Genomic DNA, 57671 nt, shown 5'->3' on the forward strand with positions numbered 1-57671 from the left:
CGGTCGCGGCATGCCGAAGACATGCGTGAGCCACTCACGCGAGGGAGAGGGGTTCGACCCGGCGGGGGGCTGTGCGCCCCGGCCGCCTCGGCGACGCATTCAGTTCTACAGACGCCCCGCCGGCGCGGCAACGACCCCTCTTACTACGCGCCCTCGCAGACGGGGAGGGTCGGCCCGTCGGCCGGCCTGGAGGTGTCCGTGCAGGTGGCGAGTGGTGCCGGGGGCGGTTCCGGCGCCCGCGGGACGCTACTAGTCCGGTTCGTATGTGACGTGCGTCCTATGGGGCGAGTCACCCCATAAGCGCCGGAATCTCGCCGATTGTCACCACTCGTACCTGTTTCTCCGGCCGTCCGGCGGTCAGCGGAACCGGTGCAGGTTCTCGCCGAGGAAGGCCTCCAGGGTGCGCGGGGCACGCCCGGCGAGGTGGAGGAAGGTGTCGTCCGGTGCCTCCTCGCGGACCGCCGCGAGCCGCTGGATCTCCACCACGTGAGTGGCCAGCCAGTCCGGCATCCCGGCTCGGGCGACCAGGTGCGCGTGCAGCTCGGAGGGGCTGAGGTCGTGGTAGCGGATCGGCCGGCCGAGCAGCTCGCCCAGCAGGGCGGTGAGCTCCGGGTGGCTGTAGGCCCGGCCGCCGGTGAGGGGGTACGCGCCGCCCGTCAGCTCCGGGCGGGTGAGGACCGCGGCCGCGGCGTCCCCGATGTCGCGGACGTCCACGTAGTTGCATCGGGCCCGGCCCATCGCGCCGTGCACCACGCCGGCGGCGGCGATGCCGGGTGCCAGGAGCAGCAGCTTCTGCATGAAGGCGTACGGCCGCAGGATGGTGCTGGTGATGCCGGAGGACCGCAGCCGTTCCTCGACCAGATGGTGGCCGCGGGAGACGGCGACCGGGGAGTCCGGCTCGGCGGCGGGCGCGGAGACCTTGACGACGTGCGCCACGCCGCAGTCGACGGCCGCCTCGATCGCGTTCAGCTCGTACCGGACCTGGTGCGGGCCGTTGGCCATGGTGAGGAAGAGCTGGTGCGCACCGCGGAAGGCCACCCGCAGGGACTGCGGGTCGGCGGCGTCGGCCGGGAGGGGCGCGGTCCGGGCGAGCGTGTGCGCGTCGAGTGCGGCGGCCAGGCGGGCGGGGTCGCGGCTCAAGGAGCGGCTCGGTACGCCGAGGGCGGCGAGGCTGCACAGGGTGGCGCCGGGGGGGGGGGGGAGGGGGGGGGGGGGGGGGGGGGGGGGGGGGGCGGTGGGTGGTGTGGGGGGGGGGGGGAGGGGGCGGGAGGGGGGGTGTGGGGGGGGGGGCGGTCGGGGGGGTGGTGTCGGGGCGGAGGGGTTGGTTCGGGCCCCTGAGGTCCCCCCCCCCCCCCCTTTTCCCCCCCCCCCCCCCCCCACCGGCGCCCATGATGATGATCACGATGTCTGCCTTTCGGGTCGGGGTGTGGTGGGGGTCCGGAGCTCCGGTGCGCGGGTCGGGCGGCTGCCGCGCCAGCGCCAGGTGGTGATGGTGGCCGCGATGGCCGAGGAGACCGGCAGGTCGACCGGCAGCCGGCGCGGCCACGGGCTGTCGGCGAGGGCCGGGAGCTGCGGCAGCCAGCGGGCGGCGGCGATGCCGACGGCAAGGCCGAGCACCGCCGCGGCCAGCCCCCTCGCGGCGGCCGCGAGCGGGCGCGGGGTCCGGGCGGCCCGGGGACGGACGGGCCGGCGCCGCAAGGTGGCGCCGAGGACGGCGGCCACCAGGGCGGAAGTGCCGCCGATGGTGGTGAGCGCCGCCGCCACCAGCTGCGGCTGCCGGGTGACCGCTCCGGCGAGACCCGCCGTGACGGCAGGCATGGCGTAGGCGACCAGAACCTCGCGCCACAGGACGAAGGGCGGAGGTGCACCGGGAACCTTCTTGCTCATGGATTGCCCTCTCAGGGTCATTGATTAGGCACCTAACTATCTATGCTTAGGTGCCTAACTATTGGGGGGTGAAGGAAGGCGGCCGCCGGCGGCCGGCCTAAGCGGGTCAGCCCCGCGTTCCGCCCGCGGTTCTGGGGTCAGTCCTCGGTGAGTGCGTCGATGCCCGCAACCACCCGGGCCAGCAGGTCGAGGAAGGTGGTGCGCTCCTCGGGTGAGAGCCCGCCGACCAGTGCCTGCATCCGGGTGAAGTGCTCCGGCGCCAGGTCGCGCAGCTTGTCGGCACCGCGCGCGGTGAGGATCACCACGTTGCCGCGCCCGTCGTCGACGGACGGTCGGCGGGCCACCAGGCCCTCGCGCTCCAGACCGTCGACGAGGCCCGTCACGGTAGCCCGCGAGACGCCGAGGCTCGCCGCAAGCTGGGAGGGCGACTTCTCGCCGCCGTGGTCCTCCAGGTCGGCCAGCAGTCGGTAGCGGCCGGTGGAGAGGCCGAACCGGCCGAAGTGCACCTCCCCGGCCTGACCGATCCGGGCGCCGGCCGCCATCAGCCGCGCCGCGACCAGGACCGCCTGCGGATCGGCCACGAGGCCGTAGCGGGCGATCTGACGGCGGGCCTGATCGAGGGTGGGGGCGCCGAGCTCGGCGTCGAAATGCTGGGTCACGGGAAATAATATGGCGCCTAATCAGTCTCCGGGTCAAGCCCTGTCGGATCCCCACCCACCAGCAGGCATACGGCCACCGAAGCGAGGGAAGGGGATGCGGGACGGCGCCCGGCCACCGACCGGAGCACGGTGGGACGAAGGAAACGGCGATGGTGTACGCGATCGTCTGGGACGAGGCCGTCGTCGACACGGCGACGCGCTTCCTCGGCGATGATCCCGAAGGACTGCGCCAGCTCCTGCAGTCCGTGGACCTGCTCGCCGCCCGCCCCCGCCCGCACGGCACCGTCGCGTACGGCTCTCCCGACCTGCGGCGCACCCACGTGGGCCGCTACCGGATCCTGTACGAGATCACCGACGCGGCCGCGACCATAGTCCTCCGGCACATCGGCCGCACCGCCTGACTCCCACCGGACACGACCCGGGGCCCTGGCTCGCCCACCCCGGACGCGTGTCCCACACTGGTACGGGCACGCCCGTGCTACGGCCGTGCCGTCGGAGCCCGGTGGGCGGGAGGCAGGCCATGGTCATCAGTCACCACATCACCGAAGACACCTTGCACGTGGAGATCCCCCAGGAGCTGGACGTCACCAACCGGGCCGCAGCCGCCTTCCAGATCGAGGCCCTCGTCCACGCGCACAACCCGCGTCAGGTCACGATCCACCTGCCGACGAGCGCCCCCTCCCCCATGACGTTCAGCGCCCTGGCCCGCGCCCACCGCATGTGCCAGAGCCTGGGTATCGCCTTCACCGCGACGGGGCCCGGCGACCGGACGAGCCTGATGCCCGTCGACGCCACCGCCGCCACCGCCGGCACCGTCCGACCCCGGCGGCTGGAGCACGGCACCCGACACGACCACTGACGCCGTCACGAAAATCGCTGTTCGGTCACCGAAGTACGGTGATAGACAGCCGGAGTGAAAAGCAGTCTGGAGTTCACCGATCTGCTGCGGCTGATCGACGACGGGTCCACCGCCTTCCGCGCCGCGATATCCTCCGCGCCCGGCCTCGACGCGCAGGTGCCGGCCTGCCCCGAGTGGACGCTGTTCGAGCTGGCGGAGCACCGCCATGTCTTCGACCGGCTCCTGGCCTGGGACCCGGACGAGTAGGACGTGACGGCGCACCACCCGGTGCGCCCCGGACCGGCCTGTGCGAGCGGATCGACGGCGCGTCAGCGAGCCACCCGGCCCACCGGTCCGTCCGGGTTGGAGCACCCGGTCCCCGCACCACGGGCGGTCACCACCCCGCCCGCACACCACATGTTCGAGTAAGGAAATCTGGTGCAGTCAGCTGTTCCGATGACTCCCGCCGCAGCTACGCCGATGGACAGCGGGCTCATACAGACCTGCCTGGAACTGCTGCACCAGGCGCAACGACTCCCCGTGGACGACGCCGAGCGCCGACTTCTGGAACGGGCCGCCGGCGCCTTCGTCCGCGACGGACGCCACCGGCGCCGCACTCAGGCACGTGCGAACCGGGCAGCGGCCGACGCGCAACTGCTCGCCGCAACCGCCACCGGTGCCCCCGGCCGCACCATGGACGCCGCACTGCCCACCCACACCCACACCCCCACACCCACACCCACCCGACAGGGCCTCACCGTTCGGGAGTACGTCGGTCTCCCGGCCCGCACCGGTACCAAGGACCGGTCGCCGGGCAGCAGCCCGGACGACGCCGGGCCCCCCACGCTGCTGAACCGCCCACAACGCTGCTACGTCTGCAAGAACCACTACCGGCAGGTCCACCACTTCTACCACCGGATGTGCCCCCAGTGCGCGGACGAGAACTTCACCCGGCGCACGGCCCGCACCGACCTGACCGGCCGGCACGCGCTGCTGACCGGCGGACGCGTCAAGATCGGCTACCAGGCGGCGCTGATGCTGCTGCGGGACGGGGCCGAGCTCACCGTGACCACCCGTTTCCCCCGCGACGCAGTACGCCGCTTCGCAGCAGCACCCGGCGCCGCCGACTGGTGGCACCGGCTCCACATCGCCGCCCTGGACCTGCGTGATCCGCGGCAGGTCCTGGCCTTCACCGACCACCTGCTCGCGCAGGGCCGCCCCCTGGACGTCCTGGTCAACAACGCGGCCCAGACCCTGCGCCGCTCGCCCCGGGCCTACAGCGCACTCGTCGCCGCCGAAACCACCGACCAGGCCCCGCTCCCCACGGCTCAGGTCTGGACCGCCCCGGGATTCCTCGGGCCCGGCCCCCGCACTGCGCCCCTGCCGTGGACCACGGAACTCACCCCCCGGCCCGAGACGCGCCACACCGCGGCCGGCTCCGCGGACACGGCTGCCGCGGCGGCGGCCGCCCTGCTGCCGCACGACGCCGTCGACGAGGCGGGCCTGCTGGCCGAGACGTCCGCCACCAACTCGTGGACCCTGCGGTTGGGCCAGGTCGACCCCGTCGAACTGCTGGAAGTCCAGCTGGTCAACGCCGTCGCACCGTTCCTGCTCGCAGACCGCCTGCTGCCCCTGCTCGACGCCTCCCCGCACCCGCACCGCTACCTGGTCAACGTCTCGGCCGTCGAGGGCCAGTTCACCGTCCGCAACAAGACCAGCGACCATCCGCACACCAACATGGCCAAGGCGGCCCTGAACATGCTCACGCGCACCAGTGCCGCCGATCTGGCCTCCCGGGGCATCCACACCTGCAGCGTCGACACCGGCTGGGTCACCGACGAGAAGCCCCTTCCCGCGCGGGAACGGCACGCCGCCACCGGATGGCGCCCACCGCTGGACATCGTCGACGGCGCAGCCCGCATCTACCACCCCATCGTGCAGGGAGAAGCGGGTTCACCCATCCACGGCGTCCTCCTCAAGGACTACCGGCACGTGGCATGGTGACCCCTCCCGGCCGGGGCCTGCGCAGTACCGGCAGCGGGATTCAGCCGGCTGCGTCCAGGCGCTCGGCGAGCCAGTCGAAGACCCGCTGCTCGAACAACGCCCGTCCCAGCGGCTCGCAGTGCAGGTCGGCGCCCTCCGCCGCCACGAACTCGACGAACCCCTTCGCGCCCGGCAGTGCCTCGTACAGCTCGCGCGCCTGGCCGGGCCAGAACTGCTCGCCTTCCGGCGAGGTGACCAGCAGCGGCACCGTGATCCGGTCCAGTACGTCGGCCAGGTCGTACCGGCCCACCTCGGTGAGCAGGTCGTACGGCGAGTCGATGCCGTACGGCTTGGCCCGCCAGCGCCAGTACGCCGCGAAGCCCTGGTCCTCCGCGAGGCCTTCGCGCACCGCCGTGTCGAAGGCGTCCCGGTCGCCCGAGTCGTACAGGGCGCGCAGCTCCGGCGGGAAGTTGTGCCACCAGCTGTCCGCCACCCGGACCACCCCGGGGTCGGCGACTCCCGCCGCGATCCGGTGCTCGAAGGCCAGGGCCCTGGGCACCCAGTAGCCGGCCTGGCTGATGCCGGCCAGCACCAGCCGGTCCGTGGCGACGTCGCCGCGGGCCAGCAGGAAGTCCACCACCGGAGTGATCACGTGCTCCCAGTCCGGCCGGAACGGCATCCCGTGCTCGAACAGCATCGTCTGCTGTCCGGGGCCGTCGAACAGGAGGACGTTCCAGCCGCGTGCCACGGCCGGCGCGCCGAGCATCGTCCAGGCGGCGCTCACCGGCCCGTCGCTCCCGTTGTTCACGATCACGGTGGGTGCACCCGCGCCACCGCCCGACCGCGGCGTGAAGAGGTAGCCGGGCAGGACCGTGCCCTCGTACGGCACCGACACCCGTTCCGCCGCGGGATGCCATGCCGCGGCGAAGCGGTCGAAGCAGTCCCGGTGCTCCCGGAACACGGCCAGGAGCCGGCCCTCGTCGGCCAGCGCGTCCGCCGCGACCAGGGCCGTCCCGAAGTAGCCGGCCGCCCGCAACCACGCGTCCCGCGCGCTCGTGGACCGCCCGGCGGCCGCCGCCAGCTCGCCGTCCGCCCGGACCCTGCGGGCCAGGTCGGTCCAGGCGTCGAACCACTTCCGGCCGTCCGCGTCGGCCAGGGCGGCGGCGGTCGCCAGCACTTCTCCTGGATCCGCCCCTCTCTGCCACGCCGCCCCGAGGAGCACCTTCACCTCGAAGTCGAACTGATCGTTCTCGCAGAACCGGTACGCCACGATGCCTCCCGGGATCCGTCTTCCACGGTAGGGGCGGGGCACGGGGGCCGCACCCGTGCCACGGGGGGCGCGCGCCGGTATCGGACTACTGGTCGGGCAGGTCCAGGTCCGGGTACTCCATGCCGTCGGGGCCGAGTCCGGTGTTCTCGGCGTGCTCACGCATCCTCGCCCCGTACTCGGGATGCTCGGCGAGCGAGGTGTAGGTGTCGAAGTCCAGGTCGAGGACTTCGGCGAGGTCGGCGAGGTAGACGTCGAGGCCGGGGTACATGACGGCGACGTACGGCAGGTCGTCGACGTCGGTGACCAGGACCGGGTACTCCCCCGTGGAGTCCGGCTCGCCCAGGTAGAGCAGGCGGCGCGAGTCGCTGCCGCCGACGAGCGGCAGGCACACCGCGGGCAGCAGCTCCTCGAAGTCGGCGAACATCCCGACCATGACGTCCCCGCAGCCGTACATCGACTCCGTCGTCGCGCCCAGGCCCCGGTCGCCGAAGACGGGTTCCCGCGGGTCGTCGTACCAGCCGACCTCGGCGAGCCAGGAGCTGTCGAAGGCCAGCCAGCGGCGCAGGCTCGGCGGCAGTGCCCTACCGCCGGGCAGCCTCAGCCGGTCGATGGCCTCCGGTGCCAGCGGCACCGGTTCGCTGCTGTCCGGCGCGTCCGACGTGGGCCAGCCGTGCTGCCTGACCTGCTCGATCACCCGGTCGATCAACGCTGCCCCGTGCATGTTCTCGTTCACGCGGAGCACTGTGGCACACGGCGCCGACAACGCCGGGAGGTGGCACCGCCGCCTCCTACAGGCCGAGGGACAGCAGGATCGTGAGCGTCGGCGGGAGCGTGGCGATCCACCCCGCCCAGCGGCCCGCCCTCGCCAGGGTGGGGGTCCGCCGGGACAACCGGAAGGCCACGGCGAGCAGCGGGGTGGCCGTCCAGGACGCCCACCAGCAGGCCGTGACGACCGCCACGGTCCGCGGGTGGACCTCCGCGGCCATCTGGGCCAGTCCCCCGAAGGAGAACGCCACCGGGGTCAGGGCCACCGCCAAGGTCGTGGCCCACGTCATCGCCCCGTCGGCGGAGTGGCTCCCGGCATCGGGGGCGGAGGTCGGGGCGGGGGCGGAGGCCGGCGTCGTCTCGTGCACGGGTACAGCCAAGCGGCTCGGAGGCCGGTTCCGCCTACGCCGACGTGCTCAGGGACAGCCGGTCCTCGTACTCATCTTCTCCGAGCGGCCTCCCCCGCGTCAGCGTCCCGTTCCCGGGCCCGACCGTCGCCGGTGCTCCCGCCGGGCGATCAGTCTCCGCCCAGGTCCGTGGCGTACGCCGCCTCCCGGACCTCCCGGTCCGCGTGGCGGCGCAGTTCGACGACAGCGGCACGACAGGGGTCCGGCCAGTTCTGGCGTGCTCCGAGGGCCGTGGCGAGGCCGACCGCAAGGAGGCCTTCCACGAGGCCGCCGTCGCCGCCCAGGGCGCGCACCGCGGCGAGGGCGGCAGCAGGGTCGGCGAGCGGGGTGCCGCACCGGTGTGCTTCCTCCAGTTCCTCGGCCACCCGGACCGCGAGGACGGGGCGTCCCTCGATCGCAGCGGTCAGCTCGCGGAGCGAGAGGAGCAGTTCGGGCTCGGCCGCCTCCAGGTCGACCGCCCGTACGAGGAGGGTGGTACGGACGGCGGTGACCGCGGGTTCGCCCGTCAGCCGCCGGGCCAGGGCCGCGCACGTCCGGCGGTCCCGGATCGACGAGTCGAGGAGGGAGTGCAGGCGTCGGCGTGCCGGGAGGTCCCGACCGTGCGCGCCTCCCTCCGGTTCGCCGGCAGCGACGAGCGCCAGGAACCGGTCCACGACACCGAGCAGGAGGCTGCCGGGCTCCACGCCACCGATCGGGTGGGGCAGTTCGGACTGGGCCAGCTCGCTCAGCCCGTAGCGGGCCCGCCAGACGCGCAGCGGCGAGGCGAGATCGGTGTAGACCTCCGCCAGCGCCGTGCCGGCCGAGGGCGCGTACGGCGCCCAGTCGCGGAGGCGGTACAGGGCTTGGTCGGCCACCTGTTCCTCGGCGACGAAGGGCAGCCGGGCGACGATCTCCGCGTACCGCGGCCGGTGGGCCGGGGCCAGGTCCGCCGGGTTCACGGCGACGAGCGGGTGGCGGGCCGCGTCCGGCCCGTCGACGGCCGCCGACTCCAGCAGGGCCCACATCTCCTCGGCCGGCAGGAGCGTCGTGGCCAGGCCGACGACGGTGGCGTGGACGTCCGGATGGATGCCCGGGGTGCGGCCCACGGTGGACAGGAGGGCGGTGGCGGCGCCCGGGGACAGGTGGTGGGCGGCGAGCCGGGCGGCCGCCTTCCGGACGGTGACCTTCACCCCGCTGTCGCGGGTCAGGACGTCATGCAGGAGGGCCGCGACCCGGGTGGGCCGGGCGTGGGCGGCGGCGCGGCCGGCCGCGGACCAGGCGGCCGCAGCACGGTCGTCGCCGGCGTGGTCGAGCAGGGCGCCGAGGGCCGAGGCCGGGTCGTCCGTGCGGGCGGCCGCGTCCAGCGCCGCGGTCGTCAGAGTCGGCTCGGCGTCGTCGACCGGGGCGGTGTACTGCCGGAGCAGGGCCCGCCCGTACTCGGGCACCGTGGCCACCGCACGGAGCAGCGCGGCACGTTCATCGAGACCCCGGCCGGGATCGGCGACGGCGGCCGCGGCCAGCCGGACCGCGGCCTGCTGCTGCCGGGGCAGCCACCGGTCGGCGTGCCGGAAGGGGGGCAGCGGCCGGGGGGTGCCGGCCGCCGGGAAGCGGCCGCCCGGGTCCGGGAACTCGGGCAGCGCACGGTCCAGCAGGTCGGTGCGCTCCGCGGCGAGGACGGCGAGCACCGGCGGTAGGTAGGCCGCGGAGGGCTCCCGCGCCAGCAGCCGTGCCACGCGGTCGCCGCGGGTCGCGGGGTCGGCCAACCAGGCGGCGGCGGCTTCGGTGAAGACCGGGTCGGGGCAGGTGCGCAGGGCCTGTTCGAGGCGGTCCTGGAGTTCCGGGATCCGGTGCGCGCGACGTCCGCAGGTCGTGACCAGTGCGAGCAGGGGCGCGAGGTCCCTGCGGGCGGCGGCCCGGTCCAACCACGGGCCGAGTGCGTCGAGCACGACGCGTACGTCGCCGGCACGCAGCAGGGGGGCCATGGTGCCCGGTCGGCCGAGTTCCACCGTGCCGGTGTGCGCGGTCAGCGCCTCCAGGATGCGTACGGCAGTCCCCGGGGCGGTGGCGGTCCCGGCGGTGGCGGTCCCGGTCGTGGCGGCCGTGTCGGCGGCGGCGGTGAGCAGGGACACGGCCAGGGTCCGGATCGTGTCCCGGGTCATGGGCGAGCAGTCCCGGGCCCGCAGGCCGTCCAGGCACAGCCGTTCCAGGGCTTCGGATCCGGTGCGGCCCCCGGCAGCCGGGGTGGTCGCACGGGCTTCGAGGGCCGCTGCCAGCAGTGGTGCCGGCAGGTCGGCGAAGGCGGACAGGGCTTCGCCGCGTACGGGGTCGCGCTCGTTGGCCAGGCGTCCGGCGGCCAGCGCGAGGACCTCCGCGACCTGCTCCGGATCACGGGTGTGGCCGGCGTTCTCGGCCAGCCGGTCCCAGATCGTCCCGCGCTCTTCGGCGGCACCGGTGCCGAGGGCGGCCAGGAGTTCGGGGCGGGCTTCGGCGGGTGGCAGCAGGGCGAGCAGGCTCCAGAGGTCCCAGCCCGTGCGGCGTTCGGCGCGCAGCACCTCGACCGCGGCACGGGCCCTGGCGTGCCGCTCGTCGGCCGGTAGCAGGGCGAGCACCCCGTCGTGAGCGCGGACGTTCCTGCGTGCATCGCCGGCGGCGACGACGGCGTCGACGAAGCCGGGTCGGCGCCCCGGTGGCACCGACCGCAGCAGGACGCGGAAGGCGTTGCGGTGGAACCACCGGGCGCCGAGCCGGGGCAGGGACGGCGGGTCAGCCGCCGCCAGCTGCCGCAGGACCGCCCGGCCGGGTGTCCGTTCCCACCGCGCGGCCGTCCGGCCGGGGTCGGCGAGCCAGGCCGTGACGCGCTCGGCGTCCACGGCGACGAGGTCGCCCAGCCGGTCGTGCACCGGACCGGGCAGGTCGTTGGGGCCGTACCGCTCCAGCAGGTCCAGCACGCGGCCGGGCGCGGCGGGCAGGGCAGCGGCGATCCCGGTGGCGTGCCGCCGCCACCAGGTGTCGCGCAGCCGCTCGGAGGGCCGGTCGCCGAGTTCGCGTTCCGCGTGGTCGAGGACCGCGAAGGGGTGGCGGACGGCCAGCGTGCTCCAGTCCTCGAACGCGAGGGCCGCGGCGAGTTCGGGCAGCAGCCGCGCGGTGCACTCGGTCGAGCAGCCCGGCAGCAGGCGGGCCGCGTCCCGGTGGCCGTACTCGGTGCGCGCCCGGAGCACCATCCGCTCGGCGAGTTCGGGCCGTCGCCCGTCGCGCAGCAGCCGTGCCAGGTCGGCGCGGACCACGGCGGGCGCGTCGTCGTACGCGGCCTCCACGGCGGCGTCCGGAACCGGCAGTCGCCGGGCGCCGCGCAGGGCGTACCGGCGGACCACCGGGTCACGGTCGGCGAGCCGGGCCGCCAGGTGCTCGACCTCGCCGGCGGTCAGGGCCGCCAGCGCGGCGAGGCGGCGCTCGTAGGGGCCGAGCGCGTCCAGTGCGGTGAGCAGGGGCCGTAGTTCGCCTCGGGCGGCGAGCCGGCGGGCGGTGACGGCGGTATACCTGAGCCGGGCGGAGTGCGGCAGGGGGTCGAGGGCGGCGAGCAGTTCGTCGACAGTGGAGATCATCGCGGGCATTGTGCCTGACGGCACAACCGCATCCCCAACTGGTTATCGGACCGGCCGCCGCTCGCTCAACGCGGCGGCCCGGCCCGACCCGTCGCCCTACCGCTACCGGTTCAACGGGGTATGCGTTCCGTAACGGCGTATCGGTTCCGACGCGACCAGGCCCCGACGCCGAGGGCCGTGCCGATGCCCAGGAACGCGCCGACCCCTGCGGGCACCACCCACGGCGTGATCAAGGGCGCGGCGTGACCGCCGTTGCCGGTGAGGGCGAGTACCGCGGTCAGTAGGCCTGCTGCCGGCCCCACCACTCGCGTCATTTCCTCTCCCGCCGCACTCTTCCCACCCGCTCAACAGCTGTCGCCATCGGCAACCGCTACCTCAGGGTGAAGCCAGGAGTTGCCGGAGACGAACGGGCGGTCCGGGTCCGCGGGCCCGCTCATGGCGTCGGCCCGAAGCGGGTCCGCACGTCCGACCCCACGACCTGCATCACCGCGCCGCCCCCGTTCGCCGTGCCGTACTTGCAGGGTGCCACCGCGTGGAGATCCGAATACCACTCGGGCGGGCCCGGATCCCGGCTCCGTCTCCGGGGTCGACGCGCAGTCCACGGTCGATTGTCAGTGGTGGGTGAGAGGATCGAAGCATCAAGTCGGAAAAAGGGGGAGCGGCCATGTCCGGAAACCAGAACTACATCAATCACGTTGCTCTTGTGCTGGATGCCAGTTCGTCCATGACGAAGCTGAGCCGTAAGGTCGTCGAAGTCGCCGATCAGCAAATCGCCTATTTGGCGCGGCGGTCGGAGGAACTGGACCAGGAAACCCGTGTCACGGTGTACGTCTTCGCGGACACGGTGGAGTGCGTGATCTACGACAAGGACGTGCTGCGCATGCCGTCCCTGAAGCAGCTGTACCGGGTCGGTGGCATGACGGCCCTGCTGGCGGCCACGCTGAAGTCTCAGCAGGAGCTGGCGCAGACGGCCCAGCTGTACGGCGACCACAGCTTCCTGACGTTCGTGCTGACCGACGGGCAGGAGAACGCAAGTCACCGCTGCCCCGGTGCTCCTGCCAGGAGCCCGCGTGAACTCGTCCGGGCCGTGGCCCAGATGATCGAGACGCAGGAGGACAACTGGACGCTGGCCGTCCTGGTGCCGGACCAGATGGGCAAGCGCGAGGCGGTGCAGTGCGGCTTCCCGAAGGACAACGTGGCCATCTGGGACGCCACGAGCACACAGGGTCTGGAGGAGGCCGGACAGGTCATCAGGGAGGCCACCGAGAAATTCATGGTGGGCCGCACCAAGGGAATCCGGGGATCGCGGGCGGTGTTCTCCACGGGAGCGGACGCGGTCAACAGGGAAACCATCGAGGCGGCCGGTCTCACCCCGGTGAATCCGTCGGAATACCACCTCATTCCGGTGGCTCGCGAGGCGGCCATCCGGGAATGGGTCATAGAGTCCGGACACACCTATCGCACCGGTTGCGCGTTCTATCAGCTGAGCAAGTCGGAGAAGGTCCAGGCGCGGAAGCAGATCGCCGTGCTGGAGAAGAAGACGGACCGGGTGTACACGGGCCCGGAGGCCCGGGCCCTGCTCGGCCTGCCCGACGCGGAAGTGCGCCTCAAGCCGGACCACAACGACGACTTCACCATCTTCGTGCAGAGCACCAGCGTGAACCGGAAGCTGGTGCCGCAGACGCGGCTGCTGCTCATGGTCTGACGCCTTGGGTCCCGGCCGGTCGAAATCCGGTGGACCGGCCGGCGGGCGTCCCGGAAGATCGCCGAGGTACTGGCGTGAGAGGGAGCTTGTTTGGACGTGTTCACGTGCGCCGGGTGCGGCGCGGAGCTGACGGCGCCGCTGTCCCGGGTCGCACTCCCCGTTCACACCCACCACGGGGGATGGGAGGAACTGCATCCCCCGCTGATGGAACCGGGGACGTACGCCGTCGACCCCCAACCGACCGGGCCGCCCTGGCGGTTGTGGGACGAGGTCGGGGAGGCCGGGGCGGCCGACCAGGGGGTGTACGCGCCGGTGTACTCCGTGTCCTTCGGTGCGCGGGACAGGATCGTCCTCGCGCCCGGCGACTCCCGCGGCATGGCGCTGATCCTCGACAAGTGCGAGGGCTACTGCCAGGGCGTGGACGGCCGGGCCGGCCCCAACCTGGCGTGCCGGGCTTGCGGCCGGGCGGTGGCGACCCGTATGGACGACTGCGGGCTCTGGCAGACGGTGTGGCTGGAGCCCGATGCGGTCCACCGGCTCCCCTCCGGCCTCCCGGCGGGCCCGCCGCCCGACTGGGCGGACCTGGAGCACCCGGAGCACCGCGTCCCGCCCGTCGACCCCGACGGGTGGTGGAGCCGTCGCTGGGAGGCGGCGGTCGGGGTGGCGCTGGCCCACCTCGTGGCAGTCTCCGAGGGCTGTCCGGTGGCCCTTCCGGCGGGTCCCGTCACCGCACTGTTCGGCGCCGCCGTGTCCCGGTACCTCCCGGCCGGGCCGGCGGCCAAGTCCGTGGGACTGGCCGGCCCGGGAGTCCCCGCGCCCCGACCTCGTCCCGACGTCCTCCTCGTCCCGCGCCACCCGCTGACGGGCGAGCCGTGGCGGCCGCCCGGCGACGAGGGTGCGGTGGTGGTGCCGCTGGACAGCGGAGTCTGGGCGCACCTCGTCCACCCCGGTGAGACCTCACCACGGCCGGCGACCGGGAGGCTGCCGGAGGGCGTCCTGCGCGACGACTACGGGTCGGCGCCCGGGCCCTGGTACCCGTTGCTCCCCCACCACCGCGCCTTCACGTACACCCTCGTCCGGCTGCCCGCCATGCGCAGCCCCTGGCTGCGCGCGTACCACGAACAGGGCCCCGGACCCTACTGAGCCACCGGCGAGTGCAGGTACGGGTCGGCGGGCCGCGCGAGCGGGGCGCCGGCGGTGAAGGCGTGCCGGGCGAAGCGTTCGCCCATGAGGCGGTGGGTCGCGGCGTCCGGGTGGAGGTTGTCGGGCAGTGGCATGGCGGCCGCGTCCAACGGTCCGTACAGTTCGCGCCCGTCGAGGTGGTGCAGGTTCGGGTCGTCGGCACGGCGCTCGCGGACGATGCGGGCCAGCTCGTCCCGGATGACGGTGAGGGTCAGTTTTCCGCCCGCCACCTCACGGGGGTCGCCCGTTGCCCGGAACTTCAGCTGCCCGGTGGCGAGGGAGTCCGGATCGACCGCGCCGGGGCCCGGGGTGTCCTCGTGCACGGGACACAGGATCGGCGAGACGACGAGCAGCGGCGCCGTCGGGTGGCCTTCGCGGATCGTGTCCAGGAAACCGTGCACGGCCGGGCCGAAGGCCCGCAGCCTCATCAGGTCGAGGTTGACCACGTTGATCCCGAGCTTGAGGCTGATCAGGTCGGCGGGGGTGTCGCGGATCGTGCGGGCCGTGAACGGGTCGAGCAGGGCGCTGCCGCCGAGGCCCAGATTCAGCAGTTCCACGCCGCCGAGCGAGGCGGCGAGGGCGGGCCAGGTGGTGCTGGGGCTCGCGGCGTTGGAGCCGTGGCTGATCGAACTGCCGTGGTGCAGCCAGACGGGGCGGCCGCGGTGGGGCAGGGGCTCGACGGGGGCGTCGGTGCGCAGCGCGACGAGTTCGGTGGTCTCGTCGTGCGGCAGCCAGATCTCGACGTCCTTCGCCCCGCTGGGCAGGCCGGTGAACCGGACGGTCGCCGGTGGGCCCGGGCGGTACTCGGTGCTCCAGTCCGTCATGTCGATGGCGAGGGTGTTGCCGCCGTCTGCGCTGCCCTGCGCGGTGAGGCGGCCGTCGACCAGCAGGTCGTACACGCCGTCCGGGCGGGGCGGGGCACCGACGTAGACACGTTTGGTGGGTACGGTCTCGAGCTCGACCGCAGTGGCCCGGGTGCGGAAGGCGACCCGTACGCCGGACGGCTGGGCCTCGGCCATGGCGAGCTGTCCGTCGGCGCACTGGGCCCGGGCCCGGGCGGGCAGCCGGTGCGGCAGCAGTCCCTGCGCGGTGCGCTCCAGCTCGATGGCGCCGCGCACCAGGGAGTCGGTGAGCGGGGTGGTGATCCAGTGTGCGGCCGGGGACACGTGCGGACTCCTGTGGCTCGGTGCGGGTGCGGGTGCGGGTTGGGGTGTGGGTGCGAGGGCTGGGGCGGGGGCCGGGGCGGACCGCGGGTGGGCGCTCACGAAGGGGGCCAGGCCCGCAGCAGGGCGTCGAGGGCGTCGATGATGCGGTCCCAGCTCTCCTGGCTGTCCGGGGAGCTGTGGCTGAAGCCGCCGGCCTTCTCCAAACTGACGTAGCCGTGGAAGACGCTGCCGAGCATGCGGACGGCGTGGGTCTGCTCCGGCTCCGCCAGGTCGTAGCCGCGCAGGATGGCCCGCGTCATCCGCGCGTGGCGTACTCCGGCGCTCGCGAGAGCGGTGTCGGTGTCCAGCGGGAACTGCGTCGCGGTGTAGCGGCCGGGATGCTCTCGGGCGTAGTCGCGGAAGACGTCCGCGTACGCGCCGAGGGCGTCCTTGCCGGAACGTCCGGCGACGGCGTCGGCGGCCCGGTCGGCGAGTTCCTCGAGGCAGGACAGTGCGATCCGGGTCTTCAGGTCGTGGGAGTTGCGCAGGTGCGAGTACAGGCTCGCGGCCTTGACGTCGAACCTCCGGGCGAGTTCGGAGAGCGTCACGTGCTCGAAGCCGATCTCATCCGCCAGGTCCACCCCCGCACGTACCAGCCGATCCGCTGTGAGCCCGACCCGTCCGGCCATGACGCCTCCTCATCCGCTTCCTCGAACCTTCCTACGCATATTAAGCAATCACCTAAAGCATATAGGTAGGGGACGGGCGCGCCGCGCCGCCCCCGAAGGGCGGCGTTTCGTCCACGGGGCGGACCGCCCGGCGGTCTAGGCTCGGCCCGTGACGCAACCCGAGCAGCGCGTCGAAGGCCTCGGACCGTTCACCACCCGGGTCACCTGGCAACTGCCCAGTGGCGGGACAGCGGTCTGGGAGTCACGTCTCGCCCGGCGGCGAGGAACGCTCGCCATCCGTACACCGGGTGCGGAACACGACCGGCACGCCCGCGCCGACGACGTCTCGATCGGGCGCCTGCGCAGGCTCAACGCCATCGCCGCGACCGCGTTCTTCATCGGAGGCGCCCTCTTCGCGGCCGGCGCCGGCGTCGCCCAGTTCGGATCCGGCGACGCCACCGAGAGCGCCTCGATCTACTTCGCCGGCGGACTCTTCTTCAACACCGGCGGCTACGCCTCGCTCCTGCAAGCGGTCAACGCGCCCCGCCACACGGTCGGCGACCGCGTACTGGCCACGCGCCGCTGGCGGTGGTGGAGCTACGAGCCGATGCGGTTGGACTGGCTGAGCACCTTCCTCCTGTTCATGGGCACGCTGGTGTTCGGCGTGAACCTGCTGGACTCGTTCCAGCAGGGACTGAGCGTCCAGCAGGTCAACCGGATGGTCTGGGTGCCCGACATGGTGGGCTGCCTGCTGTTCCTGGCATCCGGGCACCTCGCCCTGATCGAGGTCTGCCACGGGCGGCTCCGCCTGATGCCGCGCAACCTCGGCTGGTGGATCGTCACGGTGAACCAACTCGGGTCGGTCCTCTTCATGCTGTCCGCACTCGCCGCGTACACCAGGCCGACCACCGGCAGCCTGGTCAACGTGGCCGTCGCCAACTGGGGCACCCTGACCGGCGCCCTGTGCTTCTCCGTCGGGGGCGTGCTCCAGCTCTTCGAACGCCCGTAGCTCCCGCAGCTCCCGTGACTTGCGCAGCTCCCGCAGCTCGCACGTCGCTCGTATCGCCCGAATCGCCCGCATTGCACCGAAGGTGGCGGTCGTCTGCCCGTCCCTGAATGGCCCTGCCCCTTCCTCCGGCCGGGGGATACTGGGGCGCGGCCGATCCGAACATCATCCGCCCATCAGTCCCCCACCCGGCGGCGTCACCGCCGGCTGTTGGCCATGTCCCACCCCTCTCGCGAGGAGCACCACGCGCATGTCGATACCCCCGCAGCCACCGTCGTCCCCTCAGCCGTACCCGCAGCCGGGGCCGTACGGGCAGCCCGGCCAGCCGGGACATCCCGGGATGCCCGGGCCGACGGCGCCGCCGTACGGCGGTCCGCAGGGCTGGTACGCGCCGCCGCAGAAGACCAACGTGCTGGCCGTCGTGGCCTTCGTGATGTCGCTCGTCTGCGCGATCCCGACGGTTCCGCTGATCCTCGGCATCGTCGCCCTCTCCCAGATCCGCAAGGGCGGCGAGAAGGGCAAGGGGCTGGCCGTCGCGGCCATCGTCATCCACGGCGTGACCATCGCGTTCTACGTGGTCGTGATGGTCCTCGGGCTGTCCGGGGCGCTGGGCGACGGCTCTGAGCCGCGGCGCGACACCAGCGGCCAGGTCACCACCCCGGGCGCCAGCGATGTCCAGGACATCCGCAAGGGCGACTGCTTCAACACCGAGGACGACCTGGCGAAGACCCAGGAGAAGGAGGGCACCCAGGCCCGTTTCTCGGTGCGGACGGTGCCCTGCGACCAGCCCCACGAGGGTGAGGCGTACGCGGTCTTCGACCTGGAGGACGGCCCCTTCCCCGGCACGGAGAAGGCCGCCGCGGCCGCCGAGGAGAAGTGCGGCGGGAAGGCGCTGACCGACTACGTGGGCAACGCCGCGAAGCTGCCGAAGACGCTGGAGGTGTTCTACTACTACCCGCAGTCCAGCAGCTGGGCCCTCGGCGACCGCGAGGTCACGTGCTTCCTGGGCACCGCCAACGGCACCAGCACCGGCTCCGCCCGCGCCACCACCGGTTCCTGAACCCCCTCCCGACCGGCTCGGGGCCGAGGGCGAGCAGCTGTTCCGGCTCGGCGTCCTGGTAGCGGTCGGGCGGGCGAAGGCCGCCGCCACGGCCGGGGCCGCCGCACCCCCCTCAGGTGCGGCGGCCCCGGTGCTTGTGCGGGCGGATCAGACCACGTGGGTGATCCGGCTACCGGTCGGACACCTTCAGCAGCTTGTTCGGCGTACCGCTGCTCGGGTTGGTGATCTTCCCCGGGGTCGCGGCCGCGGTGAGCGCTTCCGCGACCTGCGCCGGGGTCGCGTCCTTGTGGCCGGCCAGGTACAGCGCGGCCGCCCCCACGACGTGCGGTGTCGCCATGGACGTACCGGAGATCGTCTTCGTGCCCGTGTCGCTGTCGTTCCAGGTGGAGGTGATGTCCGACCCGGGTGCGTACAGGTCCACGACGGAGCCGAAGTTGGAGAACGACGACTGGGCGTCGGCGGCGGTGCTGGAGGCGACGGTGATCGCCTCCCGGACGCGGGAGGGCGAGCCCTGTCCGGCGTCGCTCGACTCGTTGCCCGCGGCGACCCCGAAGGTGACGCCCGCCGCTATCGCACGGCGCACGGCCTCGTCGAGCGCCTCGTCGGCACCACCACCGAGGCTCATGTTCGCCACGGAGGGGCCGCTGTGGTGCTGCGTCACCCAGTCGATCCCGGCGACGACCTGCTCCGTGCTGCCCGACCCGTTGTCGTCGAGGACGCGGACGGCGACGATCTTCGCCGCCTTCGCCACCCCGTGCGACCGGCCGGCTATGGTCCCGGCGACGTGCGTGCCGTGCCCGTTGCCGTCGTCGGCGCTCTGGTCGTTGTCCACGGCGTCGAAGCCGTGCTCCGCCCGGCCCCCGAAGTCCTTGTGGGAGATGCGGACGCCGGTGTCGATGACGTACGCCGTGACGCCCTCCCCGCCCGCGTCGGGGTAGGTGAACTTCTTGTCCCCCGCCGTCTCCGTCTGATCGATGCGGTCGAGGCCCCAGGACGGCGGGTCGTCCTGGGTGGTGTTGATGGAGAACTTCTTGTTCTGGACGACCTTGGACACCGCCGGGTCGGCCGCGAGGCGCTTGGCTCCGGTCTCGGAGAGCCCGGATGCGGAGAAGCCGTTGACCGCGGACGTGTAGGTGCGCTTGAGTTCACCGCCGTACTTCTTGGCGAGGGCCTGCTTGTCCGCGTTCTGGTCGAGGATGACGATGTAGCTACCGGGAAGTGCTCCCGGGGCGCCGAGCCCGTACACCGTTCCCTCGGCGGGTGCGGTGGCACCGGCGAGGGGCGATAACAGCATGCAGACGCCGGCTGCGGTGGCAACTCCGGTGGCCACGGCCAGGATGCGGAGGCCGCGCGAACGTGCGCGGGCATGCCTGTGAGTTGACATGAAGAGGGTTCTCCTCGTGTTGACGTGTGGGGCGTCAAAGCGTTGTCGTGCAACCCCGTTGGAGCCGAAGGATCTTCTGGGGCTGGTTCGAAACCCTGACCGATTCGCAGAGGCGATTCAAGGCCGCCTGGGCCGTCAGCCGTGTTCGACAAGGTTTCTGAAGGAAATCTCCTCGTCAGCCCCGCGGGACGACCACACTCTTCGAACGACACACACATGTACGCCACTTCACGATGCACTAGCGAAGGCGTGGCGCCGAAGAGCCCGCAGCCGTGGGCAGGTGAGCGGTACGGGCACGCCGAGGGGGCCCGAGTCCCAGTGGGGTTCACCAGGCCGACCCTTCGACTTCCAGGAGCCGGTCGAAGAGCATCCCGTTGCGGCCGCCGGTGGGCAGGGGCTGCTCCGCCAACCGTGTCCTGGCCTCGGCCGAGGAATCCCAGTGCAAGGTGGACGGAACGGTGGCGCCCCAGCGCCCGCCCGGGCAGTCGGCCAGCGCGTCGAGGTTCCGGCCGAAGTATCCGCCGGGCCCGTTGACGGCCTCACCGATCGCGCAGTAGGAACCGTCCCCGTCCACGATGTGCCGACCGTTCCCCGCCATGGCGCGACGGCTGCCTACGTGGTCGACGCTCTTCAGCAGGCCGCACTGGGGCAGACAACGCGTGAGGTGCACTCTACGGGCCCCGCCCTCACCAGGCAGCGGCGTGAACAGCCCTTCGGCCCCGTGAGCGAAGCCCCACGGCCGCGGCCTGTGGTGGGGGCAGGGGTGTGCATGCGCTTCCGGCAGGCACAGGCAGCTGGTCTTCTCGTGGTGTTTTAGCGGTAGATGCGGAGGTCGAATTCCCAGTAGCCGGCATTGCCCCCGGTGTTGGTGTCGTTGACTCCGAAAAGCAACCTGACGGGGAAGGCGCTCGACCACACGTGGCAGCCGCCGAAGGCCGCGGCGTGCACGGGGGCGCCGACCCATCCACCCGGATCGTTGTTGAAGCGCAGGAGCGCGGAGTACTTGCTCAGACCCGGGTAAGGGAACGACGCCGGCGCGGCGACGCCGTTGCCGCCCGGCCCGACCTCGCCGGCGGCTCCCCATCCCGTGGAAACCTTGCTCCGGCTCCCCGAGGTGATGATGGAGAAGACGTCTCCCGGTGCGATGGCGTTCGAGGGCACGGCCTCCGCCGGGAAGCTACCGCCACCGTTGGCCCCGCACCGTGATCGTCGTGTCGACGTCGGGCACCTGGTCCGCCAGGCAACGGTTCATGGCCTCCACCGTGCCGGCCTGCGCGGCCGACTCCGAGGTGGCCACGACGCCACCCGCGAGCAGCAGCGCGACGACGAGGCAGCGTGACGCGGGCGCGACGAGGCCGCGCGCAGGTCGTGACCATGTTCGCCGTACGGAACGGCCCGAGCGCACCAGTGAGTCCCACCCTGCACTCCTCCCCCACAGCACCCCGGCCCGGTCACCGACCGTGCACGCCTGGCGACCGGCACCGGCCGGAGTATCGAACCACCGAGGCGGGTGCAGCGGCAGGTCGCACGCGCCGGCGCGTTGTCGGCGACAGCGCACCAAAGCGGCCGCCCGCCCCTACGGCCGCCCCGCCGCCCGGCAAGGCCGTCCGCGGCGGACGGCGGAAGCGGCGGCGGGGGCCGTTCCGTACCCTGGGCGGCATGCGCATGCGCCCCACGCTGACCTGGACCCCGACCGAGGACCTGCCGCCGAGCACCACGGATCTGGCGCCGGTCGCCGACGCCCTGAGCAGGGGCGGTGTGCTGGTGCTCAGCGGGGCGGGCCTCTCCACGGAGTCGGGCATTCCCGCCTACCGGGGCGAGGGCGGGAGCCTGAGCCGGCACACCCCGATGACCTACCAGGACTTCACCGGCAGTGCCCGGGCGCGACGCCGGTACTGGGCGCGCAGCCACCTCGGCTGGCGTACCTTCGGCGGAGCCCGACCCAATGCCGGTCACCGGGCCGTAGCTGCGTTCGGAAGCGGCGGCCTGCTCTCGGGCGTGATCACCCAGAACGTCGACGGCCTGCACCAGGCCGCCGGCAGCGAGGGCGTCGTGGAGCTCCACGGCAGCCTGGACCGGGTCGTCTGCCTTTCCTGCGGAGCCTTCAGCCCGCGCCGCGAGCTGGCCGAGCGGCTGGAGGAGGCCAATGCGGGCTTCGAGCCGGTAGCCGCCGGAATCAACCCGGACGGCGACGCCGACCTCACCGAGGAACAGGTCGGGGACTTCCGCGCGGTGCCCTGCTCCGGCTGCGGCGGCGTCCTCAAGCCCGATGTGGTGTTCTTCGGCGAAGCCGTTCCGCCGCAGCGGGTCGAGCACTGTCGCGAGCTGGTCCGCGAGGCGGCGTCGCTGCTGGTCCTGGGCTCCTCCCTGACGGTGATGTCCGGGCTCCGGTTCGTGCGCCAGGCAGCCCGGGCCGGGAAGCCGGTGCTGATCGTCAACCGGGACCCGACGCGCGGCGACCCGCACGCCCTCACCCGGGTCGCGCTCCCCCTGGGCACTGCCCTCACCACCGTCGCCGACCGACTGGACATCCCGGTCGACGGCCGGTCTGCGGCCTGAGCCGGTTCGGCTCAGGCGCCTTCAGGCCCGTACGCGTGCCCGGGGGCCCTTTCAGTCGACCTGCTCGCGCACGTAGTCGTCGGTGAGGAGGTCGCACGTGCACCAGTCGCCGTCGCACGGACTGCCGTGTTCCGCGCCGTAGGGGCCGAGTCCGGCCATGAGGCGGAGGACCTCGGCGCGTTCGGGTGCGGTGAGCACGGGCAGCGAGGGGTTGGACAGCTGCTGCCAGTCGGCCAGGTCGTCGTTCGCGTCGGCGACGCAGCGGCCGTCGACGAAGAGGGTGTGGAGCGGGTGCTCGGGGAAGTCGTTGAGCCGCAGGACCCACCAGCGCCCTTCGACCCGCGCCGCATGGGGGAAGACGTTTGAGCCCGTGGCGTGCCAGGTGGTTCCCGGGGGGAGTGGGAGGGGGATCTCCCCCGCCCCAGCGGGTCCGGTCGTCGCGGTCCGTTCGTTGGTCATGCGGCCCATCCTGCAAGCTCCACGGCCGTCAGGTCCAGGTCAAGGCCGGTGCCGTGCCGTGCCGTGCAGTGCAGTGCAGTGCAGTGCAGTGCAGTGCAGTGCAGGGGCGGACGAGCTGCCCGGAACAGGTGCATTCGTGCGCCCCGGCGGGAAGTGGTCGGTTCTGCAGTCGGGGCGGATTCCGCCGACTCGATTCGGACATCCACGGATAGCGCCCCGATCACGTTCGGGCGCTACTGACCAGTACTTTCCGGCTCTTCGGCGTACGCGGCGCGACGACGCATTCGCGCCGTTCGTTTTTACGGGACGCATCACGGGCCGTCCCCCTGGCGAGCATCCGCCGTGGCCGGCCGGGGCTCCACCTCTGATGGCCGGTTCGGCAGCGTCGGGTTCGGATCAGCGACTGAGCGTTGACCCTTCAGTAACTTGGCGCTAGTTTCGCCTCGTTCACCGAAAGGCCCTAATTCCCGTTCCGGGCCAGCGCGACCTTGTGCCTTCCCGCGGCCTTAGTCATGGCCGAAATTCCCCCACCGGGCAACGCCATCGCACATTCGGAGAATTATGACGTCGGTAGTGCAAGTCATCGGACTGACCCCTTTCGGCGAACCCGACTCCCGCCTCGCGGCCGCTGTCACGCGCGGCGGCGGCCTGGGCGTCCTGGACCTCGGATCCGGTGACCGGGCCGCCCGCGACGCCCTCGGCGAACTGCGGCGCTGGCTCCCCGGCCGGTACGGGGTGCGGATCGGGCCGCAGTGCCGATTACGCCCCGGCGACCTGGCCGGACTGCTCGGCGGGGCCGGCGGGCCCCGTACCGTGCTGCTCGGCGTCGGGGCGGCCACGCGGTCCGGCGACCTGCCGTCCGGCGCGCACGGCGTACGCGTGCTGGCCGAGGTCACCGATCTGGCGGAGGCCCGGGCCGCCCTGGACGACGGCGCGCACGGCCTGATCGCCCGGGGCAACGAGTGCGGCGGCCGGATCGGCGAGCTGAGCACCTTCGTCCTGCTGCAGCAGCTCCTCGACGCCACCGGCCCCGCCGGGCCCCCGGTGTGGGCCTGCGGGGGCATGGCGCCCGGCACGGCCGCGGCCGCCGTCGCCGGCGGCGCCGCGGGAGTGGTGCTCGACACCCAGCTGGCGCTCCTCGCGGAGTCGACGCTCCCCGCGGCCGTCGCGGCCGTCGTGCGGTCGATGGACGGCTCCGAGACCACCGTGCTGGGCCGCCACCGTTTCCTGCACCGCCGCGGGCCCGGGGCCCCGCCGGTCACGGCGCTGCCCGACGACCCGGACCGGATCACGGAGCTGCTCGGCGGGCGCGGCCCGGGCACCGGGCTGCTGCCGGTCGGGCAGGACGCCTTCCTCGCCGCCCGCTTCGCCGACCGCCACCGGGACGCCGCCGGCGCCGTCCGCGCCGTCACCGAAGCGATCCGGGCCGCGACCGACGACGACACCGCCACCCGCAGCCTGGGCGCCGGGTCCCCCATGAGCCGGGCGCTCGGCACCGCGCTGCCCCTCGCCCAGGGGCCCATGACCCGGGTCAGCGACGGGGCGGACTTCGCCCGCGCGGTCTGCGACGGCGGAGCCCTGCCCTTCCTCGCCCTGGCGCTCGCCGGCCGGGAACAGGCCGACGCGCTGCTCGCCGAGGCGGCCGCGGCGCTCGCCGGCCGCCCCTGGGGGGTGGGGATCCTCGGCTTCGCGCCGGAGGAGACCCGTGCCGCGCAGCTCGAAGCGGTGCGCGCGCACCGGCCCGGCCACGCCGTCATCGCCGGGGGCCGGCCCTCGCAGGCCCGGGCCCTGGAGGCCGACGGCATCCGCACCTTCCTGCACGTCCCCTCTCCCGGACTGCTGCGCCAGTACCTCGGCGAGGGCGCGCGCCGGTTCGTCTTCGAGGGCGCCGAATGCGGGGGACACGTCGGCCCGCGCAACAGCTTCCCGCTGTGGGAGGCACAGATCGACGTCCTGCGCGAGCACCTGGCGGAGGATCCCGGCGCCGCACCGGATATCGAGGTGTTCTTCGCCGGCGGTGTCCACGACGCCCGCTCCGCCGCCATGGTGGCGGTCCTGGCCGCGCCGCTCACCGCCCTCGGGTGTGCGGTGGGCACGCTGATGGGCACCGCCTACCTGTTCACCCGGGAGGCCGTCGCCCACGGCGCCGTACGCCCCCTGTTCCAGCGGCAGGTGCTGGCCGCCGAGGGCACCGCGCTGCTGCACACGGCACCCGGGCACGCCACTCGGTGCGTGCCGAGCCCGTTCAGCGAGGGGTTCCGGGACCTCGCGGCGAGCCTGCGCGCGGAGGGTGTTCCCGACCGCGAGGCGTGGGAGCGGCTGGAGCGGCTGAACGTCGGCCGGCTGCGGCTGGCGAGCAAGGGCGTCGTGCGCACCGCGAGCGGCGCCCTGGCCGCGGTGGACGAGGACCGGCAGTACGCCGAGGGGATGTTCATGGCCGGTCAGGTGGCGGTGCTCCGGGACGCCGCCACGACCGTCGCGGCGCTGCACGCGTCCGTCACCGACGGGGCCGTCGCCTTCCTCGACCGGCGGCGCGCCGTCCTGCGGGCCGGGCAGGACCCGGTCCCCGCCGGGGCCGACGCCCCGGCACCGGCTCCCCTGGACGTGGCCGTCATCGGCATGGCCGGCATGTTCCCCCAGGCTCCGGACCTCGCGGCGTTCTGGGCGCAGGTGCTGGACGGCCGGGACGCCGTCACCGAAGTGCCGGCGGAGCGCTGGGATCCCGACGTGCACTGCTCCCCCGGCCCGGACGGCACCGGCCCGGCCAGCGCGTCCCGATGGGGCGGGTTCCTGCCGCGCATCCCCTTCGACCCCCTGCGCTACGGCATCCCGCCGGCGTCCCTGGGCAGCATCGAGCCGGTGCAACTGCTCGCGCTCGAGGCGTCCCGGCGCGCCCTGGAGGACGCCGGCTACGGTGAGGACGGCCGCACCTTCGACCGCTCGCGGACCGGGGTGGTGTTCGGCGCCGAGGCCGGCAGCGACCTGTCCAACGCCACCACGCTGCGGACCGTGCTGCCCTCCTACTACGGGCACGTGCCCGCCGGGCTGGACGAACAGCTGCCCCGGCTCACCGAGGACGCCTTCCCCGGCCTGCTCGCCAACGTGGTCGCCGGCCGGGTCGCCAACCGCCTGGACCTGCGCGGCCCCAACTACACGGTGGACGCCGCCTGCGCCTCCTCGCTGGCGGCCGTGGACGTCGCGTGCAAGGAGCTCGTCATCGGCACCAGCGACGTGATGCTGTGCGGCGGCGCGGACCTGCACAACGGCATCAACGACTACGCCCTCTTCACCTCGGTGCACGCACTGTCGCCGACCGGCCGCTCCCGGGCCTTCGACTCCGCCGCCGACGGCATCGCCCTCGGCGAGGGCGTCGCCTGCATCGTCCTCAAGCGCCTCGCGGACGCCGAACGGGACGGGGACCGGATCTACGGGGTGATCAAGGGAGTCGGCGCCTCCAGCGACGGGCGTTCCCTCGGGCTGACCGCGCCCCGACCCGAGGGCCAGCGCGCCGCACTGGAACGGGCGTACCGGGGTGCCGGCGTCTCCCCCGCCGAGGTCGGTCTGGTCGAGGCGCACGGCACCGGGACCGTGGTCGGCGACCGCACCGAACTGGGCGTGCTGACGGAGGTCTTCGACGAGGCGGGCGCCCTCGCCGGGAGCTGTGTGCTGGGCTCGGTGAAATCGCAGATCGGGCACACGAAGTGCGCGGCGGGGCTGGCCGGGCTCATCAAGACCGTACTGGCCCTGTACACCGGCGTCCGGCCGCCCACCCTGCACCTGGAGAGACCGAACCCGGCCTGGAGGTCCGGCGCCAGCCCCTTCGTCTTCCACCGGGAGGCACTGCCGTGGCCGGTCGCCCCGGGGCGGCGGTACGCGGGCGTGAGCGCGTTCGGTTTCGGCGGCACCAACTTCCACGCGGTGCTGGCCGCCCACGGCGGGGACGGGCCGCCGCCGGAGCACGCCCGGGACGAGTGGCCGGCCGAACTGTTCCTGTTCCGGGGGACCGACCCGGCGGCCGCCCGGCGGGCCGCGGCACAGTTGCTGGACCCGGCGGACGCGGCCGCCCGCGGCGACGCCCCGTGGCGGCTGCGCGACCTGGCCGCGACCGCGTCCTTCCGCGCGGCGCGGGCCCGCGGGCCCGTCCGGATCGCCTTCGTCGCCCGGGACACCGATGGCCTCTGCCGCCTGCTGCGGGCAGCGGTGGAGGAGGGCCGCGGGGCGGATGCGGGGCCGGCGGCGGCGTCGATGCCGACCGGCACCGCACGTGACGTGTACCGGGCGGCCGAGGGGGGTGCGGAGGGCGAGGGGATCGGACGTACGGTCTTCCTCTTCCCCGGGCAGGGCAGTCAGCGGCCCGGGATGTCCGCCCATCTCTTCACCGCCTTCCCCGGCCTCGGCCGGCTGCTCGGCGCCGTCCCGGAGGCGGAAGCGGAAGCGGGCACGGATTGGGGGACGGGCGCGGCCATGACCGCGGACGCGGACGCGCGCGGCCGGGCCGTCGGCGCGTTGTACCCGCCCGCCGCGTTCGACGACGCCGCCCTGGAGGAGTCGCGGCGGGCCCTCACGGACACCCGGGCGGCGCAGCCGGCCCTGGGCATGGTGGAGCTGGCGGCGTACGAACTGCTCGGCCGCTGCGGGATCCGGCCCGACATGGCGGCCGGCCACAGCTACGGCGAACTGGTCGCGCTGTGCGCCGCGGGGGTCATCGACGCCGAGTCGCTGCCGCGGCTGAGCTCCGCCCGCGCCGCGGCCATCCTCGACGCGGCCGGCGACGACCCCGGGGCCATGGCGGCGGTGGCCGCCGCACCGGAGGACATCGGGCGGGTGCTGGGCGGCCCACCGCTACCGGACGGGCTGGTCGTCGCCAACCACAACGCGCCGCGGCAGAGCGTCCTGTCGGGCCCGACCGGCGCGGTCGAGGCGGCGGTGCGCGGGCTGCGGGACGCCGGGCTGGCGGTGAAGCGGCTGCCGGTGGCCTGCGCCTTCCACAGCCCGGTCGTGGCCGCGGCCGGACCCGCCTTCGGCCGGATCCTGGCGGAGTTCCCGCTGCGGGAGCCGGAGTTCGAGGTGTGGGCCAACCGCACCGCCCTCCGCTACGGGACCGGCGCCGAGGCGGTGCGCGCGGAGCTCGCCGCTCAGATCGGGGCGCCGGTGCGGTTCGCGGCGCAGATCGAGGCGATGTACGGCGCCGGGGCCCGGACCTTCGTCGAGGTCGGCCCCGGCCGGGTGCTGACCCGGCTCGTCGCGGACGTCCTCGGTGACCGGCCGCACCGGGTGGTCGCCTTGGAACCGAGCACCGACAGCGGTCTGGCGGGTTTCCTCGACGCCGTCGCCCGACTGGCGGCCGCCGGACTGCCGGTGGCCGACGACTGGATGTTCCGGGGGCGGGACGCCGTCGACATCGACCGGGCCTCCGCCCCGCGCACGCCCGGCTGGACGGTGGACGGACACCTCGTCCGGACCGCGTCCGGCGAGCCGCTCCCCGGCGCCCTCGCGCCGGCCCGACGAGTCGTGGAGGCACCCGTGTCGACGAACCCCGGTGAGGAGGCTGCTTCCGACGCACAGGACATGCTGGTCGCCGAGTTCCTGCGCAGCAGCCGGGAGATGATCGCCGCGCAGCGCGACGTGCTGCTGGCGTACTTCGGCGGCGTGCCGGAGAGGCCGGTCCCCGGCCCCGCCGCGCCGACGCCCGTGGCCGTGCCCGGGCTCGTGCCCGTACCCGAGTACGGGCCCGGGTGGACGGTCGGCACCGGCGCACCGGGCCCCGCGGCGTCCGGAGCCCCCGGGGCGCCCGTACAGGGTGGCGGTGCGCCGGATGCCGGCACGCCCCCGCCGCAGTCCGGGGAGTTCTCCGAGGAAACGGTTCTGCGGGCGGTCCTGGAACTGATCAGCAAACGCACCGGCTACCCCTCGGACATGGTCGAACCGGAACTCGACCTGGAAGCCGACCTGAGCGTGGACTCCATCAAGCGCGCCGAGATCGCGGGAGAGCTGGCCCGCCGCCTCGGCACCTCGGCCGGCGGCCCCGCACCCGCCGCGCTGGACGACGCGGAACTGGAGGAGCTGACGCGGGCGCGGACCGCCTCCGCGATCACCCGATGGCTCGTGGCCCACGCAACGGCCTCCCACACCTCCACCGCATCAACGACATCCGACGCCACCGACGCCACCGCCGGACCGCAGGTCCCGCAGGTCCCGCAGGTCCCGCAGCCCGAGACCGCGGTCGCCGCAGCCGTACCGGACACCGGCGCGCCGGACGATCGGGGTGCAGCGGCCGACCCTGCCGGCCCCAGGCCGCCCGACGGGACTGCGGGGCCCGACGGCCCGGCGGAGCCGGTCGTGGCCGCCCCCCGCCGGTACCGGGTGGTACGGGCCCGGCTGACGAGCACCGCCGGCGGCACGACGGCGGACCTCGCCGGCACCCGGTGGGTGCTCCTCGGCGACGGTTCCGGGGCCTGGCGCGGCGCCGCCGCGGAACTGCGGGAACTGCTGACCGCGCGCGGCGCGCAGGCGCTGCTCACGGACTCCCCCCCGACCGCGCCGGCGGACGGCCCTGCGGACGGCGTCGTCGTGCTGAGCGCGCTGGGCGGGAGCGGCGGTGCACCGTTCCTCCCGGCCGGCTTCCCCGTCGTACGGGCCGCGCTGCGCGGCGCCCCGCGGCGCCTGCTGGTCGTCCGGGAGGCGGGGTACGGGATGCGGGCGGCCGGGACGGACGGGCTGCTGCGGTCCGCCGCCCGCGAGTACCCGGACGTCGCGGTGCGCTGCCTCGCGCTCGATCCCGGTGGGCTGCCCGGTCCGGCGGCGGCCGCGCAGGCCCTGCTGGAGGAGTTGCTCGTGGGCGGCAGCGAGCCCGTGGTCGTGCGCACGCCGGCCGGACGGTTCGCGCCGGTGCTCGTCGAGGCGCCGCTCGGCCCGCTCGCCGGTACCGGCGCGGGGCCGGCCGGCGAGGGCGCCGCCGAGGCGGAGGCGCTGGGGCTGGACCGTGACGGCGTCGTGGTCGTCGTGGGCGGGGCCCGCGGGATCACCGCGCGGTGCGTGACCGTGCTGGCGGCCGCCGCCCGTTGCCGGATCGAGCTCCTCGGCCGCACCCCGGCGCCCACCGGGCCCGAGGACCCGGTGACCGCCGCCGCGCGCGACCGCACCGCCCTGAGGGGCCTGCTCGCGCGTACCGGCCGCTACGACTCGCCCGCGGCCGTCGACGGCGCCGCCGACCTGATCCTGGCCCAGCGCGAGATCACCGCGACGCTGGACGCCGTACGGGCGGCCGGCGGCCGGGCCCGGTACCGCAGCGCCGACTGCCGGGACGCGGCCGCCGTGCTCCAGGCGCTCAAGGAGATCCACTCCGAGCACGGCCGCATCGACGGGGTGGTCCACGCCGCCGGAGTCATCGAGGACCAGCTGATCGAGGACAAGTCGGAGGAGTCCTTCCGCCGCGTCCTCGGCACCAAGACGCAGGGTGCGGCCGCGCTCCTCGCGGCGGTCGAGGAGCTGCCGCAGGCCGAGCACCTGTCGTTCGTCGTGCTGTTCGGCAGCATCGCGGCCGTCCTCGGCAACCGCGGCCAGGCCGACTATGCGGCGGCCAACGACGCGCTGGAGGCGTACGGCGCCGCGTGGGCGGCCCGGACCGGGCGGCGCGCGCTGACCGTGCACTGGGGTCCGTGGGCCCCTTCCGAGGACCACAGCGGCATGGTCGGCCCGGAGCTGGCCCGGCACTACGCCCGGCGCGGGCTCCGGCTGATCGATCCGGAGGAGGGAGCCCTGGCCCTGCTGCGGGAGCTGGCCTGGGCTGACCCTGCGGAGCGGGCCGTCGTCCTGACCGCCTCGGAGTGGTGACGTGACCCGCCGTCCGTACGGGTCCGGCGGCCCGGCCGTGCCCGTCGCCATCACCGGTATGGCCGTGCTGCTGCCGGGCGCACCCGACCTGGCCGCGTACTGGCACAACCTGAGAGCGGGCGTCGACGTCATCGGCGAGGTCCCGCCCGGGCGCTGGGACGCCGCCTACTACCGCCCGGGCAGCGCACCGGAGCCGGCGGCGGCCGACCGGGTGTACTGCCGGCGCGGCGGGTTCGTGGACGCCGTCGCGGAGGTGGACGTCACCCGCTGGGGCGTCATGCCGTCCTCGGTGCCCGGCACCGAACCGGACCAGCTGATCGCGCTGCACGTGGCGGCGAACGCACTGGCCGACGCCGGCGGCACCGACCGGCTGCCCGACCGCGACCGCGTCGGGATCGTCCTCGGCCGCGGCGGCTACCTCACCCCCGGCCTGGTCCGCCTCGACCAGCGCGTCCGTACCGCCCGCCAGCTGGTGCACACCCTCGGCGAGCTGGTGCCGGGCCTGGACCCGGGGCAACTGGAGCGGGTGCGGGAGGCGTTCACCGCACGGCTGGGCCCCGACCGGCCGGAGGACGCCATCGGGCTGGTGCCCAACCTCGCCGCCTCCCGCGTCGCCAACCGCCTGGACCTGCGGGGTCCCGCGTACACGGTCGACGCCGCGTGCGCGTCGTCGCTGCTGGCCGTGGACCAGGCGGTCGCCGCGCTGGCCGCCGGCCGGTGCGACGTGATGCTGGCCGGGGGCGTGCACCACTGCCACGACATCACGCTGTGGAGCGTCTTCTCGCAGCTGCGCGCCCTCTCCCCCAGCGAGCGGATCCGCCCGTTCCACCGCGGCGCCGACGGGCTCCTCATCGGTGAGGGCACCGGCGTGGTGGTGCTCAAACGCCTCACCGACGCGGAACGCGACGGCGACCGGGTCTACGCCGTGATCCGCGGGACCGGGATCAGCAGCGACGGCCGCACGTCGGGCCTGGTGAACCCCGATCCGGCCGGGCAGGCACGAGCGGTCCGGGCGGCCTGGCGGGCCGCCGGCCTGGACCCGGCGGCGCCCGGCTCGCTGGGGCTGCTGGAGGCGCACGGTACGGCCACCCCGGCCGGTGACGCCGCCGAACTGGCCACCGTACGCGAGGTGTTCGGCCCGGCGGAGCCCGGCGGGCCGGGGCAGCGGCCCGTCATCGGGTCGGTGAAGTCCATGATCGGGCACGCCATGCCCGCCGCGGGGGTCGCCGGGCTCGTCAAGGCGGCGCTCGCCGTCCACCACGGCGTGCTGCTGCCCACGCTGCACTGCGACGACCCGCATCCGGCGTTGGCCGACACCCGCTTCCGGCCGCTCGCCCAGGCGGCCGCCTGGGAGGTCGGGCCGGACGGGGGGCCGCGTCGGGCGGCGGTCAACGCGTTCGGGTTCGGCGGGATCAACGCGCACGTCGTCCTCGAACAGGCCCCGCACGGCGCGGGAGCCGCGGCGGTGGCCGTCCCCGCTCCGCCCGCGCCGCACGGCCGGGCCGTGGTCGACGAGCCGGAGCCGGTACTGCTCCTGGCCGCCGCGACGCCCGACGCCCTGGCCGACCTCCTGGAGGAACGGGGGACGACGTCGGCGTGGGCCGGCGGGGCTCCGGCCGACGCCGGGGCCGGGCCGGTACGGCTGGGCATCGTCGGCCCCACCCCGAAGCGGCTCGCCCTGGCCCGGCGGGCCGTCGCCCAGGGCGAGCCGTGGCACGGGCGCGGCGACGTGTGGTTCCGGCCGTACCCGCTGCTCGTTGCGGGCGTCGGCGTCGGGCGCACCGGCGGCGGCATCGCCGTCGACGCCGGGGGCGGTAGGACGGTCTTCCTCTTCCCCGGCCTGGAGGCCGATTTCGCGCCCCGGGTCGACGAGGTGGCCGACCGGTTCGGCCTGCCCCGACCGCCGACGGCTCCCGGGGCCACCCCGAGCGGCAGGCCGGGCGGACCTGGCGGGGCGGGACCGCTGGGTGTGCACGGCCTCGGCGTCGTCGCCGTCGGCCGCCTCCTGGACACCGCGCTCCGCCGGATCGGCGTCGTCCCGGACGCGGTCGCCGGGCACAGCGTCGGTGAGTGGACGGCGATGGCCGCGGGCGGGCTGTACGAGGAGGAGGCGGTGGACGCGTTCATGGCCGCCCTGGACCCCGCCACGGTCGAGGCCGCCGACCTGGCGTACGCGGCCGTCGGCGCACACGCCGACACGGTGGCCGGACGGCTGGCCGCCGGAGACCACCCGGGGGTGGTCGTCTCGCACGACAACGCGCCCCACCAGTGCATGGTGTGCGGACCGCCCGCAGCGGTGGAACGGTTCGCCGCCGCGCTGCGCGCCGAGGGCGTGCTCGTGCGCACCCTGCCGTTCCGCTCCGGCTTCCACACCCCGATGCTCGCGCCCTTCCTCGGGCCCTTCCGGGAGGCTGCCGAACGGCTGCCGCTGCGCACCCCGCACACCCCCGTCTGGTCCGGCACCACGGGGGCGCCGTTCCCGGTCGAGGAGGCGGGGATCCGGGAGCTGTTCGTGCGCCACCTGCTGGAGCCGGTCCGCTTCCGGCTGCTGACCGAGGCGCTGTACGGGGCGGGGTTCCGCGTCTTCGTCCAGGCGGGGCCCGGGCAACTCGGCTCCCTCGTGGGGGACTCGCTGGCCGGGCGGGACCATCTGGTGGTCGCCGCCGACTCCCCGCGGCGCGGGGGTCTGGCCCAGCTCCGGCGGGTGGCCACCGCCCTGTGGACCGCGGGCGCCGCCACCGGACCGCAGGCCGTGGACGCACCGCCCGGATCCGGGCGCGCCGCACAGCTTGGCTCCGTCCGCTCCGCCGGCTCCCTCGGCTCCCTCGGCTCCCTCGGCTCCGGCGCTCTCCCGGTCGGGCGTCCGGTCCGGCTGGATCTGAGCGGCGCGCTCGTGACCCTGCCGCGCTCGGTCCGGCCCTCGCTGCCCCCGCGCCCCTCCCCAGCCGCCGTGCCCGCAGCGCCTCCACCCCCGGACGCCGCGCGCCCGGTGGCCGCCGTGCCTGACGCCGTGCCCGGCCCCCTGTCGGCTACCGGCGGACCCGTGGCGGCGGAGTTGTCGGCACTGCTGCACGAGACCGCGCAGGCCGCGCAGGCCGCCGCCGCGCTGCTCACCGCGGCCCGGCCGGCCGCGCCCGTACGCCGTCCGGCACCGGTGCCCGCCGGGCGGCCGGTCCGTAGCCCGCTGCCCGCCGCTCGGGGCCGGCGGCCCGAAGCACCCGCCGGGCCGCCCGGGCCGCCGGCCGCTGCGGCCGCAGCGCGCTCCGGCGCCGACGGCTCCGGCGCCGACGGCTCCGGTGCCGTCCGGCGCGAGACGGTGCGGGTCTCCGTGGAGACCATGCCGTACCTGTTGGACCACTGCTTCTTCCCGCAACGCGCGGACTGGCCGGACGTCGCGGACCGGTGGCCGGTGGTGCCGGCGACGACGATCGTGGCGCACATGATGGAGGCGGCGAAGCGTGCCGTACCGGGACAGGTGGCCGTGGCGGTGCACGACGTCGGCTTCGACCGGTGGCTGACGGCGGCCGAGCCGGTGGACGTCCAGGTGACCGTCGCCCCGCACGGGCCGGGCCGGGTCGCGGTGTCGTTCGGCCCGCAGGCGCGCGCCGTCGTGGAGCTGGCCGCCCGTCACCCCGCGGCGCCGGAGCCGCCCGTACCACCGGACCCCGCTTCCGAGCGGATGCCCGACCACACCGCCGAGCAGGTCTACCGCGAGCGCTGGATGTTCCACGGCCCGGCCTACCAGGGGATGGGCCGGCTCACCGCCATCGGCGACCGGCACGTGCGCGCCACCCTCAGGACGCCGGCCGCGCCGGGCGCGCTGCTGGACAACGTCGGCCAGGTCCTCGGCTACTGGATCATGTCGAGCCGCACCGACCGGACCGTGGTCTTCCCCGTGCGGATGCGGCACATGCGCTTCTTCGGCCCCTCCCCCCGGCTCGGCACGGAGGTGGAGTGCCTCGTCCGCATCACCTCCCTCACGGAGACGGTCCTGGAGGCCGACGCGGTGCTCACCGTGGCGGGCAGGGTGTGGGCGGAGCTGACCGGTTGGCAGGACCGCCGCTTCGACAACGACCCGCACACCCGGCCGGTGGAACGTTTCCCCGACCGCAACACGCTCTCGGTGACCGGGCCCGGCGGCTGGTCGCTGGTGTTCGAGCGCTGGCCCGACCTGGCCTCCCGCGAATTGATCATGCGTAATGCGCTGGGCGGCCCGGAGCGCGCCGCCTACGCCGCCCGGCCGCCGCGCGGGCGCCGGCAGTGGCTGCTGGGCCGGATCGCCGCGAAGGACGCCGTACGCCGTCTGCTGTGGGACGCCGGTGAGGGGCCCGTCTTCCCCGCCGAACTCCTCGTGGACAACGAGCCGTCGGGACGGCCCCGGGTGACCGGGCGGCACGGCCGTGCGCTGCCGCCGCTGGAGGTGTCGCTGGCGCACAGCGCCGAGGCGGGCGTCGCGCTCGCGCGCGCCGGACGTCCGCCCGGGTCTCCGGAGCCACCGGAGCCGTCGGGGCCGCCGGGGCCGTCGTCGGCCGCGTACGGTGCCCGGGCGGGCGGCCGGGCGGGACCCGGCATCGACATCGAGGAGATCGCCGTGCCGGCCGCGGCGACCGTGGACACCGTGCTCGGACCGGAAGAGCGCACCCTCCTGACGGCTTGTCAGGCGGATACCGAGGAGGCACCCGACGTGTGGTTCACCCGCTTCTGGGCGGCCAAGGAGGCAGTCGCCAAGGCGGAGGGCACCGGCTTCGCGGGCCGCCCCAAGGACTTCGAGGTGACGGCCGCCGACCCGGACCGGTTGACGGTCCGCGTCCGCCGGCCGGACGCGTCACAGACCCCGGAGGGACCGCACGTGCCGGGGGTCCCGGCCCGCGTGTACCGGGTGGGCTGCGCACGGGTCGCCAATCCGCCCGGACTGCCGCCGCGCGCGTACGTCGTGGCGTGGACGAACGGCCCGGACCCGGAACCGCCGGGTACGGGCGCCGACCGTGACGAGGGGAGCGAGTCGTGACGACCAGCCGGCCCGGCACGTCCGAGGGCGCCGACGAGGAGGAGGTGCTCGCCGAGCTGACCTCCATGATCCGACAGGTACTGGACGGATACGAGTGGGAAGAGGGCGAGGTCACCATGCGGACCCGCTTCGGGAGCGACCTGGAACTCGAGAGCATCGACCTGGTGACGCTCGCCGGACTGCTGGAGGAGCGCTACGGCCGCTCGGTGAACTTCGCCGAGTTCGTCGCCGGCATGGACCTGGAGGAGATCATCGAGCTGAACGTGGGCCGGCTCGTCGAGCACATCTGCCTGTGCCTGAAGGCCGCGGACGGGACCCACCCGCGATGACCTTCCTCGACACCGGCCGGGTCCGGCTGCACGTCCAGCGCCTCGCGCCCGCGGACACCGGCCCGGCGCGGGCGACCGTGGTCCTGGTCCACGGCCTGCTCACCGACAGCCTCGCCAGCTACTACTTCACCGTGGCCCCGGCGCTCGCCGCCGCCGGCCTCGACGTGGTCATGTACGACCAGCGGGGCCACGGCCGCAGCGCACGGCCCCCGTCCGGATACGGCCTCGACGACGCCACCGGCGACCTGGACGCCCTGCTCACCGGCCTCGCGGTGTCCGGACCGGTGCACCTGGTGGGCAACTCGTACGGTGGCACGGTCGCCTTCGCCTACGCACGGCGCCGCCCGGAGCGGGTGGCGAGCCTGGTCGTCGTCGAGTCGGAACCCGCCACCGCCGCCTGGGCGGTCAAGCTGGCCGGGCTGCTGGAGCGGGTCCGCCACGAGATGAGCGCCAACGAGAACGCCGCCCTCGACTGGATCGCCGCCCACCACGGCGGCCACACCGCCCGCCTGGCGAAGTCGGCCGGGCGGCTGGTGCGGGACACGACCATCGCCCGGGACATCCCGGCCAGCCCCGTGCTCGACGACGCACTGGTCCGCACCATCCGCTGCCCCGTCCTCGCGCTCTACGGCGCCGACTCCGACCTGGCCGAACAGGCGCCCCGGCTGCGCGCGCTGCTGCCGCACTGCACCACCGAACTGGTGCCGGGCCTGCACCACTCGGTGCTGGTGGAAGCGCCCGGTCGGGTACGGGACGCGATCTTGGACTGGGTCGGCCGCCACGGGCCGGCCCGGGTGCTGGGGGAACCGGTCGCGGCCGGGCCGGAGGTGGCCGCCCGGTGAGCTCCTTCCTGTTCGTCGTGCCGCCGCTGGTCGGGCACGTCAACCCGGTCGTCGGCGTGGCGTCCGCGCTCGCCGCCCGCGGACACCGGGTGGCCTGGGCCGGTGAGCCCGCGCTGATCCGCCGCCTGGCCGGACCGGACGCGGTGGTCCATCCGTGCCCCCCGGACAAGCCCGAGGGGCCGGGCGAGGGCCCGGGCGCGGGCGCGGCCGATGCCGTCCGCCCGCCGGACCTGCGCGGTCCCGCGGCGCTGCGCTTCCTGTGGGAGCGCTTCCTGGTCCCGCTCGCCGAGGCCATGGCGCCGGGCGTGCGGGAGGCGGTCGAGGTGTTCCGGCCGGACGTGGTCGTCGCCGACCAGCAGGCGCTCGCCGGGGCCCTGGTGGCCGAGGACCTGGGACTGCGGTGGGCCACGTCGGCGACGACCTCGGCGGAGTTCGCGGACGCCCTCGCCTCGATGCCGCGGGTCGCCGCCTGGAACGACACGCTGATCGGCGGCCTGCGCGAACGGATCGGGCATCCGGGCGGCACCTGCGACCCCCGGTTCTCCCCGTACCTCGTCCTCGCCTTCAGCACCCCCGAACTGGCCGGGCCCGCCCTGCGCGGCGGCGACCGCGTCTGCTGGGTCGGCCCGTCACTGGCCGCCCGGCCACGCCCCGCCGCGTTCCCCTGGCACCGGCTCGATGCCGGCCGGGCCCTGGTCCTGGTGACGCTGGGGACCGCGAACGCCGCTGCCGGCCGGCGTTTCCTCACCGAGGCGGCGAGCGCGGTACGGACCCGGGCCGCACGGGTGCAGGCCGTGGTGGCCGACCCGGACGGGGTGCTCGGCGAGCGGGCCGGCGAGCGGGCCTGCGATCCGGACGTCATCGCGCTGCCCCACGTCCCGCAGCTCGACCTGTTGGAGCGCGCCGCCGCGGTGGTCTGCCACGCGGGCCACAACACCGTGTGCGAGGCCCTGTGGTACGGGGTGCCCCTGGTCGTGGCGCCCATCCGCGACGACCAGCCGGTGATCGCCGCCCAGGTGGCGGCCGCCGGAGCGGGGGTCCGGATCCGCTTCGGCCGGGCCGGCGCCGCGGCCATCGGCACGGCGCTGGACACCGTACTCGACGAGCCCCGGGTCCGGGCGGCGGCCGCCGAGGTCTCCGCCTCCTTCCGCGCGGCGGGGGGCACGACCGCGGCCGCGGACCATCTCGAACGGCTGGCACGGCAGGAGGACCCCGTATGAGCTCCGCACCCCGCACGGACGGCACGCACGACGCCCACGGCACCGGCGCCCCTCCCCCCGGCGGCCGTAAGGGGCGCAGGGAACGCGCCGCCCGGGTGGCCGCGCTGCGCACCGCCTACCTGCGCGAACTCGCCGAGGGAACCGGTGCGTTCTTCGAGGCCCGGCAGCACCGGTGCCCGTGGTGCGGCTCGGCGCGGCTCGGCGGCCGGCTGCGCACCACCGACCTCCTGCAGCACAAGCCGGGCGAGTTCAGCCTCGACCGGTGCCACGACTGCGGGCACATCTTCCAGAACCCGCGGCTCAGTGAACGCGGACTCGCCTTCTACTACCGGGACTTCTACGACGGCTTGGGCGAGGAACGCCTGGGCGGGCTGTTCGCTGGTCGCACCGCGGCCTACCGGGCGCGGGCCGGATCGGTGCGCCCGCACCTGACCGGCCCGGCCGAGTGGTTGGACGTGGGCACCGGGCACGGTCACTTCTGCGCGAGCGCCGCGGAGGTCCTGCCCGGCGTGGTCTTCGACGGTCTCGACCGTTCCGACGGTGCGGAGCTCGCCCGGCGCGCCGGGCGGGTGCGCCGGGGGCACCGCGGCTCGTTCACGGACCTGGCGGCGGGGATGTCCGGGGTGTACGACGTGGTGAGCATGTTCCACTACCTGGAGCACTCCACCGACCCGCAGGGCGAGTTGGAGGCGGCGCACGCCGTACTGCGGCCGGGCGGGCTGGTGGTGATCGACGTACCGGATCCGGAGAGCCGCTGGGCCCGGCTGCTGGGGCGCTGGTGGCTGCCGTGGCTCCAGCCGCAGCACCTGCACCTGGTGCCGGTGGCGAACCTGCGGCGTCGGTTGACCGAGACGGGTTTCACGGTGCTGGCGGAGGAACACGCCCAGGCGCACGACGCCGTGGACCTGGTGGCGGCGGCATGGCTGGCCCTGGACGGGCTGGCACCCCGCGAGGACCTTCCCTGGCTGGCGGAGCCGCCCGGGGCGGCCCGCCGGGCGCTGCGCGCCGCCGCCCTGCTGGCGGGGGTGCCGCTGCTGCTGGCGGCCGCCTTGCTGGACCGGGCGGTGGCGCGGCCGCTCGCCGGGCGGTGGGGGCTGACCAACGCCTACCGCCTGGTCGCCCGACGGGAGGGACCGGGGACGGACCGACCGGAGTGAGCCGGGTGGGCCGACCCGGGAGCCGGTCCCCCGGCGTCCGGGTCAGCCGGCGTCCGGGTCAGCCGGTGAACGGGGCCAGGATCGAGACGAGGCGGTCCTCGTCGATCAGATCGAAGTGATCGACGTCGGTGAGTTCCACGGAAACGCTGTCGGTGTCCCCGTGCCGGCCCATTGCCGCACGCATGGCGGCCAGGTGTTCCCCGTAAGAAGCGGAGAGAACCAGTCGTACCTGCTCTGCCACACGGGTCACATTGTGCAGCCGGGCCCCGAATTGCTCGTATCCGTCGGGCCGCCAGTAGGTGACCATGTCGCGCGATAGTTGCGCGACCTGTCCAAAATCCTTCGGCGCCACCTTCGCGAGGTAATGGCACAGTGACCGGAACCCGTCCTTGTCCGGAGCGAGATTGACCAGTCGCTTGAAAGCCGGAACCGGATCTGTCGGATCCGCCTCTGCGAACAACCGGGAAATGGTCATGGTCGATTGGTTGACGTTGGGATCGAGGAGTACGGCGGCGCGCACCGCCGGGACCTCACCCCCGGCCTGCCAGCGCTCCGCCAGCTGCAGGATCAGGTCCGCGCCGAGCGAGAAGCCCAGCAGCACGATCTTCTTGCCGGCGTTCTCCCTGCTGACCTGCTCGACGAAGGCGGCGGCGAGCCGGATGTGCGAGGCCAGGGGGACCGGCGGGATCCCGGTCGACCGGTCCGGTTCGTAACCGCGCAGGTTCAGCGCGATGCCGTGGGTGTCCGCGTGACTGAGGTAACCGAGGTAGTCCGTGGCGTCGAGGCCCAAACCGTGGAAGAAGAATGTGAGCGTGTCGGAGTCCGACTTTCGTTCCAGGTACCTCAATCCGGTCGACGTTCGTCCTTCGGTCACCTGACCGAAAGCCAACGCAGAGGTCATACGGACCACCCTCTGGCAGTGTGTGCGGCAAGTGCGTGAGCGACTCTAGACCAACACCGCATGGCATGTGCCGGAACGGGTAAGACCACCACCCGGCGTCGGCGAAGTGGGGACCCGTCGGCGTTCTGGACACCATCCAGGACCGTCCAGCTTAATGGGGAGGCACTCGCACGGCTAGCGAACGGGCCAAGAATCGAACCGCTGATTCCGGCACCTGATCCAGTAAGCCGAACAAGAGGGGGGCGCTTCGGTGATGTCCGACGGCAAGGAGCTTCTGGTACGCACGTTGAGCGAAATGCAGCAGCACGAGCAGGGCAATCACGGCTGGTCGGTGGTGCACGAGTCGATGGCCCTGCTGGCCGGCTCCGGCTCCGCCCCCGACCTCGACCGGCTGGTGGAGTCCGTACGCCGCACCCGGCCCCGGATGAGCACCTCGCACCTCGTCACCCTCATCGCCATCGCCCTGCGCACCGCGGCAGCGCAGGACCCGCGGGCCGGGGCGCTCTTCTCGCCCGAACTCCCGCCCGCCGAGCGGGCCGTGCTGCTCTCGCAGACGCTCGGCGAACACCGTGACCTGATCACCGCCGTGCTCACCGGTCGTTCCAACTCCTTCACCGGGGCACGCCGGTTCCTCGTGCCCCAACTGCTCCTGGGCTCCTGGGCCGCGCACCGCGGGATCGAGGGCGTACGCCTGCTGGACGTGGGCACGGGCATCGGGCTCATGCTGCGCCAGCTGAACAACAAGGTGGTGTTCGACCGGTTCGCCCCCGGGCTCGAATGGAGCCCCTGCACACCGCCGTACCGGACGCTCCCGCTGGAGGCGCGGCACGGCATCGACGCGCCTCCGCTGCCCACCCTGGACTGGGTGCGCGCCTGCCACGGGCCCTCGGCCTACTACGACGACCGCTTCTCCGAGGTGCTGTGGTCGCTGGAGCAGACGGCGTCCGCGGACGGCACCTTGACGATCTCCGCCCTCGACGTGCTCGACCTGCCGGCCCTGACCCGGTATCTGCGCACCCACCGGATCAATGTCGTGACCTGCAACTTCGTCCTCTACCAGTACGACGAAGCCACCCGCGGCCAGGTCATCGAGGCGATCAGGGAGGCGCTGGACCCGCCCGGCCTGCTGCTCGGCATGGAGCCGCGCGACGGGCTGCGCCGGATGGGAGCCCGTGTGGAGGCCCATCCGACCGGCAGCGCCGACCCGCTCCACGTCGCGGACGTCTCCGACGCCCATGTCGTCGGGCGGGTCACGGCCGGCCCCGGCTTCACCGAACTCACCGGTCTGGACGGCCGGGGCCGATGAGAGGGATCGACACCACACGGCTGGCCGCCTTCACCACCCGGTGGAAGGGCCCGCTGGCCGCGGCCGGCGGCGGGGCCAGCCTGCTCGTCGGCATCTACAGCGACGAGGCACGCGCCATGCTCGCCTGGACCTGGACGCGTGTGGCCGCCGGTGGAACGCTGATCGCCGCCGGCGTCGCCGCCGTGTTCTGCACGGCCTGGTGGGCGCGCGGCCGGGTGGAGCGGCGCAGGGAGACCCAGCGCGAGGTCACCCTGCAGTCGTTCGAGATCCGGGCCGACGACTTCGACGGCGACCTCCCGTCGGACCAGGCCGTCATCGGCCGCGAACTGCGCTACCTCGAACGGCGCACGTCCTCCTCGCACTTGGTGGTCCTGCTGCACGGTCTCGGCCTGGACGCCGAGGACTTCCGCCCGTACATGAACCGGGCGCGGCAGCACACCGTCGCCCTCACCGCGTTCGGGCACAACGCGGACGAGGCCCGGGACCACCGGTACGGTCCGATCGGGCTGGCCACCCATGCCGACCTGATCAACGGCGCGATCAACAACCTGTGCCGGCAGTACCCGAACAAGAAGCTGACCCTGGTGGGGTTCTCGGTCGGGGCCGACATGCTGTTCCGGCTGGCCGCGCTGTGGACCGCGTACCCGGACCGCAAGCCGAAGGTGACCGCCGCCCTGCTGCTGGACCCCAACATCAACCACTCCACCATGATCATCACGGGGAGCGTGGCGCAGATGAACCCGGACGACCCGCTGGCGGAGCTCAAGCGGATCGCCAACACCCCGCGCTCCCCGGTGGAGTTCCAGAACGTCTGCGAGTACCTCCACAAGATCACCGAGAAGGATCTGCACCAGGTCCAGCGGTACGCCTCCGAGCTGTGGACGGACTGGGAGCCGGAGGGCCGCTACGACCTGTTCTTCCGGCGCTTCGACCAGCTCCAGGCCCTGTCCGGCACCGTGAAGGTCTTCTTCTCCACGCACTTCGAGCGGCACTTCAACGACGTGGTGGGACTGGCCCGGCAGCGCGGCGTCCGACGGGTCTTCGACCTGCGCCGGGTGGACCACTTCGAGCTGTGCAAGGAGACGTTCCTGGTCCGCGAGGTGGACGCCCTCACCCGACGCCGCTGACCGGACGCGACGCCGGACGGGCATACGATGTCCGGTATGCCCGGTCCGGCTGGCGTCCTGTACGCCCCCTCCCCCAGCGCACGGCTGCGGTCCGCCGCCCGGCTGGTGGTGTGCGCCGCAGTGCCCTGGTACCTCTGCCTGTGGTGGGGCACGAGCTCGGTCCCGGTGCCCGCGGCCCTGCCGGCCGTCCTGATCCTCCGTGAGGACGCCTACGCCTCGCCGCGCCTGGCGTGGGAACGCCTCAAGGGCGTCGTCGCGGGGGTGGTGCTGAGCACCCTCGTGCTGAGCCGGCTGCCGGCCTCGTCGCTGTCCTTCCTGGCCGTGCTGGTCTGCGGCTGCGCCGGCATGTACCTGCTGGGCCCGGCCGGTTCGCCGAACCGGCAGGTCCTCATCACGGCACTGGTCGTCTACGCCACCGCGCTGCCGGGCTACCCCCTGGCGCGGCTGCTGGAGACCGCGGTGGGCATCGCCGTGGTGGTCCTGCTCGGGCCGCTGCTGTGGCCTCCCGATCCCTACCGGTCGGCCGCGGAGGGGCTCGCCTCCTACCGGGACGCCCTGCGCGACCTCCTCGGCACGGCCGGCGACCGGCTCGCCGCGGGCGAAGCCCCGCATGCCGCGGAGCCGGGTTCGGAGGGGGCGCAGCTCTGGTTGCGGCCGCAGGCCTGCCGCGCCGTCCTCGACCGGGCGGCCCGTCCCGTGCTGCCGTTCCGGCCCCTCCGGTCCCTCCGGCCGCACCGGCGGGAGGAGGATCGCCCGCCCGAAGGGCTGCGGGAGCGCCTGGACCTGGCCGTCCGGACCGCCGTGACGCTCCAGTGCTTCCTCGGCGAGTTGGCCGGCCCGGACCACGGCCACTGCCCCGCCACGCACGGGGGCGGGCCCGACCCCGACCCCGCCCTGCGCGACCTGGCCCCGCTGGTACGGGCCACGTCCCTCGCACTGGACGCCGCCCTGCGCGGCGACGACTTCACCGCGGAACTCGCCCGCGCCCGCCGACTCGACGCCGCGCACCGTGGGCCCCTGCCCGCCGGCCTCCGTCTGACCGAGGAAGCCCTCGCCGACCACCTCTCGGCCCTCCGCCGAGGGCCGGCCCGGCCCGGCGGAAGCAACGGACTCCCGCCCGCCGGCTGAGCCCGAGGTTGACCTGCTGCCGGCCCACCGGGTCAGGCACCGCTTCGACGCCGCGTGAGACGGCCCCGGCATCACCGCATCACGTCAACAGCGCGTGCGGCGATGGTCGGACCACCGCCGCCCGCGGGGCCGGATCGGCAGGCACCGGCGGTCGGATCCCGTCGTCCCGGCGGTCATCCATCGGACGGGCGCACCCGATCGACCGGCCGACCCGTCGAAGCGACGGGTCAGCCGATTCCCGAGTTGCCGATCCCGGCGTTGCCGATGCCCTCGTTGGCGATACCCGCGTTGCCGATGCCGGAGTTGGCGATACCCGCGTTGCCGATGCCGGTGTTGAAGATGCCGGAGTTCCCGATGCCCGAGTTGCCGATGCCGTCGGCGCTGGCCGCCGCGGCCCCGCCGAGGCCGAGGGCCGCGGCGGCACCGAGGACGACGGTGAACCGGAGAAGACGTGCACGCATTGCGTACCTCCTGTGTGCGGTGCATTTGCAATACATGACTAGCATTCGGTTCATCGCGGGTCCGGGCATATGCGCCGGAGGCGGCCGTGTCGGCACCGGCTGGCGTACATACCGGCGTACGTGCGGCCCCCGCACGCGGCCGCCGCCCGGGCGCGGGTCCTCAGCAGGTGATCGTGACCTCGTGGACGACCGGCCGGGCCGCCCAGGGGAACGAGGCCACGCCGAAGCTGCCGCGGACGGTCGAGCCGCAGGCCGCGGTGGTCACCGGGCCGCGCACTTCGAGCGTGGTGGAGGTGAAGATGACCTGCCTGTCCTGCGGGTCGGACGGGGTGCCGCCCACGACTCCGGCGGACAGCGTGGTGAACAGTTGCTTCGGTGCGGGTGCCGGGCTGCCGGAGGAGGGCGGGCCGGCGAGGCCGACCAGGCCGTAGAACTCGACGGTGTTGCCGGTGACGTCCGCGCACAGCCTGGTGGACAGCCCCGCCTGGAGACCCGAGTTCCCGCAGGTAGTGACGGTCTCGGTGGCGGCGCCGGTTGCGGCAGGGGCGGCGGCGGCCGGGGCGGTCGCGAGGGCGGTCAGGCCTGCGACGCCGACCGCGAGGAGGGCTAAGCGGTTCATCGGGGTTCTCCTTGTCCGAATCCGAAGAGGACGCCCAGGAGCCCTGGGACATCTCGTGGCATGTGATATTTCACATGCCACGAGAATACAAGATGATCAGTACCTGAACGCCACACGGCGTCAGCTCATCTGAACCGGACCCAGAAGGCGCACCGGGCGACCATCAGCTCATCGGTGCGGGGCGGTCCGGCCGGGATCACCCGGTGGTCCACGCCCCGGACGGCCGTATCATCGAGTCCGCGTCGGCCCGCTACGGCGCGGCCCGGCCTCGCTCACGGTCACGATCACGGAAGGACGGCGACGAGGGGCGGCATCACCGACCTCGCCGCGCCGCCGCCCCGCCGCGAACCCATCCGCCCGCGCACCCACACGACAGATCAGGCGAGGACGTGCACAGGACCGTCACCGAACTCGCGGACGGCCGCGAGCTCATCTACTACGACACCGCCCCCGGCCGGGACCGCCGGGCCCCGGACCGGCGCCCGCTGGACCGTGTCGAGAGCGTTCCGGAACTGCGCCGCGACCCGGCGACCGGCGACTGGGTCGCGATCGCCGCGCACCGCCAGTCCCGCATCTACCATCCGCCGGCGGACGCCTGCCCGCTGTGCCCCTCGCGGGAGGGCCGGGAGAGCGAGGTCCCGGCCGCCGACTACGAGGTGGCCGTCTTCGAGAACCGTTTCCCCTCCCTCTCCGGTCCGACCGGCCGCTGCGAGGTGGTGTGCTTCACCCCGGACCACGACGCCGGTTTCGCCGACCTCACCCCCGAGCGGGCCCGGCTGGTGCTGGACGCCTGGACCGACCGGACCGCCGAACTGTCCACCCGCCCCGGCGTGGTGCAGGTGTACTGCTTCGAGAACCGCGGCGCCGAGATCGGGGTGACCCTGCCCCATCCGCACGGCCAGATCTACGCGTTCTCCGCCGTCGCACCGCGGACCGTCAAGCACCTCGCCGCCGCGGCCGCCCACCGTGCCGCGACCGGCCGGAACCTGTTCGAGGACCTGCTCGCCGAGGCCCGCGCGGCCACCGAGCGCGTGGTCCTCGCCGGGGAGCACTGGACGGCCTTCGTCCCGTACGCCGCCCGCTGGCCGTACGAGGTGCACCTCCACCCGCACCGCCGGGTCCCGGACCTGACCCACCTCACCGAGGCGGAGCGCGCCGAGTTCCCGGTCCTCTACCTGGACCTGCTGCGCCGCTTCGACCGCCTCTTCGGGCCGGCCCGGCGCACCCCGTACATCTCCGCCTGGCACCAGGCACCGATCACCGGCGGCGGTGAACTCGCCCTGCACCTTGAGCTGTTCACCGTCCGGCGGACCGCCGACAAGCTCAAGTACCTGGCCGGGACCGAGTCCGGCATGGAGGCGTTCATGAACGACGTGGCCCCCGAGACGGCCGCACGGCGCCTGCGGGAGGCACGATGACCCCGGCCGCCTCCGCAGCCGTGTACGAGGGGTTCCGCCGGGTCCACGGCGGCGACCCCGACGGGGTCTGGGCCGCGCCCGGGCGGGTCAACCTGATCGGCGAACACACCGACTACAACGACGGCTTCGCCCTGCCCATGGCTCTGCCGCAGGCCGCCGTGCTCGCCGTGCGCCGCCGCACGGACGGCCTGCTGCGGCTGCACAGCGCCCAGGGCGACGGCCTGACCACCGAACTGCGGGTGGCGGACCTCGCCCCGGGCCGCACGGCCGGCTGGACCCGCTACCCGGCGGGCGTGGTGTGGGCGCTGCGCGAGCGCGGGCTACCGGTCGGCGGCGCCGACCTGCACCTGGACAGCTCGGTCCCCACCGGCGCCGGACTGTCCTCCTCCGCGGCCCTGGAGTGTGCGGTGGCCGTCGCGTACGACGAGCTGTACGGGCTCGGCCTGTCCCGGCCGGAGCTGGCGCGGGTGGCCCAGTACGCCGAGAACGCCTACGCCGGGGTGCCCTGCGGGGTCATGGACCAGATGGCCTCGGTGTGCTGCACCGACGGCCATGCGCTCCACCTCGACAGCCGCAGCCTGCAGGTGCGGCAGGTGCCCGTCGACCTCACCGGGCACGGGCTGCGCCTGCTGGTCCTCGACACCCGGATCCGGCACGACCTCGCCGACGGGGCCTACGCGGCCCTGCGGGCCGGGTGCGAGCGGGCCGCCGGCCTGTTGGGGCTGCCCGCCCTGCGGGACCTGCCCGGGGCGGAGCTGCCCGCGGCGCTGGTGCGGCTGCCCGCCGACCTCGTCCCGCTCGTGCGGCACGTGGTCACCGAGAACGCCCGGGTCGAGCGGGCCGTCGACCGGCTGGCGGCGGGCGCGCCCGAGGCCCTGGGCCCGTTGCTGACCGAGGGGCACGCCTCGCTCCGGGACGACTACCGGGTCTCCTGTGCCGAGACCGACCTGGCGGTGGAGGCCGCGGTCGCCGCGGGGGCGCTGGGGGCCCGGATGACCGGCGGCGGATTCGGCGGCTCGGTGATCGCCCTGGTCCCGGCCCAGGAGGCAGCGGCCGTGGGCCGGGCCGTGACGGACGCCTTCGCGACGGCCGGGTTCGGTGCGCCGGCCGTGCTGGAGGCCCTCCCGTCGGCCGGTGCGCGCCGCATCGCCTGACGGACGACCGCAGGCCCCGGAACGGCTGGGCCCGCCGTTGCTCAGCCGTTCCGGGCGCGGTGCCGCCCGTGCCGCTTGCGGTAGGCGTCCAGGACGTCCTGGCGCAGGAGGAAGCCGAAGCCCGCCGACTCCAGGCGCAGGCCCAGTCGGGCCTCGTCGGTGCCGAGGGCGGCTGCGGTGTCCGCCAGGTGCCAGTCGTGGTCGGCGAGCCTGCTGAGCAGGTGACCGCGGCGGACCTGGTTCTCCGACAGGCGGAACGTCTTGAGGTAGGCGATCCTGCCGCTGTCGTCGGTGATGGTCTCGCCGATGTGGTTCTCCTGCTTGGGGCGGAACGACGGCAGGAAGCGGGAGAGGGTGAAGCGTCCCATCCGGTGGACCGGTTGCCAGGTGTACGCGTGCTCCAGCAGGCCGGCGGCCATGGTCGTGGCGTGGAAGCGGCCCCAGGCGCGCTCCTCCTCGGCAGCCGCCGCGCGCAGGTCGCCCAGGGAGCGGATCCGTGCGTCGGGGATGCGGGCGCGGAAGTCCGGCAGCGGCTGCATCAGCGTGGCGTAGTGGTGGATCAGTTCGCCGTACAGGTCCTGGAGGAGGGTCGCGTGGAGTGCGCGGTAGTCCTCGGGGTGCGGGACCGCGAACGCGGCGGCGAGCGCGTCGGCGACGTACACCAGCACGCCGCACTGGCCGGGGTGGACCTCGAAGATGCGCAGTGCGTCGGCGAGTCCGCGTACCTCGGCGCCCACGTAGGCTTCCTCCACCCGGGGGGAGAGCCCTTGGCGGACGGCGCGCTGCGACCACTCCTCCCAGGCGATGGTGGGGCCGCCGAAGTGGAGCGCCAGGTAGCCCTCCAGCGCCAGGTGCAGGGGGAGGAACCGCAGCCGGTCCTTGGCCTGGCGGCGGGCCATGCGGCGGTGGAAGCGCAGGCCCATCGTGGCGGCCGGGGCCGAAGTGCCCTCGGCGGCGAGGTGGGTTCCGTAGGCGGCCGCGGGCGTGCCGTCGCCCGTCCATGTGGCGACGAAGCCGTGCGGGACGTACGAGACGTAGGCACGGCGCGGGCCGACCTCGACCAGGCCGGCGGCATCACCGTAGAGCTGCGGGCTCAGTCGGAGGTCGTCGACGGGTTCGTCGCGCACGAGCGGCACCAGTCGGACGGCTCCCCAGACCTGGGAGGGGCGGACGGCCAGGCCGGTCAGGTCCAGTGTGGTCATCGCGCCTCCTCCTGGGGGTGTCGTCCGGTGGTCATGCGGGCCGCACGGGCGTCCATGTACGCGGTCAGTTCGGACAGGCCGGTGCGGCCTTCCGCGAACTGGGCGAGTTCCACCAGTGCGGGCAGGTCCTCGGCGTCCCGGATGCCCGCGGTGGGCACCGTCGGGGACAGCCGGCGGACGTCGAAATCGGCCGCGTCGTAGACGGGGTTGAGGTGCACGACGCTGGTGCGGCGGTCGGGGTCGAGGCGGGTCCGCCAGATGCGCAGCACCTCGGCGGCCAGGCCGGGAGGGGCGTTGTCCCATCCGTCGGAGACGATCACCAGCCGGGACGGGGCGGTGTCCAGCGCGTCGAGGAGGCGCCGGCCCAGCGGCGTCGGCCCGTACGGGCACGTCAGCAGCGCGTCGGTCCGTCCGGACGTCCACAGCGCGGTGTAGTCGCCGGCCAGGGCCGCGAGCAGGTGGTGGCAGGCCAGGGCCACGGCCAGCGGCCGGCGACGCTTGTGCACCGAGCCGAAGGCGGAGAAGCTGTCGTCCAGGACGGCGGTGACCCTGCCCCAGCTCCCCCGGTGCGCGCCGGCCACCCGGTCGGCGGCCGCTTCGAGGGCGCGGGTCAGCTCGGTGCGCCGGCGCCGGCGGTCCTCGACCGGCAGGGACAGTACGTACGTCGCCAGTCGGGTCAGCGGCATCGCGGCCAGGTCGGCTGCCACGCCCGCGGCTGCGCGCCCGTGCGCCGACTCCTGGAGCCGCAGGGTCTCCAGGCGGGTCATCCGCGGGGCGATGCGCTCCAGGAAGACGTCCCGGGGGATGCCGTGTCTGGCGGCGAAACCCTCGGCGGCCGTGTAGGGCAGCTCGTACAGGGCGGCCTGTTCGTAGTGCGCGCGGCGCCACGCCTCCAGGAGGGGGGTCGCATAGCGCGGGCGGGTCGTCGGCGCGAACACGAACGTCCCCAGCTCCTCGGTGGCGGGGGCGAGGTGTGCGTGGCGCAGGGCGCGCTTGAGGCCGCTGCGGTACTTCACGGCGTCGAACGCGAGGTCACGGCGGCCGGACAGCCAGTCGCGCATGATCGCGCGCGTGCGGCGGTTGTTCACCCCGGCCCGGCGCAGGGCGTCGAACAGTGCGTACACGCGCTGCGGTGGCAGCACGGCCAGGCGGGCCGCGATCAGACGGCCCTCGTTGCGGCGCTGCTCGACCGTGGCCTCGCCCGGGGATTCCAGCAGCCGGCGGATGATGAGGGCCGCGTTGTGGTCGTTGATGTCGAGCGCGAGGACCCCGGCGTACAGGTCACGGTAGTTCCCCAGCATGTACGCGTGGAGGAAGTCCAGGGACAGCCGCTGCTCGTCCGCGTCGCTGTGGAACTCGCGCTGCCCGGTGGAGGTGATCGCCGCGTTGACGAAGAGCAGTACGTCGTCGGCTGCGACGAGGTCGCCGTACGAATCCATCCGAATCTTTCCCCGTGGGTGCGGATGCCGGCCGGGGAATGGGGGCACGAGCTGCGAATCATTGCTTCAGAGGCAGGTTCCGGAAGTCGCGCCGGAGTCCCGCGGCCGGCGACAGGACCGTAACAGACCAGGCCACGGGCCCTCCACTGACTTTTGGTCGGGCAACGGGGTAAACCTGCGCCGCAGTTCGCTCGTCCTGTAGCGCAGGCGGGTCGTCGTGGCCGCTGCTGTTCGCGTCCTCCGTCCGCTCCCCCCACTGCGCACGTCGAGAGGTCCTCCCCATGACCGTGGTGCACCGCCCGTTCAGCGTCCTGTACGACGTCTTCGCCGCTGACCCGTACCGCTGGTTCGCGCAGTTGGGGGAGCACGCTCCGGTGCACTACGATCCGGCGATCGGCGGCTACTTCCTCTCCCGCTACCCGGACGTGCAGCGGGTCCTGACCGACCAAGAGGCGTTCACGAGCAGGATCCTGCAGGTGCGGGCCGAGCCGGTGATGCGGGGGCCGGTCCTCGCGCAGATGACCGGGGCGGAGCACACCGCCAAGCGAAAGATCGTCGTCCGCGCCTTCACCGGCCGGGCCCTGCAGGACCAGGTGCGCGCCCTGCACGCCAACGCCGCCGACCTCCGGGCGCCCCTCCTCCCCCGGGGCCGGATGGACCTGGTCAACGGCTTCGGCAAGCCCTTCGCCGTCGACGTGGCCCTCGACGTCCTCGGGCTGGACCGACGGGACCGGCAGCAGGTGGCCGCCGCGATCGCCGAGACCCTGCGCTACACCCCGCCCGTCCAGCTCGTCCCCCGGCACGTGGAGCACGACGCCGTCCTCGCCGGCACCACCGTGCCGGCGGGCGCCACCGTCTACTGCATGAGCGGCGCGGCCAACCGGGACCCGGCCGCCTTCACCGCCCACGACACCTTCGACATCCACCGCCAGGACCTGGGCACCGCCCGCTCGTTCACCGCGGCCGCCCGGCACCTGGCCTTCGGCAGCGGACTCCACCAGTGCGCCGGCACCGCCTTCGCACGCGCCGAGGTCGAACCCGTCGCCGCGATGCTGCTGCCGCTCCTCGACCGGGTCCGCCACAGCCCCGGCTTCCGCTACCGGGAGACCGGCCTGTACACGCGGGGACCCGTCGCACTGCCGCTGGACTTCACCCCCCGGCCGGCCCCCTGATCCCCCGGCTCCACGAGCCGGGACCACCACAACACCCCCCACTCGCGAAGGCGAAGACAGCCATGACACCGACCGACATCACCCGAGCCATCAACGACCTGCTGTTCACCCCGGGCCTCGCCCTGCAGGAGGCCATCGACCGGCACTTCGCCCCGGACTACCGCCAGCGCACCAACGGCGCGTGGAGCGACCGGGCCGCCTTCGCCGAGCACATGGCACGGCTGCGCTCCCTGATCGGCAGCGGACACGTCGAGGTCCACGAGGAACTCCGCGACGGCCCGCGCTACGCCGACCGCCACACCGTCACCCTCACCCGGCGCGACGGCGGCACCTCCCGCACCGAGGTCTACCTCTTCGCCCTGATGGCCCCCGACGGCCGCTTCCGGCGCGTCGAGGAGACCACCCTCCTGATCGACGGCCGGCCCGAGGACCGGAACCTCGGAACCATCAGATGACGCCGCCGGGGTCGGGGCCCTGCGCGGCGCCCGCCGGTACGGTCCCCGGCCCCGTCACGGTCACCGCCGGAGCACCGCCCAGGAGGCGGTGCCCGGCTTCGGAGGACACCTTGGGACGAGGGAGTGGGGAGCCGCTGTGGCATCCGTCGGGGAGAGACTGAGCAGGGCGCGGGTGAGGGCCTTCATCGGCCGGGACGAGGAACTCGCTCGCTTCGGGGAGGCTTTGGCCGGCGATCCGCAGGCGCCGTTCGCGTTCTACGTGTGCGGGCCGGGCGGCATCGGGAAGTCGACGCTGCTGCGACGGCTGGCGGACCACGCCCGCGCCGCGGGCCGGCTGATCGTCGAGATCGACGGCCGGTTCGTCAGCCGGGACCCGGCCGATTTCGAGCGGGCCGCCGGCCCGTTCCTCGACGTTCCGGGCACGGTGCTGTTCGTGGACTCGTTCGAGCACTGCCAGTGGCTGGAGAGCTGGCTGTGGCACCACTTCCTGCCGCGCGCAGCGGACGACGCGCTCGTCGTCCTGGCCGGGCGGCGCCCTCCGCAGCCGCAGTGGACCGCCGACCCGGCCTGGTCCGGGCTCCTCCACGTCACCGAACTGGAGCCGTTCTCCGCGGAACAGGCCCGGCGCCTGCTCGTGACGGCCGGGATCCGGCCCGAACTGCGGGACCGGGTGCTCCGCTTCGCCGGCGGCAACCCGCTGGCCCTGTCCCTCGCGGCCGCGGCGGGATCGGCCGGCTGCAGCAGGGAGGAGCTGGTGGTCTGGGCCCCTTCCGCGGACGTCCTGCGCACCCTGCTCGCGGGGCTGATCGGCGAGGTGCCCACGGCGTCCCACCGCCGGGCGCTGGAGGTGGCCGCGCAGGCCCACTCGACGTCCGAGGAACTCCTCGCCGCGGTCCTGCCCGGGGAGGACGTCCACCTGCTCTTCTCGTGGCTGAGGGGCCTGCCCTTCATGGAGTCCACGCTCCGGGGGCTCCACCCGCACGACGCGGCCCGCGAAACCCTCGCCGCCGATCTGCGCTGGCGCGCGCCCAACGCCTTCGACACGATGCGCCGGCGCCTGTCGGACGAATACCTGCGCATCCTGCGCGAAGCACCCGAGGACCGGGTGTGGACGGTCACCGACGAACTGTTCTACCTCTTCCGGGAGGGCGAGACCCTGGCCAGGCTGCGCACCTGGTCCCGCGAGGACGAGGTGCACGACCGTCCGCTGCACCCGGACGACCTCGACATCGTGCTGCGCATGGCCGAGGAGACCGAGGGGGCCGCCTCCGCGGAACTGGTCCGCTACTGGGCGCAGCGCCAGCCGCAGGCCTTCAGCGTCTACCGGCTCGTGGACACGGGCCGGATCGTGGCGTTCACGGCCCGACTGGCCCTGCCGGCCCCTGCCGACCCCCGGGACCTGGCCACCGACCCGGTCGTCGCCGCCGCATGGCAGTACACCGAGGCCACCGCTCCTGTGCACCCCGGCGAGCACATCGGCGTCAGCCGCTTCTCGATCTACCCGGAGCGGTACCAGGTTCCCTCGCGCGTCATCGACCTGAGCAGTTCCCGTGCCCAGGCGGAGGCCGCCCGCGCCCGCGGCCGCGCCTACGGCTTCGCCGTCTTCCGGGACGCCGAGGCCTGGGCGGAGCGCGTCGGGGCAACGCTCGCCGACACCGGGGCGCGCCCCCGGGTCGGCGCGTACACGTACGGGCTGTTCGGCGTCGACTGGCGCCAGGTGCCCGTGGAGGCGTGGCTCATGCGGTTCATATCCGCCGCGGACGAGGCCGCGCCCGTCCGGTCTGGGCCGTCGCCCGTCTCGCGTTCCGCGTTCGACCAGGCCGTGCGCGAGGCACTGGTGCACTGGCGCGACGCGGGGGCCTTCGCCGCCTGTGCCCTCATGCGCGCCCGCCTCGCGGCGGACCTCGCCGAGCCGGTCGGCGAGTTGCGCAGCCTGCTGCGGCGGGCCGTCGACGACCTCGCCGGTGACCCGCGCGGGGTACGCGCCCGCGAGGCGCTGACCGCGGGCTACTTCTCCGGGGCGCCCACCCAGGAGGCTGCGGCCCGCCGCCTCGGCCTGCCGTACGGCACGTACCGCCGCCACCTGCGCCAGGGCCTGGACCTGCTCTGCGAGGCCCTGTGGCAGCAGGAGCTGCACGACTCGCGCTAGCCACGCGGTCGCGCTGGCCGCGCGGGGCGCCCCGGGCGGGGGCGGGTGGACAGCTGCGGACAGCAGTGGACAGCGCCCGTCCCCGCCGGGCCTGGAGAGTGGACAGCGTCCGGCACGAGTGTGTGCGGCATGAACGCAGCACGCGCACAGACGGACCGGGCGGCACCCCGGGCTCCCCGACCCGGGGCGGTGCTCGCGGCGCTCGCCGCGGCCCAGTTCACCGTCATGCTCGCCACGTCGATCGTCAACGTGGCGCTCCCGCAGATCCGGGCCGGGGCCGGGCTCTCGGACGGCGGGACCACCTGGGTGGTCAACGCCTACGGCCTGGCGTTCGGGGCGCTGCTCCTGGCGGGCGGCCGGGTCGCCGACCTGCTCGGCCGCCGCCGGGTGCTGATCGCCGGGCTCGCCCTGTTCGCGGCGGCTTCGCTGGCGGCCGGACTGGCCACGTCCGCCGGCGTACTGATCGCGGCGCGCGCCCTCCAGGCTCTCGGCGCCGCCGCCATCGCCCCGGCCGCACTCGCCCTGGCGATGGCCCTGTTCCCGTCCGGGACCGGACGCGGCAGGGCCCTGGGCGTGTGGGGGGCGGTATCCGGCGCCGGAGGGGCCGGTGGGGTGCTGCTGGGCGGTGCGCTCACCGAGGCGTGGGGCTGGCCCTGGACCTTCCATGCGGTCGCGCTCGGGGCGGCCCTGGTCCTCGCCGGCGTGGTGGCGTTCGTACCGCGCTCGGCGGCAGCGCAGCAGGCCGGCCGGTTCGACCTGCTGGGCACCGCCACCGTCGCCCTCGCGCTGACCTGCCTGGTCTGGGGCCTGACCACGGCACGGGGCACGGGCTGGGCCGACGCCCGGGTCCTGGGCTCCCTCGGCGCCGCCGCCGCGCTGCTCACGGCCTTCACGGTGATCGAGCTGCGCCGGCCGAACGCGCTCGTGCCGCCACGGCTGTTCACCACCGGCCGGGTCGCCGCGGGCAACGTGCTGATGGCGCTGCTGGGGTCCGTGTGGATCGCCCTGTTCTTCTTCCTCCCGCTCTACCAGCAGCAGGTCCTCGGATCCGGCCCGCTGGCCACCGGAGCGGGCCAACTCCCCTTCGCCGCGGCCAACATGCTCGGCTCCGCCCTCGCCCCGCGCATCGCCCGGCGCGTCGGCGCCCCCGCGGCCGTGACCGCGGCCCTGCTCACCGAGGCCGCCGGACTGCTGTGGCTCTCCCGGATCAGCGCCGACGGCAGCTACGCCGTCGACGTCCTCGGCCCCAGCATCCTGGTCGGCCTGGGCCTGAGCGTCGCGTTCGTCCAACTCACCGCGCTCGCCGTGGACGGCGTACCGCCGCAGGACGCGGGCCTGGCGGGCGGACTGGTGAACACCACCCGGCAGGTCGGCGGCGCGATCGGCCTGGCCGCCCTGACCACCCTGGCCGGCTCCGTCACCGCCCGGGCGGCCGGCCGTCAGCCCCCGCTGGAAGCCCTCACCGCGGGCTACCGAACCGCGTTCGTGGTCTCGGCCGCAGTCCTGGCGGCGACGGCGGTCCTCGCACTGTTCCTCACCCGCGGCACCCGCCGCTGCGACTGCGCCGACGGGGCGTGTCCCCCGGCTCGGGCCACGGCCGCACCCCACCCGTCCGTGTCGACCGGACACGGAACGATCCGACAGGAAGCAGAACCATGGTCACCATCGACGAAACCGCACCCGTCGTCGTCCGTCTGAGCACCGTGATCGACGCCCCGCTCACGACCGTGTGGGCGGTGCACACCGACATCGCCGCCTGGCCCACCTGGAACCCGGACATCGACCGGGCGCGGCCCGACGACGGCCCGCTGGCGCCCGGCAGTTCCTTCGGCTGGCGCAGCGGCGGCCTGGAGATCACCTCCACCGTGCACGAACTGGTCCCCGGGCGGCGGATCGTCTGGGGCGGTCCGGCCGCCGGCATCACCGGCGTGCACGTGTGGACCTTCGAGGAGGACGGCGACCGCGTCGTCGTCCACACCGAGGAGTCCTGGAGCGGCGATCCGGTCGAGGCCGCGGCCGACGACCTCCGCAGACTCCTCCACGGCTCCCTGGAGGGCTGGCTCGCCCACCTCAAGGCCCGTGCGGAGCAGACCGCCTGATTTGCCGTCACGCCACGGCGCCCCCGCTCTCGTCCGCTCGTTCTCCGATCCACCGAAAGAGGTTCCCGACATGACCGCAGCGAAGCCCTACCTCACCGGCCACTACACCCCCCTCGTCGAGGAGGTCACCGCCACCGAGCTCACCGTCGAGGGCTCCCTGCCGCCGGAGCTGACCGGCCGACTGCTCCGCAACGGGCACAACCCGAAGCCCGGCATCACCCCCACCCACTGGTTCAGGGGCAGCGGCATGGTCCACGGAATCCGTCTGCGCGACGGCCGCGCCGAGTGGTACCGCAACCGCTGGGTCCACACCCCCGCCCTCGACGGCGCCCCGTACATGACCGAGCACGGCCCCGACCTGACGGCCAGCGTGGCCGGCACCCACATCATCGAGCACGGTGGACGCCTCCTGGCCCTGTGCGAGGCGAACCTCCCCTTCGAGCTCACCCCCGAGCTGGAAACCGTCGGCGCCCACGACTTCGGCGGCAAGCTGCACAGCGCGATGACCGCCCACCCCAAGGAGGACCCGCGGACGGGCGAGCTCCACTTCTTCGGGTCCTCGCCGTTCCCGCCGTTCCTGACCTACTACGTCTCCGATGCCAAGGGCGAGGTCGTCCACAGCAGCGAGGTCCCGGGAGCCACCGCCGCGCTCAAGCACGACTTCGCCGTCACCCGCCACCACGTGGTCTTCATGGAGGGCAACGTCACCTTCGACCCCTCGGAGCACTCCGGCATCCCGTACGGCTGGAACGACCGGCAACCCGCGCGGATCGGCGTCATGCCGCGCGGCGGCGACGGCTCCCGCAGCATCCGCTGGTTCTCCGTCGAACCGGGCAACATGCTGCACGTCGCCAACGCCTACGAGGACGGCCGGGGCCGCATCGTCCTGGAAGGCCCCACCGTGGACCGCGAGGGCTTCCGCCTCTCCTGGAACTGGTGGGTCGGCGCACCCGGGCGCGGCAGCGAGCCCGCCGCCCGCTCCTACACCCGCCGCTGGGTCGTCGACCTGGCCGACGGCACCGTCGGCGAGGAGATCATCGACGACCTGCCCGTGGAGTTCCCGACCCTCAACGAGGAGTACCTGGGCAGCGAGAACCGCTACCAGTACGCCATCTCCTTCCCCGACGAGAAGGGCCTCGGCGGCTACGGCATCGTCAAGTACGACCGCAGCAGCGGAGCCCGCCGCATCCACCAGGTCGGCGACGCGCGGCTGCCCAGCGAGGCCGTGTTCGTCCCCGCCGACCGTGCCACGTCCGAGGACGACGGCTACCTCCTGACCGTCGTCTCCGACCTCAAGCAGGACGCCTCGCAGCTGCTGGTCCTCGACGCCTCCGGCCTCGACCCGATCGCCACCGTCCACCTGCCCCACCGGGTGCCCGCCGGGGTCCACGGCTCCTGGGTCCCCGACAGCGCCCTGGAGGACGCCGCGGGCTGACCCGCGGAGCGCTTGCACCGCACCGCAGCCACAGCCCACCCCCGCGTCCGGCGCGCTCCCGCCGACCCCTCCCCGTGCGGGAGCGCGCCGGACCACCCCGGCGGACCCGCCCGGCCGGTCCGCCGGGGTCGGACGACCACGGAACACGAACATGAGAAGAACCGGCATGCCGAGGAACCGGAAGCGCGCCGGCTGGATCGCCGCCGCCCGCTGCGTCCTCATGACCGCCGTCACCGTACCGGCGCTGGCCCAACCGGAACCGGCCGGCCGGCCGACGTCCACCGCCCGTATCGACCGGCGCGCCTGCGCCGACTCCGAACTCAAGGGCTTGCAGTGCGGGTCGCTCCGGGTACCGGTCGACCGGTCCCGCCCGGGCAACGGGAGCCTCACCCTCGCGCTGGTCCGCCGGCCGGCCGACGACAGGGCGCGCCGCCAGGGCACCCTGCTGCTCAACGACGGCGCGGGCGGCTCCTCGATCGACCAGCTGTCCGTTCGAGGAGCGAGCCGGTGTCGTCCAGGGCGGTGTCGAGGACCACGGTGCGCAGCCTGCCGGGGTGGAGCGCGGCGTAGGTGCGCCCGAGGAGCGTGCTGCAGTGGATGCCGGTCCGCGAGGCCGCCACCGCCGAGACGGCCTTCGACCGCTTCGCCGCCTGGTGTGC

45 protein-coding genes (1 of these 45 running past the window's edge) are annotated in these 57671 nt (G+C 74.2%); 27 read left to right on the forward strand and 18 right to left on the reverse strand.

The annotated features are described in order from the left end of the window. Nucleotides 1-357 precede the first annotated feature (357 nt). From ACZ4VL_RS20005 to ACZ4VL_RS20015, 3 genes are all read right to left on the reverse strand, one after another. Complete coding sequence (locus ACZ4VL_RS20005) at nt 358-1179, reverse strand: NmrA family NAD(P)-binding protein (RefSeq protein WP_468201656.1); 822 nt, start codon at nt 1177-1179, stop codon at nt 358-360. Nucleotides 1180-1398: 219 nt separating this feature from the next. Next, complete coding sequence (locus ACZ4VL_RS20010) at nt 1399-1887, reverse strand: hypothetical protein (RefSeq protein WP_468201480.1); 489 nt, start codon at nt 1885-1887, stop codon at nt 1399-1401. A gap of 137 nt (nt 1888-2024) precedes the next feature. After that, nucleotides 2025-2546: a MarR family winged helix-turn-helix transcriptional regulator gene (locus ACZ4VL_RS20015; protein ID WP_468201483.1), complete on the reverse strand. Its 522-nt coding sequence runs from the start codon at nt 2544-2546 to the stop codon at nt 2025-2027. 149 nt (nt 2547-2695) lie between these two features. Between ACZ4VL_RS20015 and ACZ4VL_RS20020 the strand changes: the two genes are divergently transcribed. The 4 genes from ACZ4VL_RS20020 to ACZ4VL_RS20035 all read left to right on the forward strand — a co-directional run bounded on the left by ACZ4VL_RS20020 (nt 2696) and on the right by ACZ4VL_RS20035 (nt 5388). After that, nucleotides 2696-2947, forward strand: coding sequence for a type II toxin-antitoxin system RelE family toxin (locus ACZ4VL_RS20020; RefSeq protein ID WP_468201486.1), 252 nt, complete (start codon nt 2696-2698; stop codon nt 2945-2947). Between the two features lie 119 nt (nt 2948-3066). Continuing rightward, nucleotides 3067-3405 (forward strand): hypothetical protein, encoded by a 339-nt coding sequence (locus ACZ4VL_RS20025; protein WP_468201488.1) that lies wholly within the window; start codon nt 3067-3069, stop codon nt 3403-3405. Nucleotides 3406-3459: 54 nt separating this feature from the next. Next, a complete protein-coding gene (locus ACZ4VL_RS20030) occupies nt 3460-3651 on the forward strand; it encodes a maleylpyruvate isomerase N-terminal domain-containing protein (protein WP_468201491.1) in 192 nt (63 codons plus the stop codon). A 213-nt stretch (nt 3652-3864) separates the two neighbouring features. After that, nucleotides 3865-5388 (forward strand): SDR family NAD(P)-dependent oxidoreductase, encoded by a 1524-nt coding sequence (locus ACZ4VL_RS20035; protein WP_468201659.1) that lies wholly within the window; start codon nt 3865-3867, stop codon nt 5386-5388. A gap of 40 nt (nt 5389-5428) precedes the next feature. On the opposite strand, the gene ACZ4VL_RS20040 is transcribed toward ACZ4VL_RS20035, so the two are convergent. The 4 genes from ACZ4VL_RS20040 to ACZ4VL_RS20055 form a co-directional block, all read right to left on the reverse strand. Continuing rightward, the gene (locus ACZ4VL_RS20040) at nt 5429-6637 is read right to left on the reverse strand and encodes an alpha/beta hydrolase family protein (protein ID WP_468201493.1); all 1209 of its coding nucleotides are present in this window, start codon (nt 6635-6637) and stop codon (nt 5429-5431) included. A gap of 85 nt (nt 6638-6722) precedes the next feature. Further along, on the reverse strand, nt 6723-7370 hold the full coding sequence (locus ACZ4VL_RS20045; protein ID WP_468201496.1) for a hypothetical protein: 648 nt from the start codon (nt 7368-7370) through the stop codon (nt 6723-6725). Between the two features lie 55 nt (nt 7371-7425). Beyond that, nucleotides 7426-7770 (reverse strand): hypothetical protein, encoded by a 345-nt coding sequence (locus ACZ4VL_RS20050; protein WP_468201498.1) that lies wholly within the window; start codon nt 7768-7770, stop codon nt 7426-7428. A 149-nt stretch (nt 7771-7919) separates the two neighbouring features. Further along, on the reverse strand, nt 7920-11390 hold the full coding sequence (locus ACZ4VL_RS20055; RefSeq protein ID WP_468201501.1) for a hypothetical protein: 3471 nt from the start codon (nt 11388-11390) through the stop codon (nt 7920-7922). Between the two features lie 664 nt (nt 11391-12054). Between ACZ4VL_RS20055 and ACZ4VL_RS20060 the strand changes: the two genes are divergently transcribed. Next, nucleotides 12055-13095 carry a vWA domain-containing protein gene (locus ACZ4VL_RS20060; protein WP_468201504.1) on the forward strand — a complete coding sequence of 347 codons (1041 nt, stop codon included), beginning with the start codon at nt 12055-12057 and terminating at the stop codon, nt 13093-13095. A gap of 90 nt (nt 13096-13185) precedes the next feature. Then, nucleotides 13186-14238: a hypothetical protein gene (locus tag ACZ4VL_RS20065; protein WP_468201507.1), complete on the forward strand. Its 1053-nt coding sequence runs from the start codon at nt 13186-13188 to the stop codon at nt 14236-14238. Here the strand turns inward: ACZ4VL_RS20065 and ACZ4VL_RS20070 are convergent. Both ACZ4VL_RS20070 and ACZ4VL_RS20075 read right to left on the reverse strand, forming a co-directional pair. Next, nucleotides 14232-15443: an SGNH/GDSL hydrolase family protein gene (locus ACZ4VL_RS20070; RefSeq protein ID WP_468201509.1), complete on the reverse strand. Its 1212-nt coding sequence runs from the start codon at nt 15441-15443 to the stop codon at nt 14232-14234. The genes ACZ4VL_RS20065 and ACZ4VL_RS20070 overlap by 7 nt on opposite strands. A gap of 95 nt (nt 15444-15538) precedes the next feature. Next, nucleotides 15539-16111: a TetR/AcrR family transcriptional regulator gene (locus tag ACZ4VL_RS20075; protein ID WP_468201512.1), complete on the reverse strand. Its 573-nt coding sequence runs from the start codon at nt 16109-16111 to the stop codon at nt 15539-15541. Nucleotides 16112-16259: 148 nt separating this feature from the next. Here ACZ4VL_RS20075 and ACZ4VL_RS20080 point away from each other — a divergent pair, with 148 nt between their 5' ends. Continuing rightward, on the forward strand, nt 16260-17099 hold the full coding sequence (locus ACZ4VL_RS20080) for a hypothetical protein (RefSeq protein ID WP_468201515.1): 840 nt from the start codon (nt 16260-16262) through the stop codon (nt 17097-17099). A gap of 247 nt (nt 17100-17346) precedes the next feature. Then, the gene (locus ACZ4VL_RS20085; RefSeq protein WP_468201518.1) at nt 17347-18156 is read left to right on the forward strand and encodes a DUF4190 domain-containing protein; all 810 of its coding nucleotides are present in this window, start codon (nt 17347-17349) and stop codon (nt 18154-18156) included. Nucleotides 18157-18325: 169 nt separating this feature from the next. Here ACZ4VL_RS20085 and ACZ4VL_RS20090 read toward each other — a convergent pair whose 3' ends face one another. From ACZ4VL_RS20090 to ACZ4VL_RS20100, 3 genes are all read right to left on the reverse strand, one after another. Further along, nucleotides 18326-19540: a S8 family peptidase gene (locus tag ACZ4VL_RS20090; protein WP_468201521.1), complete on the reverse strand. Its 1215-nt coding sequence runs from the start codon at nt 19538-19540 to the stop codon at nt 18326-18328. A gap of 325 nt (nt 19541-19865) precedes the next feature. Then, on the reverse strand, nt 19866-20138 hold the full coding sequence (locus tag ACZ4VL_RS20095; RefSeq protein ID WP_468201524.1) for a barstar family protein: 273 nt from the start codon (nt 20136-20138) through the stop codon (nt 19866-19868). A gap of 215 nt (nt 20139-20353) precedes the next feature. After that, on the reverse strand, nt 20354-20701 hold the full coding sequence (locus tag ACZ4VL_RS20100) for a hypothetical protein (protein ID WP_468201527.1): 348 nt from the start codon (nt 20699-20701) through the stop codon (nt 20354-20356). Nucleotides 20702-21199: 498 nt separating this feature from the next. Here ACZ4VL_RS20100 and ACZ4VL_RS20105 point away from each other — a divergent pair, with 498 nt between their 5' ends. Next, the gene (locus tag ACZ4VL_RS20105) at nt 21200-22099 is read left to right on the forward strand and encodes an NAD-dependent protein deacetylase (protein ID WP_468201530.1); all 900 of its coding nucleotides are present in this window, start codon (nt 21200-21202) and stop codon (nt 22097-22099) included. A gap of 51 nt (nt 22100-22150) precedes the next feature. Here ACZ4VL_RS20105 and ACZ4VL_RS20110 read toward each other — a convergent pair whose 3' ends face one another. Then, nucleotides 22151-22558, reverse strand: a complete 408-nt coding sequence (locus ACZ4VL_RS20110) for a hypothetical protein (protein ID WP_468201532.1) — start codon at nt 22556-22558, stop codon at nt 22151-22153. A 561-nt stretch (nt 22559-23119) separates the two neighbouring features. Between ACZ4VL_RS20110 and ACZ4VL_RS20115 the strand changes: the two genes are divergently transcribed. From ACZ4VL_RS20115 to ACZ4VL_RS20140, 6 genes are all read left to right on the forward strand, one after another. Then, complete coding sequence (locus tag ACZ4VL_RS20115; protein WP_468201535.1) at nt 23120-30391, forward strand: SDR family oxidoreductase; 7272 nt, start codon at nt 23120-23122, stop codon at nt 30389-30391. Nucleotide 30392: 1 nt separating this feature from the next. Then, complete coding sequence (locus ACZ4VL_RS20120; protein WP_468201539.1) at nt 30393-35399, forward strand: type I polyketide synthase; 5007 nt, start codon at nt 30393-30395, stop codon at nt 35397-35399. Continuing rightward, entirely contained in the window at nt 35396-35728 is a 333-nt protein-coding gene (locus ACZ4VL_RS20125; protein ID WP_468201542.1) for an acyl carrier protein, read from the forward strand. The genes ACZ4VL_RS20120 and ACZ4VL_RS20125 overlap by 4 nt, the downstream gene beginning before the upstream one ends. Continuing rightward, nucleotides 35725-36570, forward strand: a complete 846-nt coding sequence (locus tag ACZ4VL_RS20130; RefSeq protein WP_468201544.1) for an alpha/beta fold hydrolase — start codon at nt 35725-35727, stop codon at nt 36568-36570. Before ACZ4VL_RS20125 ends, ACZ4VL_RS20130 begins: the two co-directional genes overlap by 4 nt. Then, on the forward strand, nt 36567-37790 hold the full coding sequence (locus ACZ4VL_RS20135; RefSeq protein WP_468201546.1) for a glycosyltransferase: 1224 nt from the start codon (nt 36567-36569) through the stop codon (nt 37788-37790). Before ACZ4VL_RS20130 ends, ACZ4VL_RS20135 begins: the two co-directional genes overlap by 4 nt. A gap of 95 nt (nt 37791-37885) precedes the next feature. Beyond that, nucleotides 37886-38947 (forward strand): class I SAM-dependent methyltransferase, encoded by a 1062-nt coding sequence (locus tag ACZ4VL_RS20140; RefSeq protein ID WP_468201661.1) that lies wholly within the window; start codon nt 37886-37888, stop codon nt 38945-38947. Between the two features lie 58 nt (nt 38948-39005). Here ACZ4VL_RS20140 and ACZ4VL_RS20145 read toward each other — a convergent pair whose 3' ends face one another. Continuing rightward, on the reverse strand, nt 39006-39848 hold the full coding sequence (locus tag ACZ4VL_RS20145) for an alpha/beta fold hydrolase (protein ID WP_468201549.1): 843 nt from the start codon (nt 39846-39848) through the stop codon (nt 39006-39008). A gap of 295 nt (nt 39849-40143) precedes the next feature. On the opposite strand from ACZ4VL_RS20145, the gene ACZ4VL_RS20150 reads away from it, so the two are divergent. Genes ACZ4VL_RS20150 through ACZ4VL_RS20160 form a run of 3 tightly spaced genes read left to right on the forward strand, consistent with a single transcriptional unit; the run spans nt 40144 to nt 43409 of the window. Next, nucleotides 40144-41154, forward strand: coding sequence for a hypothetical protein (locus ACZ4VL_RS20150; RefSeq protein WP_468201552.1), 1011 nt, complete (start codon nt 40144-40146; stop codon nt 41152-41154). Further along, nucleotides 41151-42281, forward strand: a complete 1131-nt coding sequence (locus tag ACZ4VL_RS20155; RefSeq protein WP_468201555.1) for an alpha/beta fold hydrolase — start codon at nt 41151-41153, stop codon at nt 42279-42281. The genes ACZ4VL_RS20150 and ACZ4VL_RS20155 overlap by 4 nt, the downstream gene beginning before the upstream one ends. A 36-nt stretch (nt 42282-42317) precedes the next feature. After that, a complete protein-coding gene (locus ACZ4VL_RS20160; protein ID WP_468201558.1) occupies nt 42318-43409 on the forward strand; it encodes an FUSC family protein in 1092 nt (363 codons plus the stop codon). Nucleotides 43410-43636: 227 nt separating this feature from the next. On the opposite strand, the gene ACZ4VL_RS20165 is transcribed toward ACZ4VL_RS20160, so the two are convergent. Next, complete coding sequence (locus tag ACZ4VL_RS20165; protein ID WP_468201560.1) at nt 43637-43870, reverse strand: pentapeptide repeat-containing protein; 234 nt, start codon at nt 43868-43870, stop codon at nt 43637-43639. A 160-nt stretch (nt 43871-44030) separates the two neighbouring features. Beyond that, nucleotides 44031-44489: a hypothetical protein gene (locus tag ACZ4VL_RS20170; protein WP_468201563.1), complete on the reverse strand. Its 459-nt coding sequence runs from the start codon at nt 44487-44489 to the stop codon at nt 44031-44033. Between the two features lie 389 nt (nt 44490-44878). Here ACZ4VL_RS20170 and galT point away from each other — a divergent pair, with 389 nt between their 5' ends. Further along, entirely contained in the window at nt 44879-45907 is a 1029-nt protein-coding gene (gene galT, locus ACZ4VL_RS20175) for a galactose-1-phosphate uridylyltransferase (RefSeq protein ID WP_468201566.1), read from the forward strand. Beyond that, nucleotides 45904-47061 carry a galactokinase gene (galK, locus tag ACZ4VL_RS20180; protein ID WP_468201569.1) on the forward strand — a complete coding sequence of 386 codons (1158 nt, stop codon included), beginning with the start codon at nt 45904-45906 and terminating at the stop codon, nt 47059-47061. The genes galT and galK overlap by 4 nt, the downstream gene beginning before the upstream one ends. Nucleotides 47062-47102: 41 nt before the next feature. Here galK and ACZ4VL_RS20185 read toward each other — a convergent pair whose 3' ends face one another. Together ACZ4VL_RS20185 and ACZ4VL_RS20190 are read right to left on the reverse strand one after the other, a co-directional pair. After that, on the reverse strand, nt 47103-48263 hold the full coding sequence (locus ACZ4VL_RS20185; RefSeq protein WP_468201571.1) for an ARPP-2 domain-containing protein: 1161 nt from the start codon (nt 48261-48263) through the stop codon (nt 47103-47105). Then, nucleotides 48260-49702 (reverse strand): hypothetical protein, encoded by a 1443-nt coding sequence (locus ACZ4VL_RS20190; RefSeq protein ID WP_468201574.1) that lies wholly within the window; start codon nt 49700-49702, stop codon nt 48260-48262. The genes ACZ4VL_RS20185 and ACZ4VL_RS20190 overlap by 4 nt, the downstream gene beginning before the upstream one ends. 281 nt (nt 49703-49983) lie before the next feature. Here ACZ4VL_RS20190 and ACZ4VL_RS20195 point away from each other — a divergent pair, with 281 nt between their 5' ends. From ACZ4VL_RS20195 to ACZ4VL_RS20225, 7 genes are all read left to right on the forward strand, one after another. After that, nucleotides 49984-50874 carry a cytochrome P450 gene (locus tag ACZ4VL_RS20195; RefSeq protein WP_468201577.1) on the forward strand — a complete coding sequence of 297 codons (891 nt, stop codon included), beginning with the start codon at nt 49984-49986 and terminating at the stop codon, nt 50872-50874. 62 nt (nt 50875-50936) lie between these two features. Further along, nucleotides 50937-51329 (forward strand): nuclear transport factor 2 family protein, encoded by a 393-nt coding sequence (locus ACZ4VL_RS20200; RefSeq protein ID WP_468201579.1) that lies wholly within the window; start codon nt 50937-50939, stop codon nt 51327-51329. Between the two features lie 172 nt (nt 51330-51501). Further along, nucleotides 51502-53478, forward strand: coding sequence for a P-loop NTPase family protein (locus ACZ4VL_RS20205; protein ID WP_468201582.1), 1977 nt, complete (start codon nt 51502-51504; stop codon nt 53476-53478). 129 nt (nt 53479-53607) lie between these two features. Beyond that, nucleotides 53608-55176 (forward strand): MFS transporter, encoded by a 1569-nt coding sequence (locus ACZ4VL_RS20210; RefSeq protein ID WP_468201583.1) that lies wholly within the window; start codon nt 53608-53610, stop codon nt 55174-55176. Further along, nucleotides 55134-55577 carry an SRPBCC family protein gene (locus ACZ4VL_RS20215; RefSeq protein ID WP_468201586.1) on the forward strand — a complete coding sequence of 148 codons (444 nt, stop codon included), beginning with the start codon at nt 55134-55136 and terminating at the stop codon, nt 55575-55577. Before ACZ4VL_RS20210 ends, ACZ4VL_RS20215 begins: the two co-directional genes overlap by 43 nt. 70 nt (nt 55578-55647) lie before the next feature. Then, a complete protein-coding gene (locus ACZ4VL_RS20220; protein ID WP_468201589.1) occupies nt 55648-57012 on the forward strand; it encodes a carotenoid oxygenase family protein in 1365 nt (454 codons plus the stop codon). Between the two features lie 570 nt (nt 57013-57582). Continuing rightward, nucleotides 57583-57671: the start of a hypothetical protein gene (locus ACZ4VL_RS20225; RefSeq protein WP_468201591.1), read on the forward strand. It continues 124 nt past the right edge of the window; only the first 89 of its 213 coding nucleotides appear in the window; it begins with the start codon at nt 57583-57585; its stop codon lies off the right edge, out of view.

Source organism: Streptomyces sp. NPDC029014, from assembly GCF_055564695.1.

What these genes read in the sequence shown, in the direction of transcription:
- ACZ4VL_RS20010 (WP_468201480.1), bottom strand. Translation starts at nt 1,887, where the DNA reads ATGAGCAAGAAGGTTCCCGGTGCACCTCCGCCCTTCGTCCTGTGGCGC.
- ACZ4VL_RS20020 (WP_468201486.1), top strand. Translation starts at nt 2,696, where the DNA reads ATGGTGTACGCGATCGTCTGGGACGAGGCCGTCGTCGACACGGCGACG.
- ACZ4VL_RS20025 (WP_468201488.1), top strand. Translation starts at nt 3,067, where the DNA reads ATGGTCATCAGTCACCACATCACCGAAGACACCTTGCACGTGGAGATC.
- ACZ4VL_RS20035 (WP_468201659.1), top strand. Translation starts at nt 3,865, where the DNA reads ATGGACAGCGGGCTCATACAGACCTGCCTGGAACTGCTGCACCAGGCG.
- ACZ4VL_RS20055 (WP_468201501.1), bottom strand. Translation starts at nt 11,390, where the DNA reads ATGATCTCCACTGTCGACGAACTGCTCGCCGCCCTCGACCCCCTGCCG.
- ACZ4VL_RS20060 (WP_468201504.1), top strand. Translation starts at nt 12,055, where the DNA reads ATGTCCGGAAACCAGAACTACATCAATCACGTTGCTCTTGTGCTGGAT.
- ACZ4VL_RS20075 (WP_468201512.1), bottom strand. Translation starts at nt 16,111, where the DNA reads ATGGCCGGACGGGTCGGGCTCACAGCGGATCGGCTGGTACGTGCGGGG.
- ACZ4VL_RS20085 (WP_468201518.1), top strand. Translation starts at nt 17,347, where the DNA reads ATGTCGATACCCCCGCAGCCACCGTCGTCCCCTCAGCCGTACCCGCAG.
- ACZ4VL_RS20090 (WP_468201521.1), bottom strand. Translation starts at nt 19,540, where the DNA reads ATGTCAACTCACAGGCATGCCCGCGCACGTTCGCGCGGCCTCCGCATC.
- ACZ4VL_RS20095 (WP_468201524.1), bottom strand. Translation starts at nt 20,138, where the DNA reads ATGGCGGGGAACGGTCGGCACATCGTGGACGGGGACGGTTCCTACTGC.
- ACZ4VL_RS20105 (WP_468201530.1), top strand. Translation starts at nt 21,200, where the DNA reads ATGCGCATGCGCCCCACGCTGACCTGGACCCCGACCGAGGACCTGCCG.
- ACZ4VL_RS20110 (WP_468201532.1), bottom strand. Translation starts at nt 22,558, where the DNA reads ATGACCAACGAACGGACCGCGACGACCGGACCCGCTGGGGCGGGGGAG.
- ACZ4VL_RS20115 (WP_468201535.1), top strand. Translation starts at nt 23,120, where the DNA reads ATGACGTCGGTAGTGCAAGTCATCGGACTGACCCCTTTCGGCGAACCC.
- ACZ4VL_RS20130 (WP_468201544.1), top strand. Translation starts at nt 35,725, where the DNA reads ATGACCTTCCTCGACACCGGCCGGGTCCGGCTGCACGTCCAGCGCCTC.
- ACZ4VL_RS20145 (WP_468201549.1), bottom strand. Translation starts at nt 39,848, where the DNA reads ATGACCTCTGCGTTGGCTTTCGGTCAGGTGACCGAAGGACGAACGTCG.
- ACZ4VL_RS20150 (WP_468201552.1), top strand. Translation starts at nt 40,144, where the DNA reads ATGCAGCAGCACGAGCAGGGCAATCACGGCTGGTCGGTGGTGCACGAG.
- ACZ4VL_RS20155 (WP_468201555.1), top strand. Translation starts at nt 41,151, where the DNA reads ATGAGAGGGATCGACACCACACGGCTGGCCGCCTTCACCACCCGGTGG.
- ACZ4VL_RS20160 (WP_468201558.1), top strand. Translation starts at nt 42,318, where the DNA reads ATGCCCGGTCCGGCTGGCGTCCTGTACGCCCCCTCCCCCAGCGCACGG.
- ACZ4VL_RS20165 (WP_468201560.1), bottom strand. Translation starts at nt 43,870, where the DNA reads ATGCGTGCACGTCTTCTCCGGTTCACCGTCGTCCTCGGTGCCGCCGCG.
- ACZ4VL_RS20170 (WP_468201563.1), bottom strand. Translation starts at nt 44,489, where the DNA reads ATGAACCGCTTAGCCCTCCTCGCGGTCGGCGTCGCAGGCCTGACCGCC.
- galK (WP_468201569.1), top strand. Translation starts at nt 45,904, where the DNA reads ATGACCCCGGCCGCCTCCGCAGCCGTGTACGAGGGGTTCCGCCGGGTC.
- ACZ4VL_RS20185 (WP_468201571.1), bottom strand. Translation starts at nt 48,263, where the DNA reads ATGACCACACTGGACCTGACCGGCCTGGCCGTCCGCCCCTCCCAGGTC.
- ACZ4VL_RS20190 (WP_468201574.1), bottom strand. Translation starts at nt 49,702, where the DNA reads ATGGATTCGTACGGCGACCTCGTCGCAGCCGACGACGTACTGCTCTTC.
- ACZ4VL_RS20195 (WP_468201577.1), top strand. Translation starts at nt 49,984, where the DNA reads ATGACCGTGGTGCACCGCCCGTTCAGCGTCCTGTACGACGTCTTCGCC.
- ACZ4VL_RS20200 (WP_468201579.1), top strand. Translation starts at nt 50,937, where the DNA reads ATGACACCGACCGACATCACCCGAGCCATCAACGACCTGCTGTTCACC.
- ACZ4VL_RS20210 (WP_468201583.1), top strand. Translation starts at nt 53,608, where the DNA reads ATGAACGCAGCACGCGCACAGACGGACCGGGCGGCACCCCGGGCTCCC.
- ACZ4VL_RS20215 (WP_468201586.1), top strand. Translation starts at nt 55,134, where the DNA reads ATGGTCACCATCGACGAAACCGCACCCGTCGTCGTCCGTCTGAGCACC.
- ACZ4VL_RS20220 (WP_468201589.1), top strand. Translation starts at nt 55,648, where the DNA reads ATGACCGCAGCGAAGCCCTACCTCACCGGCCACTACACCCCCCTCGTC.